The 55505-nt window shown below is 58.6% G+C and carries 56 protein-coding genes, 2 tRNA genes and 2 pseudogenes (2 of these 60 running past the window's edge); 34 read left to right on the forward strand and 26 right to left on the reverse strand.

All coding sequences use genetic code 11. The features are described 5' to 3' along the window. Window position 1 carries a 1-nt sliver of a methyl-accepting chemotaxis protein gene (locus AFK24_RS32030; protein ID WP_414705928.1) on the forward strand. Its footprint begins 743 nt before the window's first position, so a 1-nt sliver of its 744-nt coding sequence is all that appears in the window; its start codon lies off the left edge, out of view; its stop codon straddles the left edge of the window (only 1 of its three bases is visible, at window position 1). A gap of 223 nt (window positions 2-224) precedes the next feature. Here the strand turns inward: AFK24_RS32030 and AFK24_RS10935 are convergent, their stop codons facing one another. Genes AFK24_RS10935 through AFK24_RS10945 form a run of 3 tightly spaced genes read right to left on the reverse strand, consistent with a single transcriptional unit; the run spans window position 225 to window position 1348 of the window. Next, the gene (locus AFK24_RS10935) at window positions 225-854 is read right to left on the reverse strand and encodes an SOS response-associated peptidase (RefSeq protein ID WP_020290447.1); all 630 of its coding nucleotides are present in this window, start codon (window positions 852-854) and stop codon (window positions 225-227) included. A gap of 51 nt (window positions 855-905) precedes the next feature. Further along, the gene (locus AFK24_RS10940; protein ID WP_065833257.1) at window positions 906-1166 is read right to left on the reverse strand and encodes a putative signal transducing protein; all 261 of its coding nucleotides are present in this window, start codon (window positions 1164-1166) and stop codon (window positions 906-908) included. After that, complete coding sequence (locus tag AFK24_RS10945; protein WP_003318204.1) at window positions 1166-1348, reverse strand: CPXCG motif-containing cysteine-rich protein; 183 nt, start codon at window positions 1346-1348, stop codon at window positions 1166-1168. Before AFK24_RS10945 ends, AFK24_RS10940 begins: the two co-directional genes overlap by 1 nt. A gap of 122 nt (window positions 1349-1470) precedes the next feature. Here AFK24_RS10945 and AFK24_RS10950 point away from each other — a divergent pair, with 122 nt between their 5' ends. Continuing rightward, the gene (locus AFK24_RS10950; protein WP_170826318.1) at window positions 1471-2634 is read left to right on the forward strand and encodes a 1-acyl-sn-glycerol-3-phosphate acyltransferase; all 1164 of its coding nucleotides are present in this window, start codon (window positions 1471-1473) and stop codon (window positions 2632-2634) included. Between the two features lie 69 nt (window positions 2635-2703). Here AFK24_RS10950 and AFK24_RS10955 read toward each other — a convergent pair whose 3' ends face one another. Further along, window positions 2704-2973, reverse strand: coding sequence for a hypothetical protein (locus AFK24_RS10955; RefSeq protein WP_065833259.1), 270 nt, complete (start codon window positions 2971-2973; stop codon window positions 2704-2706). 144 nt (window positions 2974-3117) lie between these two features. Here AFK24_RS10955 and AFK24_RS10960 point away from each other — a divergent pair, with 144 nt between their 5' ends. Next, entirely contained in the window at window positions 3118-3324 is a 207-nt protein-coding gene (locus AFK24_RS10960; RefSeq protein ID WP_020290451.1) for a hypothetical protein, read from the forward strand. A 179-nt stretch (window positions 3325-3503) separates the two neighbouring features. Here AFK24_RS10960 and AFK24_RS10965 read toward each other — a convergent pair whose 3' ends face one another. Then, window positions 3504-4085, reverse strand: a complete 582-nt coding sequence (locus AFK24_RS10965; protein ID WP_020290452.1) for a YajG family lipoprotein — start codon at window positions 4083-4085, stop codon at window positions 3504-3506. A 173-nt stretch (window positions 4086-4258) separates the two neighbouring features. Between AFK24_RS10965 and AFK24_RS10970 the strand changes: the two genes are divergently transcribed. Beyond that, the gene (locus tag AFK24_RS10970) at window positions 4259-4492 is read left to right on the forward strand and encodes a hypothetical protein (protein ID WP_065833260.1); all 234 of its coding nucleotides are present in this window, start codon (window positions 4259-4261) and stop codon (window positions 4490-4492) included. A 731-nt stretch (window positions 4493-5223) separates the two neighbouring features. Next, window positions 5224-6732: a malate dehydrogenase (quinone) gene (mqo, locus tag AFK24_RS10975; RefSeq protein ID WP_065833261.1), complete on the forward strand. Its 1509-nt coding sequence runs from the start codon at window positions 5224-5226 to the stop codon at window positions 6730-6732. 56 nt (window positions 6733-6788) lie between these two features. Here mqo and AFK24_RS10980 read toward each other — a convergent pair whose 3' ends face one another. The 3 genes from AFK24_RS10980 to AFK24_RS10990 form a co-directional block, all read right to left on the reverse strand. Beyond that, entirely contained in the window at window positions 6789-7076 is a 288-nt protein-coding gene (locus AFK24_RS10980) for a PA4642 family protein (protein WP_065833262.1), read from the reverse strand. A 67-nt stretch (window positions 7077-7143) separates the two neighbouring features. Beyond that, window positions 7144-7632: a hypothetical protein gene (locus AFK24_RS10985; RefSeq protein WP_065833263.1), complete on the reverse strand. Its 489-nt coding sequence runs from the start codon at window positions 7630-7632 to the stop codon at window positions 7144-7146. A gap of 115 nt (window positions 7633-7747) precedes the next feature. Further along, window positions 7748-8305: a hypoxanthine-guanine phosphoribosyltransferase gene (locus tag AFK24_RS10990; RefSeq protein WP_065833264.1), complete on the reverse strand. Its 558-nt coding sequence runs from the start codon at window positions 8303-8305 to the stop codon at window positions 7748-7750. A 184-nt stretch (window positions 8306-8489) separates the two neighbouring features. Here AFK24_RS10990 and upp point away from each other — a divergent pair, with 184 nt between their 5' ends. Both upp and AFK24_RS11000 read left to right on the forward strand, forming a co-directional pair. Beyond that, window positions 8490-9128, forward strand: coding sequence for a uracil phosphoribosyltransferase (gene upp, locus AFK24_RS10995; RefSeq protein WP_065833265.1), 639 nt, complete (start codon window positions 8490-8492; stop codon window positions 9126-9128). After that, window positions 9128-10405: a uracil-xanthine permease family protein gene (locus tag AFK24_RS11000; protein WP_065833266.1), complete on the forward strand. Its 1278-nt coding sequence runs from the start codon at window positions 9128-9130 to the stop codon at window positions 10403-10405. The genes upp and AFK24_RS11000 overlap by 1 nt, the downstream gene beginning before the upstream one ends. 120 nt (window positions 10406-10525) lie before the next feature. Here AFK24_RS11000 and hemH read toward each other — a convergent pair whose 3' ends face one another. Both hemH and AFK24_RS11010 read right to left on the reverse strand, forming a co-directional pair. Beyond that, window positions 10526-11551, reverse strand: a complete 1026-nt coding sequence (hemH, locus tag AFK24_RS11005; protein ID WP_065833267.1) for a ferrochelatase — start codon at window positions 11549-11551, stop codon at window positions 10526-10528. Window positions 11552-11564: 13 nt separating this feature from the next. After that, complete coding sequence (locus tag AFK24_RS11010; RefSeq protein ID WP_065833268.1) at window positions 11565-12467, reverse strand: TIGR01777 family oxidoreductase; 903 nt, start codon at window positions 12465-12467, stop codon at window positions 11565-11567. Between the two features lie 292 nt (window positions 12468-12759). Here AFK24_RS11010 and AFK24_RS11015 point away from each other — a divergent pair, with 292 nt between their 5' ends. The 12 genes from AFK24_RS11015 (at window position 12760) to AFK24_RS11070 (ending at window position 22886) form a co-directional block, all read left to right on the forward strand. Then, window positions 12760-13746: an NAD(P)/FAD-dependent oxidoreductase gene (locus AFK24_RS11015; RefSeq protein WP_065833269.1), complete on the forward strand. Its 987-nt coding sequence runs from the start codon at window positions 12760-12762 to the stop codon at window positions 13744-13746. After that, on the forward strand, window positions 13743-13958 hold the full coding sequence (locus AFK24_RS11020; RefSeq protein WP_065833270.1) for a TIGR02450 family Trp-rich protein: 216 nt from the start codon (window positions 13743-13745) through the stop codon (window positions 13956-13958). The genes AFK24_RS11015 and AFK24_RS11020 overlap by 4 nt, the downstream gene beginning before the upstream one ends. 212 nt (window positions 13959-14170) lie before the next feature. Continuing rightward, a complete protein-coding gene (locus AFK24_RS11025; RefSeq protein WP_065833271.1) occupies window positions 14171-15133 on the forward strand; it encodes a YbgA family protein in 963 nt (320 codons plus the stop codon). A gap of 3 nt (window positions 15134-15136) precedes the next feature. Continuing rightward, on the forward strand, window positions 15137-16066 hold the full coding sequence (locus AFK24_RS11030) for a MerR family transcriptional regulator (protein ID WP_065833272.1): 930 nt from the start codon (window positions 15137-15139) through the stop codon (window positions 16064-16066). A gap of 8 nt (window positions 16067-16074) precedes the next feature. Continuing rightward, the gene (gene phrB / locus AFK24_RS11035) at window positions 16075-17523 is read left to right on the forward strand and encodes a deoxyribodipyrimidine photo-lyase (protein WP_065833326.1); all 1449 of its coding nucleotides are present in this window, start codon (window positions 16075-16077) and stop codon (window positions 17521-17523) included. Further along, window positions 17516-17938, forward strand: a complete 423-nt coding sequence (locus AFK24_RS11040; protein ID WP_065833273.1) for a nuclear transport factor 2 family protein — start codon at window positions 17516-17518, stop codon at window positions 17936-17938. The genes phrB and AFK24_RS11040 overlap by 8 nt, the downstream gene beginning before the upstream one ends. After that, window positions 17935-18717, forward strand: a complete 783-nt coding sequence (locus tag AFK24_RS11045; protein WP_065833274.1) for an SDR family NAD(P)-dependent oxidoreductase — start codon at window positions 17935-17937, stop codon at window positions 18715-18717. Before AFK24_RS11040 ends, AFK24_RS11045 begins: the two co-directional genes overlap by 4 nt. After that, window positions 18714-19961, forward strand: a complete 1248-nt coding sequence (locus AFK24_RS11050; RefSeq protein WP_065833275.1) for an NAD(P)/FAD-dependent oxidoreductase — start codon at window positions 18714-18716, stop codon at window positions 19959-19961. Before AFK24_RS11045 ends, AFK24_RS11050 begins: the two co-directional genes overlap by 4 nt. Beyond that, complete coding sequence (locus tag AFK24_RS11055) at window positions 19958-20758, forward strand: DUF1365 domain-containing protein (RefSeq protein ID WP_065833276.1); 801 nt, start codon at window positions 19958-19960, stop codon at window positions 20756-20758. Before AFK24_RS11050 ends, AFK24_RS11055 begins: the two co-directional genes overlap by 4 nt. Continuing rightward, a complete protein-coding gene (locus tag AFK24_RS11060; protein WP_065833277.1) occupies window positions 20745-22013 on the forward strand; it encodes an SAM-dependent methyltransferase in 1269 nt (422 codons plus the stop codon). The genes AFK24_RS11055 and AFK24_RS11060 overlap by 14 nt, the downstream gene beginning before the upstream one ends. Beyond that, the gene (locus tag AFK24_RS11065; protein ID WP_065833278.1) at window positions 22006-22545 is read left to right on the forward strand and encodes a DUF2878 domain-containing protein; all 540 of its coding nucleotides are present in this window, start codon (window positions 22006-22008) and stop codon (window positions 22543-22545) included. The genes AFK24_RS11060 and AFK24_RS11065 overlap by 8 nt, the downstream gene beginning before the upstream one ends. 26 nt (window positions 22546-22571) lie before the next feature. Then, window positions 22572-22886: a YkgJ family cysteine cluster protein gene (locus tag AFK24_RS11070; RefSeq protein WP_065833279.1), complete on the forward strand. Its 315-nt coding sequence runs from the start codon at window positions 22572-22574 to the stop codon at window positions 22884-22886. A gap of 81 nt (window positions 22887-22967) precedes the next feature. Here AFK24_RS11070 and AFK24_RS11075 read toward each other — a convergent pair whose 3' ends face one another. From AFK24_RS11075 to hemA, 6 genes are all read right to left on the reverse strand, one after another. Continuing rightward, complete coding sequence (locus AFK24_RS11075) at window positions 22968-23486, reverse strand: acyloxyacyl hydrolase (protein ID WP_065833280.1); 519 nt, start codon at window positions 23484-23486, stop codon at window positions 22968-22970. 113 nt (window positions 23487-23599) lie between these two features. After that, complete coding sequence (gene murI / locus AFK24_RS11080) at window positions 23600-24400, reverse strand: glutamate racemase (protein ID WP_065833281.1); 801 nt, start codon at window positions 24398-24400, stop codon at window positions 23600-23602. Next, window positions 24393-25163: a molybdopterin-synthase adenylyltransferase MoeB gene (locus AFK24_RS11085; protein ID WP_065833282.1), complete on the reverse strand. Its 771-nt coding sequence runs from the start codon at window positions 25161-25163 to the stop codon at window positions 24393-24395. The genes murI and AFK24_RS11085 overlap by 8 nt, the downstream gene beginning before the upstream one ends. Further along, window positions 25157-25990 (reverse strand): peptide chain release factor N(5)-glutamine methyltransferase, encoded by an 834-nt coding sequence (gene prmC / locus AFK24_RS11090; RefSeq protein WP_065833283.1) that lies wholly within the window; start codon window positions 25988-25990, stop codon window positions 25157-25159. Before prmC ends, AFK24_RS11085 begins: the two co-directional genes overlap by 7 nt. Continuing rightward, on the reverse strand, window positions 25991-27073 hold the full coding sequence (gene prfA, locus AFK24_RS11095) for a peptide chain release factor 1 (RefSeq protein WP_065833284.1): 1083 nt from the start codon (window positions 27071-27073) through the stop codon (window positions 25991-25993). Continuing rightward, on the reverse strand, window positions 27070-28347 hold the full coding sequence (hemA, locus tag AFK24_RS11100; RefSeq protein WP_065833285.1) for a glutamyl-tRNA reductase: 1278 nt from the start codon (window positions 28345-28347) through the stop codon (window positions 27070-27072). Before hemA ends, prfA begins: the two co-directional genes overlap by 4 nt. A gap of 226 nt (window positions 28348-28573) precedes the next feature. Between hemA and AFK24_RS11105 the strand changes: the two genes are divergently transcribed. The 8 genes from AFK24_RS11105 (at window position 28574) to ychF (ending at window position 35492) form a co-directional block, all read left to right on the forward strand. Continuing rightward, on the forward strand, window positions 28574-30301 hold the full coding sequence (locus AFK24_RS11105; protein ID WP_080482126.1) for a tetratricopeptide repeat protein: 1728 nt from the start codon (window positions 28574-28576) through the stop codon (window positions 30299-30301). Between the two features lie 4 nt (window positions 30302-30305). Continuing rightward, entirely contained in the window at window positions 30306-30923 is a 618-nt protein-coding gene (gene lolB, locus AFK24_RS11110; RefSeq protein ID WP_065833286.1) for a lipoprotein insertase outer membrane protein LolB, read from the forward strand. A 2-nt stretch (window positions 30924-30925) separates the two neighbouring features. Beyond that, complete coding sequence (gene ispE / locus AFK24_RS11115) at window positions 30926-31777, forward strand: 4-(cytidine 5'-diphospho)-2-C-methyl-D-erythritol kinase (RefSeq protein WP_065833287.1); 852 nt, start codon at window positions 30926-30928, stop codon at window positions 31775-31777. Between the two features lie 37 nt (window positions 31778-31814). Continuing rightward, window positions 31815-31889: transfer RNA gene (locus tag AFK24_RS11120), tRNA-Gln, on the forward strand. A 45-nt stretch (window positions 31890-31934) separates the two neighbouring features. Then, window positions 31935-32876: a ribose-phosphate pyrophosphokinase gene (locus AFK24_RS11125; RefSeq protein WP_002552145.1), complete on the forward strand. Its 942-nt coding sequence runs from the start codon at window positions 31935-31937 to the stop codon at window positions 32874-32876. A gap of 136 nt (window positions 32877-33012) precedes the next feature. After that, window positions 33013-33621 (forward strand): 50S ribosomal protein L25/general stress protein Ctc, encoded by a 609-nt coding sequence (locus tag AFK24_RS11130; protein ID WP_065833288.1) that lies wholly within the window; start codon window positions 33013-33015, stop codon window positions 33619-33621. Window positions 33622-33785: 164 nt separating this feature from the next. After that, window positions 33786-34370, forward strand: a complete 585-nt coding sequence (gene pth / locus AFK24_RS11135) for an aminoacyl-tRNA hydrolase (protein ID WP_065833289.1) — start codon at window positions 33786-33788, stop codon at window positions 34368-34370. Between the two features lie 21 nt (window positions 34371-34391). Then, complete coding sequence (gene ychF / locus AFK24_RS11140) at window positions 34392-35492, forward strand: redox-regulated ATPase YchF (protein WP_065833290.1); 1101 nt, start codon at window positions 34392-34394, stop codon at window positions 35490-35492. 90 nt (window positions 35493-35582) lie between these two features. On the opposite strand, the gene AFK24_RS11145 is transcribed toward ychF, so the two are convergent. Then, window positions 35583-36491, reverse strand: a complete 909-nt coding sequence (locus tag AFK24_RS11145; protein WP_065833291.1) for a LysR family transcriptional regulator — start codon at window positions 36489-36491, stop codon at window positions 35583-35585. Window positions 36492-36635: 144 nt separating this feature from the next. Here AFK24_RS11145 and AFK24_RS11150 point away from each other — a divergent pair, with 144 nt between their 5' ends. Genes AFK24_RS11150 through AFK24_RS11160 form a run of 3 tightly spaced genes read left to right on the forward strand, consistent with a single transcriptional unit; the run spans window position 36636 to window position 40210 of the window. Further along, window positions 36636-37526, forward strand: coding sequence for an NAD(P)-dependent oxidoreductase (locus AFK24_RS11150; protein ID WP_065833328.1), 891 nt, complete (start codon window positions 36636-36638; stop codon window positions 37524-37526). Window positions 37527-37529: 3 nt separating this feature from the next. Continuing rightward, complete coding sequence (locus AFK24_RS11155; protein ID WP_065833292.1) at window positions 37530-39047, forward strand: aldehyde dehydrogenase family protein; 1518 nt, start codon at window positions 37530-37532, stop codon at window positions 39045-39047. A 5-nt stretch (window positions 39048-39052) separates the two neighbouring features. Beyond that, a complete protein-coding gene (locus AFK24_RS11160) occupies window positions 39053-40210 on the forward strand; it encodes a M20 aminoacylase family protein (RefSeq protein WP_065833293.1) in 1158 nt (385 codons plus the stop codon). A gap of 198 nt (window positions 40211-40408) precedes the next feature. Here the strand turns inward: AFK24_RS11160 and AFK24_RS11165 are convergent, their stop codons facing one another. Further along, on the reverse strand, window positions 40409-41785 hold the full coding sequence (locus tag AFK24_RS11165; RefSeq protein WP_065833294.1) for an L-serine ammonia-lyase: 1377 nt from the start codon (window positions 41783-41785) through the stop codon (window positions 40409-40411). A 119-nt stretch (window positions 41786-41904) separates the two neighbouring features. On the opposite strand from AFK24_RS11165, the gene AFK24_RS11170 reads away from it, so the two are divergent. Then, on the forward strand, window positions 41905-42819 hold the full coding sequence (locus AFK24_RS11170; RefSeq protein WP_065833295.1) for a LysR substrate-binding domain-containing protein: 915 nt from the start codon (window positions 41905-41907) through the stop codon (window positions 42817-42819). Between the two features lie 82 nt (window positions 42820-42901). On the opposite strand, the gene AFK24_RS11175 is transcribed toward AFK24_RS11170, so the two are convergent. Both AFK24_RS11175 and AFK24_RS11180 read right to left on the reverse strand, forming a co-directional pair. After that, a complete protein-coding gene (locus tag AFK24_RS11175; RefSeq protein ID WP_065833329.1) occupies window positions 42902-44230 on the reverse strand; it encodes a DUF3100 domain-containing protein in 1329 nt (442 codons plus the stop codon). Window positions 44231-44774: 544 nt separating this feature from the next. After that, entirely contained in the window at window positions 44775-46838 is a 2064-nt protein-coding gene (locus tag AFK24_RS11180; protein WP_065833296.1) for a methyl-accepting chemotaxis protein, read from the reverse strand. Window positions 46839-47150: 312 nt separating this feature from the next. On the opposite strand from AFK24_RS11180, the gene AFK24_RS11185 reads away from it, so the two are divergent. Both AFK24_RS11185 and AFK24_RS11190 read left to right on the forward strand, forming a co-directional pair. Continuing rightward, window positions 47151-48260 carry a J domain-containing protein gene (locus AFK24_RS11185; RefSeq protein ID WP_065833297.1) on the forward strand — a complete coding sequence of 370 codons (1110 nt, stop codon included), beginning with the start codon at window positions 47151-47153 and terminating at the stop codon, window positions 48258-48260. Between the two features lie 121 nt (window positions 48261-48381). Then, a tRNA-Met gene (locus tag AFK24_RS11190) sits at window positions 48382-48458 on the forward strand. A 110-nt stretch (window positions 48459-48568) separates the two neighbouring features. On the opposite strand, the pseudogene tnpC reads toward AFK24_RS11190, so the two are convergent. The 3 genes and pseudogenes from tnpC to tnpA form a co-directional block, all read right to left on the reverse strand. Continuing rightward, a pseudogene (gene tnpC / locus AFK24_RS11195) lies at window positions 48569-49483 on the reverse strand (IS66 family transposase); the annotation flags it as partial. Window positions 49484-49520: 37 nt separating this feature from the next. Beyond that, entirely contained in the window at window positions 49521-49865 is a 345-nt protein-coding gene (tnpB, locus tag AFK24_RS11200) for an IS66 family insertion sequence element accessory protein TnpB (protein WP_065833298.1), read from the reverse strand. After that, window positions 49862-50251: an IS66-like element accessory protein TnpA gene (tnpA, locus tag AFK24_RS11205; RefSeq protein WP_240500376.1), complete on the reverse strand. Its 390-nt coding sequence runs from the start codon at window positions 50249-50251 to the stop codon at window positions 49862-49864. Before tnpA ends, tnpB begins: the two co-directional genes overlap by 4 nt. A 69-nt stretch (window positions 50252-50320) precedes the next feature. On the opposite strand from tnpA, the pseudogene adhP reads away from it, so the two are divergent. Beyond that, a pseudogene (adhP, locus tag AFK24_RS11210) lies at window positions 50321-50521 on the forward strand (alcohol dehydrogenase AdhP); the annotation flags it as partial. A 192-nt stretch (window positions 50522-50713) separates the two neighbouring features. On the opposite strand, the gene AFK24_RS11215 reads toward adhP, so the two are convergent. The 3 genes from AFK24_RS11215 to aspT form a co-directional block, all read right to left on the reverse strand. Further along, window positions 50714-53194 carry an ATP-binding protein gene (locus AFK24_RS11215; RefSeq protein WP_080482128.1) on the reverse strand — a complete coding sequence of 827 codons (2481 nt, stop codon included), beginning with the start codon at window positions 53192-53194 and terminating at the stop codon, window positions 50714-50716. Next, a complete protein-coding gene (locus AFK24_RS11220) occupies window positions 53191-53943 on the reverse strand; it encodes a response regulator transcription factor (protein ID WP_065833301.1) in 753 nt (250 codons plus the stop codon). Before AFK24_RS11220 ends, AFK24_RS11215 begins: the two co-directional genes overlap by 4 nt. Window positions 53944-54080: 137 nt before the next feature. Next, window positions 54081-55505: the 3' portion of an aspartate-alanine antiporter gene (gene aspT, locus AFK24_RS11225; RefSeq protein ID WP_065833302.1), read on the reverse strand. The gene runs 267 nt beyond the window's last position; 1425 of the gene's 1692 nt are visible here — the last part of the coding sequence; its start codon lies beyond the right edge, outside the window; it ends in the stop codon at window positions 54081-54083.

A 55505-nucleotide genomic window follows, 5' to 3' on the forward strand; every position in this document is an offset into this window, starting at 1 on the left:
ATTCTGGTAGAACCGGCCTCTTCGGGGACAAGTCCCCTCCTACCGGGTTTCACGGATTCGGTAGGACCGGACTTGTCCGGGAAGGCGTCCGTTTGGGCAATGGAGAACTGCCAGCTGAATTGAGTTTGGCTGGCCCGGCCTCTTCGGGGACAAGTCCCCTCCTACCGAGTTTCACGGATTCGGTAGGACCGGACTTGTCCGGGAAGACGGCAGTGCGGACACCACTACAAAGGCGTCAAACACTCCGGCGCATTGAGCTTTGGATCATTCACCAGATTGGCCAGCGGCCGTTCGCGCAGGGCGGTTTGCGGGCTGGCGAGCAGTGCTTGCAGAGTGGGCAACGGCGTGTCGGCGGCCAGCCAGTCTTTCTGTCCCTGGGCATCAAGAATCAACGGGCGGCGCTGGCTGGCGGCAAGTTGGGTCACGACCGCAACACTCAAATAGGTATGCCCTTGCACCGGATACGCTTCCCAGATCGCGGCGAAAAACAGTGCCGAGCCCTCTCCCGGCGTCAGCCAGAACGGCCGTTTGCGGGTCGTGCCGCGCCATTCGTAGAAACCATTGGCGGGCAGCAGACAGCGCCGTGAACGAAACGCATCGCGAAACATCGGTTGTTCGACCAGGGTTTCGGCGCGGGCATGAGCCGGCGTGCGCGACAGGTCGGTCAGCCAGGCTGGGGTCAAACCCCAGCGCGCGCGGGCCAGTTCAAGATCGCCTTCGGTTTCGCTGCTGGCGCGCAGCATCAATACCGAGTCGGCCGGGGAAATATTCCACTGCGCCTGTTGGTCAGCCGGGAAACCGGGCAAGGCCGCAAAAGCGGGCGTCCAACGAAACAGGGCATAACGTCCACACATGAGGGCAACAAGACTCTTCAGGCAGCTAAAAAAACGGAATCGGGCAGCGCGTCAGCACACCAGCACGTCGGGAAAATTGTCCGGCTCGTCTCCGGACACAGGCAGCGCTGCATTGTACGCAGTGATCAACTCCCGTGCGTGTTCGGCCTGATCGTTATCCACCGACAGACCCAGCACACCAAAAATCGGCAGATCGCCCACCCCGCCCAGCAGATCCCTGCCGGTCAGATGCGCCTGCACGCCTTCACTGGCAAGCATGCCTTGTAGCAACTCGCCTTCCAGCAGGTTTTCCGGCTCGTAGATTTTCTGCATTACTCATTCTCGCTGCGCACGTCCAGATTCCAGTCTTCGCCGTCGGTCTGCAGATCGAAAACGATCGGTCGACAGCAGACCGGGCAATCTTCGATGTACTGCTGATCGCCGCCGGAAAGATCCAGCACCGCTTCGACCGGTTCGCCGCAGTAAGGGCAGTCGTAACTCTGTAATTCCTGCATCAAGGTCTCCAGGACTAGTTGTGCGTATAATCGCGCTCTATTTGAAGGCTGATGCACTAGAGTCTGAACGTTATTTTCAGACCCAGCCTCCCTTTTCCTGCCATTCCCTACAAGAGAGCATGATGGGCGAATTCGATGCCATCCGACCTTACGACGACGCCGAAGTCCCAGCTGTACTCGCGCGCCTGCTCAGCGACAAAGCATTCCTGGCGATCCTGACTCATTTCCGCTTCCCGCGCCTGGCCGGCGCGTTTGGCTGGGTGCTGCAACCGGTTCTGGCGCGCAAGCTGCGTCGCGAGTTTGCCGGTATCGATTCAGTGGCCACGCTTCAGGACAAGGTCGAGTATTACGTCGACCACACCATTGAGCGCGCCACTGACGGTGTGACCTATACCGGAGTCGAGCAGTTCAAGTCCGGCAGCGCCTATCTGTTTCTGGCCAACCATCGGGACATCGTGATGGACCCGGCCTTCGTCAATTACGCAATTTATCACGCAGGCTTGCCGACCCCGCGCATTGCCATCGGCGACAATCTGCTGCAAAAGCCCTTCGTCAGCGACCTGATGCGTCTGAACAAGAGTTTCATCGTGCACCGCTCCATCATCGGACGCCGGGAAAGGATGGCGGCGTATCAGCTGCTGTCAGCGTACATCAATCACTCGATTCGCAACGATTGCCAGTCGATCTGGATCGCCCAGGCCGAGGGTCGGGCCAAGGACGGCGACGACCGAACCGAATCGGCGATCCTGAAAATGTTCCACATGAGCCGCAAGGACGAGCCGTTTGCCGAGGTGATCCACTCGCTGAACCTGACGCCCGTGTCGATCAGCTACGAATACGATCCGTGCGACCACGCCAAGGCACGCGAACTGTACATCCGCGCGACCACCGGGAGTTACACCAAAGTGCCGGGCGAGGATGACGTCAGCATCGCGCTGGGGATTACCGGCTACAAAGGCCGGGTGCATGTGAACTTCGCGCCGCCGATCACCGAGCTGTTCGAGGACACCAAAGCGCTGGCCATCGAAATGGATCGGCAGATCCTCGGCGGCTATCGCCTGTTCCCGGTGCATTACCTGGCTTACGCGCAATGGGCCGATGCGGATCCAGCACTCGGCGTGCCATTGGCGGCGGATGTGTTTGCGCCCGAGGAACTGGCCAAAGCCCAGGAAGAGTGGCAGCGCCGCCTCGAAGGGTGCCCGGAAGAACATCGTCCGTTTCTGGTCCAGCAATACGCGACGCCGGTACGTAATCAGTATCGGGTCAAAGCCGGAATCGCGCTGTAACCCGCGGACGGCTGCAAAGAACAAGGCGCTCTTGAGGAGCGCCTTGTTCTTTATGGGTTACAGCATGGGTTACAGCCCGGTACTGACCCACGACAGCAGCAACGCAAACCCCAGACAAGCCGCACCCACGCGATAACACAAACGGTTCATGCGCAATAACGAGACGTCCATCAAATGCATGGGTTCGTCGATCTGCGACAAGGCGCTTAGCACTGCGAGCTGCCTGAGTTCGCGCTGTTCCCGGTTTCGCGTCACGTACAGCAGGCCGATTCCGGGGCAAGCCGCCAGCAATGCGAGCAGGTTGAGGGTAAAGGCAGGCGTAAGGGGTAACAGCGACATTGCAGCCTCGATGGCGTGTTCAAAGCGCGCCGTGGGGTTCAGAGTTGATAGAACTCTAATCTAGCCACCGTCACCTTAACGTAACCTGAACCGGGCACTGTATGGCACCTCGAGGGATAACCTCGATCCCTTCTGGAGCCATTCATGCTGCACGCCAAGAATCAGGACCGCCTGTATCTGATCGCCCCGAGCGACGAACAGGAAGCATTGATCGACGCTTTGTCCTTCAACGTCCAGGACCGCCACTGGCTGGTGTACTGCGCCCTCGGCGGCCATCAACACCATGATCTGCCGGACATGGATCAACAGACCGGTTTCAGTTTTCTGGATTTTTATCAGCAGGCTGCATGATGTAAGCAGCCTGTTGGAGCGAGGCTTGCCCGCGAAGCCTTTTGTTTCATCCCCGGAAAAATGGGTACATGCACCGACCTCTTCGCGGGCAAGCCTCGCTCCAACGGAAGTCCCGCGCACCAACAAAAAACCCGGCCTCTTCACAGAGGGCCGGGTTTTTTGATCCCGCGGTAACGCTATTACTGCGCCAGCGTGCGGCCAATCGTCTGATCCTGGAACAGACGCGTCAGCGCATCGCTCAACACGTCGCTGACCAGCTTGGTGTTGGTTTCCTGGTTCGGCGCCATGCCGAAGCGCTGGTCCAGGGATGCGGCGTAACGACCGCTGTAGCTTTTACCGTTGTTCTGCACGTCAGCGCGGAACGTCGAGCTGATGGTCGCCTCGGTTACATACAGGCCTTCTTTAGGCGACTGATACTTCAGGTCGGCGAGGGTCACGGTCAGTTGCGGACCGCTGCCACTGGCACTCGGCGTGAAGCCCAGCAAACGTACAGCCGCTTCGGCCTGAGCTTGCAGCTTGGGCAGCAGATCGGCACCGGATACGCTGATCGCGCTGGTTTCCGGGTACATGCCGCCACGGGTGCCGAGTGTCGGGCCAGGACGACCATCAACCACACGCACGACAACCGGCTGGCCACGGCCGACAGGCGCAAGCTGGGCGTTCAGCTTGGGCTGCGGACTAAGTTGTTGCGGGCTGTGGGCACAGCCGACCAGCGTAAGACTGCTAACAGCAAGCAAACCAAACAAAATGCGACGCAGCATGCTCATCTCTCCATGGGCAGGGCACTAAATGTGCCGCAGTATAGCGGCGCTCACGGCACGCTAACCAGTTGAAAATCGGACTGCAAACAGACCGCAATGGTTCAGCAACACAGGTGTCACCGTCATGTCACGTCCAGCGTGCAACCTATGCTCAATCCAACAGGAGCATCGTCATGGACTTTCTCTGGTCAATGTTCAGCCTGCGTCGTCAATATCGCCACTACGCCCGCGTCGACCAATCCGGCATTTGCCAGGCATTCAAACGCTGCCGTCAGGCTCCGGCAGGCAGCGAATGGGTCGAAATCGTCGAAGAAAATCTCTCCTGGCTCGGCGCTCCACTGCCCGCCAACGCCCGCAGACAGCGAGCTGCACGCCGGTCCGCTGCGCACCGGCTGCTCACCGTCTGACCGCACGACGAATAAAAGTCACTTAATCAGATCAATTCCCGTCGTTTCATCGCTATAATCTCCCCCCGATTATAAGGACGTCTCCTGATCGGGCCTCGCAGCATTGCTAATCACTGGATTAGCGCCTTCGTATTGCCCACAGAGAGCCGCCCACACAGATCATGTGCAGGCATCTGTACTCGCTGGCTGGTGAATCGTTTCGAACCTTTCCTGCCATAAAGCGCCTTACTCTTGCCTGCCTTCGATCTGCCAGAGCTGCCATCGCGCAGCCCTTTTTGAGGTTTGAGGTTCACGTTTCCAAAAGAGCGTGAAAAAAACGGGTTTCACAACTTCACAAGAGTGTGGCGAGCAAATGAATAGGTACGCGTTTGTAAATGCACCATTATTAGCGTCTGACCCAGCCCCTTTGAACAGGATTGATCGCTGCTGCGCAGTCTCCATGACCGGAGCCTGAAGCCTGTCCCCTACGGATTTGGTTGCATTACCGGAGGCCTTGACGATAGTCGAATGGCCGCTCGGCCTGAAAAATGCGTTCATGCAAGCTTTATGAACCGCTTATTCAGGTCCGCTTGGTGACCTCCGTTGACGATGCGAAAAATTGCGAAGAACCGGACATGCCGATCCTGGCCAGCGTTACCTGGGGACTACTTTGATCCATGCCCCGCGACCTGGCGACCGACCTCGGGATCGTATGCCGTCAATTTGGTGCTGCAGATTTTGGAGACGCGTTAATGGCGCATAACGAAGCAGTTGATGTGGTATTGGTCGGGGCAGGCATCATGAGTGCCACCCTTGCCGTACTGCTCAAAGAGCTCGACCCCAGCCTGAAGCTGGAAGTCGTTGAGCTGATGGATTCTGGCGCTGCGGAGAGTTCCAACCCGTGGAATAACGCCGGTACCGGCCACGCCGGGCTTTGCGAACTGAACTACACGCCGCCTGCGGCCGACGGTTCCATCGACATCAAAAAAGCCGTACACATCAACACCCAGTTCGAAGTCTCGAAGCAGTTCTGGGCGTATCTCACGCAAAAAGGCACTTTCGGTTCCTCGAAGTCGTTTATCGCCTCGGTGCCTCACCTGAGCTTTGTCCAGGGTGCGGAAGGCGTTTCGTTCCTCAAGACTCGCTATGAAGCCATGCGCAAGCATCACGCGTTTGCGTCCATGGAATACACCGAAGACAAGGCCACTCTCGCCGAGTGGATGCCGTTGATGATGCCCGGCCGCCCAGCCGATGAACAGATCGCCGCGACCCGTGTGATGCACGGCACCGACGTCAACTTCGGCAACCTGACCAACCAGCTGCTCAAGCACCTGACCAGCGCCCCGGATTCACAGGTCAAGTACTGCAAGCGCGTGACCGGCCTGAGCCGCAAAGGTGCGGGCTGGAGCGTCAGCATCAAGGACGTGAACAGCGGCAGTACTCGCGAAATCGACGCCAGGTTCGTCTTCCTCGGCGCAGGCGGCGCGGCCTTGCCGTTGCTGCAGATGTCGGGCATCGAAGAAAGCAAAGGTTTTGGCGGCTTCCCGGTCAGCGGCCAGTGGCTGCGTTGCGACAACCCGGAAGTGGTCAAGCGTCACCAGGCCAAGGTCTACAGTCAGGCAGCCGTCGGTTCGCCGCCGATGTCCGTACCGCACCTGGATACCCGCGTGGTGGACGGCAAGAAATCCCTGCTGTTCGGACCCTACGCCGGTTTCACTACCAAGTTCCTCAAGCACGGCTCGTTCCTGGATCTGCCATTGTCGGTTCGCGCCGCCAATATCGGACCGATGCTGGCCGTGGCCCGGGACAACATGGATCTGACCAAGTATCTGGTCAGTGAAGTCATGCAGTCCATGGAGCAGCGTCTTGACTCCCTGCGCCGCTTCTACCCCGAAGCCAAGGCTGAAGACTGGCGCCTGGAAGTGGCCGGGCAACGGGTGCAGATCATCAAGAAAGACCCCAAGAAAGGCGGCGTGCTGCAATTTGGCACCGAACTGGTGTCGGCGAAGGATGGCTCTCTCGCAGCCCTGCTGGGCGCTTCACCCGGCGCTTCGGTAACAGTGTCGATCATGCTGGAACTGATCGACCGTTGCTTCCCGGAAAAAGCCCGTGGCGAGTGGGCTGCCAAGCTCAACGAGATCTTCCCGGCGCGGGAAAAGATTCTCGAAACCGATGCGCAGCTCTATGAGCGCGTCAGTACCGAGAACAACGAGCGCCTGGAACTGATCGAGAAACGCAGCCCTGTACAGAGCATCGCGTGATCGTTCGGCCATAAAAAAACGCCCTTCGGGGCGTTTTTTTTGCTCTGAGGTTTCAATCAGCCGCGAGCTTTTTCGATCAACTCGATGTATTCCTCGGCATTGCGCTGATCCTTGATCAAGGCGATGAAATCGTTGCCATGCTCGTCCTTGCCGTCAAAGTCGTAACCGGCTTCGCGGAAGAACACCAGGAACCGTTCGAAATCATTGACCCGCAGGCCACGGTAAGCCTTGATCAGCTTGTGCAGCGACGGCGCTGTGGCGTCGACCGGCTCGAAATTGAGAAACAACTTGATCTGCGCATCGCCGATCTCGTCTCCGATCAACTGTTTCTTATCTTTACGCATTGCTGACTCCAACTGAATCGCGGACATGTTAACCGGCGGGCAGTTTACCCCCCGCCCGGCTCAAGGCTCAACGCATACGCGCAGGTGTGGTGTGCAAATCGGCCCAGACGTGGCCGTTGGCATAGGTCAGGAACTGGCAGTAGACCTTCTCGCTGCGCAGCAGATCGACCATCATCCGATATTGGTTAACCGGGTAATACAGGGTCAACACGCGGCTTTTTTCGTCGTAAGCGGGCTTTTTCAGGCTTTTGCTTTCGCCGTCAAAATGGATCAGCACTTCGGAAATGCTCGCGCCCTTGTTCAGCGGCTTGCCCTTGAGGCGCAGCAGGATCGGCGAGGTCACCGGAATCGGCTGCTGATTGGACTGCCGCTGGCTGCCGATCACCACGGAATATTCAGTGATCTGCAACAACTGCTGCTGCTCGGGCTCGCCTTCCCGGACGTTCAGGTCGTCGGGCGGCAGATACTGGGCATGCATTGGCTCGGCTGAAACGCTTGCCACGACAGGCAAACTGCACAAAAGCGCCAACGCCGCGCTACGGATCAAAAACTTCATTTCGACTTCCCGCAAGGACTGGGCTGGCACTTTAGCATGGAGGCTGAGGAGAACTCCGTAGGACCGGCTTCAGCCGGGAGAAAGCTCTCCCGGCTGAAGCCGGTCCTACGGAAAATTACATCCCCTTAACTGCATAGATGCCGGCCGCGTTGCGCCAGTAGCCTTTGTAATCCATGCCATAACCGAAGATGTAACGGTCGATGCACGGCAGGCCGACGAAATCGGCTTTCAGGTCTGGGCGGGCTTTGCGGTCGTGGTCTTTGTCGATCAGCACTGCGGTGTGGACCGCGCTGGCACCGGCATGTTTGCAGAAGTCGACGATCGCGCCCAAGGTGTGACCTTCATCAAGAATGTCGTCGATGATCAACACATCGCGGTCGATGAACGAGACTTCCGGCTTGGCTTTCCAGAACAGATCGCCACCACTGGTTTCGTTGCGGTAACGGGTCGCGTGCAAGTACGACGCTTCCAGCGGAAAATTCAGATGAGTCAGCAGTTTGCCAGCGAAGATCAGCCCGCCGTTCATCACGCAAAACACCACCGGGTTGCGGTCGGCCAGTTCGGCATTGATCTGCGCACCGACCTTGGCGATAGACGCTTCGACTTCGGCTTCAGTGTAAAGGCAGTCAGCCTCGCGCATGATTTGACGGATATGCTCGAGATCAGCAGACATGACGCTCTCCAATGGGGGCAATGTAAGAAAAGCGGGCAAAGGTACGCATCCGCTTGGGTCAGGGCAAGCAATTCTGGACTAACGTGTCAGGATTCGTATGAAAACGCCGTATCACCCGTAGGACAGTAACAGCTGAATAGATTAACCTAGGCCGTTTTTTTGCCCCCCGCCGGAGCCTTTCCTTATGCCTGTCCGTGAAATCCGTCATCCGCTGATCCAGCACAAGCTCGGCCTGATGCGCCGTGCCGACATCAGCACCAAAAATTTCCGTGAGCTGGCCCAGGAAGTCGGCGCCCTGCTCACTTACGAAGCCACCGCTGACCTGCCGCTGGAAACCTACGATATCCAGGGTTGGGCCGGCACCGTGCAGGTCGAGAAGATCGCTGGCAAGAAGATCACCGTAGTGCCAATCCTGCGCGCCGGCATCGGCATGCTCGACGGCGTGCTCACCCTGATTCCGGGTGCCAAGGTCAGCGCTGTGGGCGTGGCCCGCAATGAAGAAACCCTCGAAGCGCACACCTATCTGGAAAAACTGGTCCCGGAAATCGACGAACGTTTGGCGATGATCATCGACCCGATGCTCGCCACGGGCGGCTCGATGGTTGCCACGATTGACCTGCTGAAAAAAGCCGGTTGCAAGGAAATCCGCGCCATGGTGCTGGTCGCCGCGCCGGAAGGCATTGCCGCCGTCGAGCTTGCGCACCCTGACGTGACGATCTACACCGCGTCCATCGATGAGCGCCTTAACGAACACGGTTACATCATTCCGGGCCTGGGCGATGCCGGTGACAAGATTTTCGGCACCAAGCAAAAGGACGCGTAATGAAGCAGGACGAGTTCAACGATCCACTGTGGCGCACGGTTTTATCTGGCGCACAGATGCTCTTCGTGGCGTTCGGCGCGCTGGTCTTGATGCCGCTGATAACCGGGCTGGATCCTAACGTCGCACTGTTTACCGCAGGCCTGGGCACATTGCTGTTCCAGTTGGTGACGGGACGGCAAGTGCCGGTTTTCCTGGCATCGAGCTTTGCGTTCATCACGCCGATCATTCTCGCCAAGGGCCAGTTCGGCCTGGCCGCGACTATGGGCGGGATCATGGCGGCGGGCTTCGTCTACACCTTCCTCGGCCTGGCGGTGAAAATCAAAGGCACCGGTTTCATCGACCGCCTGCTGCCACCGGTGGTGATCGGCCCGGTGATCATTTCCATCGGCCTGGCCATGGCACCAATTGCCGCCAATATGGCGATGGGCAAGGCTGGCGACGGCGCGGAGCTGATTCCTTACAAAATCGCCATGTGGATTTCCATGCCTGCGCTGCTGACCACGTTGATCGTGGCGGTGTTCGGCAAAGGGATTTTCCGTCTGGTGCCGATCATTTCCGGCGTACTGGTGGGTTTTGCCCTGGCGTTTTATTTCGGCGTGGTCGACACCGCAAAAATCGCCGCCGCACCCTGGCTGGCGCTGCCTGCGTTCACGGCTCCGGAATTCAACTGGCAGGCGATTCTGTTCATCGTGCCGGTGGCGCTGGCTCCGGCTATCGAGCATATCGGCGGGGTGATCGCAGTCGGTAGCGTGACCGGACGTGACTATCTGAAGAAACCTGGCTTGCACCGCACCTTGCTGGGCGACGGCATCGCCACCACGGCAGCCGGTCTGTTCGGCGGGCCGCCCAACACCACCTATGCCGAAGTGACTGGCGCGGTAATGCTGACCAAGAACTACAACCCGAAGATCATGACCTGGGCGGCGATCTTTGCCATCAGCCTGGCGTTTATCGGCAAATTCGGCGCGCTGCTACAGAGCATTCCGGTGCCGGTGATGGGCGGGATTCTCTGCTTGTTGTTCGGTTCGATTGCGGCGGTGGGCATGAACACGCTGATTCGCCACAAGGTCGATCTGGCCGAAGCGCGCAATCTGGTGATTGTCTCGGTGACGTTGGTGTTCGGTATCGGCGGCGTGTTGATCGGCACCGGCAACGGCCCCGACGACTTCGGCCTCAAGGGGATTTCCCTGTGCGCCGTAACCGCGATAGCGCTGAACCTGCTGCTGCCGGGCAATGACAGCTGGAAGAACAAGCATCTGGATGATCAATTGCCGTAGGGCACGGCATTGATCCGTCGGACGTGGCATTGAACCGTAGGACCGGCCGTAGGACCGGCTTTAGCCGGGAGAATGTCCTCCCGGCTAAAGCCGGTCCTACGGTCCTACGACAACAACGTCCTACAACATCAGCGGCGCCCGCTCGCACAGGCGGTTCAGCGCCGCCGCCCAGTTCGGATCGTCGTTCAGGCATGGAATCAATACCAGCTCCTCGCCCCCCGCCGCCTTGAACTGCTCAGCGCCCCGATCACCGATCTCTTCCAGGGTTTCGATGCAGTCGGCGACGAACGCCGGGCACATCACCAGCAACTTCTTCACGCCCTGCGCGGCCAGTTCTTCGAGATGGGCCTCGGTGTAGGGTTCGATCCATTTCGCCCGGCCAAGCCTTGACTGGAACGACACCGACCATTTGCCATCGGCGATGCCCATCCGTTTGGCGAACGCTGCGGCCGACTGAATGCACTGGGCGCGATAACAGGTCGCCAGCACTTCCGGTGGCGCGGTCATGCAGCAATCCGGACCCTTCAGGCAATGACTGCGCGTCGGGTCGAGCTTGAGCAAGTGACGCTCCGGCAATCCATGAAAGCTCAATAACAGGTGATCATGCGGCTGCTGCAAATGCGGGCGGACGTTTTCCACCAATGCGTCGAGGTATTCCGGCTGGTCGTAAAACGCCTGCAGGACCGAGAACTGCATCTTCATGCCTTTGCTGCGCACTACCCGCTTGGCTTCCTCGATAACCGTGGTCACCGTGCTGTCGGCAAACTGCGGATACAGCGGTGCCAGCGTGACCTTTTTGATGCCTTGACCGGCCAGGCGCGTCAGCACCGTTTCGATGGAAGGCTCGCCATAACGCATGGCCAGTTCCACCGGGCCATGCGTCCATTCCTTGGTCATCGCCTGATGCAAGCGCTTGCTCAGCACCACCAACGGCGAACCTTCGTCCCACCAGATCGAGGCGTAAGCGTGAGCGGACTGCTCGGGGCGCTTGATCAGGATCAGCGACACCAGCAACCGACGGACCGGCCATGGCAGGTCGATAACGTAAGGGTCCATGAGAAATTGATTGAGGTAACTGCGCACGTCAGCCACCGAAGTGGAGGCCGGAGAACCCAGATTGACCAGCAACAACGCGTGATCGGTCATGCAACATCCTATTTCAGTGGCGGCCCAGCAAATCGTCGAGGGCTGCGTGCAGTTCGGTAAATCGAAAGGTAAAACCAGCCGCTTCAAGCCGCGTCGGGTGAGCCCGCTGCCCGCCAAGCAACAACACCGACAACTCGCCCATCAATACTTTCAGGGCAAGGCCAGGCAGCGGCATGAACGCCGGGCGATGCAGCACGCCAGCGAGGATCTTGGCGAATTCACGATTGCGCACCGGTGATGGCGCGCAGACATTATACGGACCCTGAGCGTCATCTTTTGTTAACAGAAAATCTATCGCGGCAATCTGGTCCTGAATGTGAATCCACGGCATCCACTGCCGACCGCCGCCAATCGGCCCGCCCATACCCAACTTGAAGGGCAACAATAATCGCTGTAAAAAACCACCTTCATTGGACAACACCAAGCCGGTGCGAATAATCACCACGCGAACGCCCAAGGCCTCGGCACGCTGCGCGGTTTCTTCCCACGCGCCGCACAGCTTGCTGGCGAAATCTTCATTGACCGGTTGCGAGGTCTCATCCAGTTCGCGCTCGCCGCCGTCGCCATACCAGCCCACGGCGGAGCCACTGATCATCAGCCGAGGTTTTTGCTCGCGGCGCTCAAGCCACGCGAGCAATTGTTCGGTCAGCCCGATACGGCTGTCCCACAACAGCACCTTGCGCTTGCGGGTCCAGGGTCGGTCGGCAATCGGTGCGCCAGCGAGGTTGATCACCGCGTCCACTGGCTCTTCGCCCAGATCGTTGAGATGTGCAATGCCCCGCACCGAATCGCCACACAAACGCGTGACTTCCCTGGGGCGTCGACTCCAGACGGTCAGTTGGTGACCTTGTTTTTGCCAGAGTCGGCATAGCTGACGTCCTAGCAAACCAGTACCGCCGGTCAGCAATATGTGCATGGCAGGTTTCCTTGCGTGGCGTTCGGGACTGTTGCGTAGTCTATTTTTCAGGACCCATGAATTCATAAGCCAAGGCTGTGTTTGAACGATAGGCCAAACCTGAGGAGCGTAAAGCGGGACTATCCGTTCGCATCGTCGCAAAAGGCTTCAGAGACACCCGACCTCAAGCTCGAGCCGTACGAGCAAGGTCAGCAGCCTGCGAACAGCAGATGGCTGCAAGTTATACCAAAAAACAATATTGTACAGGTTTTAACTACGGCGTAGTCTGTGCAGACAAGGTAACGAGGCCCCTATGACTGTACCTATCGCAATCATCGGTACCGGCATCGCCGGACTCTCCGCCGCCCAGGCGCTAAATGCCGCCGGGCATTCCGTACATCTTTTCGACAAAAGCCGCGGCAGTGGCGGAAGGATGTCCAGCAAGCGCAGCGATGCAGGCTCGCTCGACTTGGGCGCCCAGTATTTCACTGCTCGCGACCGCCGCTTCATGACGGCTGTTCAGCAATGGCAAGCCCAGGGCTGCGTTGAACAGTGGACGCCTTCGCTCTACAACTTTCATGCAGGCCAGCTCAGTCCGTCCCCTGACGAGCAAGTGCGCTGGGTCGGCAAACCCGGCATGAGTGCAATTACCCGCGCCATGCTCGGCGAGCTGCCCGTGACGTTTTCCTGCCGGATCACTGAAGTGTTTCAGGGTGAACATCACTGGAATCTGCAGGATTCGGAAGGTCAGAGCCATGGCCCGTTCAGCCACGTGATAATCGCCACGCCAGCGCCTCAGGCAACGACGTTGCTGGCTGCTGCGCCGAAACTCGCAGGCGTGGCCGCCGGGGTGAAAATGGACCCGACCTGGGCCGTCGCACTGGCATTCAACAAACCTCTGGAAACCCCGCTGGAAGGCTGCTTCGTGCAGGACAGTCCGCTGGACTGGCTGGCGCGCAACCGCAGCAAACCCGGCCGCGCCGTGGCGCTCGATACTTGGGTGTTGCATGCGACCAGCAGCTGGAGCAAGCAGCATCTGGACATGCCCAAAGAGACGGTCATCGAGCATCTGCATGGCGCGTTTGCCGAGCTGATCGGCTGCGCAGTGCCCGCCCCGAGTTTCAGCCTGGCCCATCGCTGGTTGTACGCTCGGCCCGCCAGCGCCCATGAATGGGGGGCGTTATCCGACTCCGATCTGGGCATTTACGTATGCGGCGACTGGTGCCTGTCCGGACGCGTCGAAGGCGCCTGGCTCAGCGGCCAGGAAGCTGCACGACGTCTCATGGAACACCTCGATTGAACCGGCTCAATCCCGCCAAGCTGCTGCTGTCAAAGTGGACAGCAGCACAGCCGGTCAATCGGGAAAAGCACTTTCTGGTCACCGAACTGTTTCGCGATGAAGCAGGCACCGTGCTGGAGATCGAACTACAGGCCGTGCTGACGCAACGCAGCGAGCGCCTGGCGTGGCAAACCTTGCAGAACGCCGACGCGTGGCGGATGGGCTGGAAGTAAATCCAGCTTCGGTCCGGAGCGAGGCTTGCCCGCGAATAAATAGGTCAGTCGGCACACCATTGCCTGACCCGCCGCCTTCGCGGGCAAGCCTCGCTCCAACACCCCACTACAAAACCTGTACAAATAATTTGACTTGTACAAATGCGAACCTATGATGGACTGAAGTTGTACAGAGACTTAAATCTGTATAAGTCCTGATCAGAGGTTTCGCCATGACCACGCCTGCAGTTCATAAACCGAAGCTCGGCATCAGCGCTTGTCTGCTGGGCGCCGAGGTGCGTTTCAATGGCGGTCACAAAGAATCCCATCTGTGCACTCGTGCGCTGACCGAATACTTCGAGTTCGTTCCGGCCTGTCCCGAAGTCGCCATCGGCATGGGCATTCCCCGTGAACCGATCCGGCTGGTGGGCGACGCGGAAAATCCTCAGGCGCTGGGCAGCGTCAATCGCGAACTGAACGTCACGCAGGCGTTGGCCGATTACGGTGTGCAGATGGCCACCGAACTGGGCGACATCAGCGGCTATATCTTCATGCAAAAGTCGCCGTCATGCGGGCTGGAGCGAGTCAAGGTCTACCGGGAAAACGGCGCACCGGTTGATGGCGGCGGGCGCGGCATCTATGCCCAGGCGTTTTGTGCGCGTCATCCCAACCTGCCAGTGGAAGAAGACGGTCGCCTTAATGATCCGGTGCTGCGGGAAAACTTTATTACCCGAGTGTTCGCCTATGCCGCCTGGCACGAATTGCTCAACGCTGGCCTGACCCGACGCAGCCTGACCGAATTTCACTCGCGTTATAAATATCAGCTGATGGCCAACGACCCGGTGCAGTACAAGGCGCTGGGCAAACTGCTCGGCAACATGGGCCGCAGCGACCCGAACGACATCGCGGCGCAGTATTTCAGCGACCTGATGAGCGCCCTGAAAAAATGCGCCACCCGCCGCACCCACACCAATGTTCTGCAGCACTTGACCGGCTACCTGAAACAGACCATCGGCGCCGCCGACAAGCAGGAAATCCAGCAGCTGATCACTCAATACCATCAAGGCATCGTGCCACTGATCGTACCGCTGACCTTACTCAAGCATCACTTCCGCCAACACCCCGATCCGTATGTGGCGCTGCAGGTGTACATGCAGCCCCATCCGGAAAACCTCAGCCTGCGGAATGCGATCTGAACCATGAATGAAATCCCTCCTCCCGATCACGAAAGTGACGCCGAGCCCGAGCTTGAAAGCGGCTGGCTGCCGATTCGTGAGGTTGCCCGGCAAACCGGCGTCAACGCCGTCACGCTTCGCGCCTGGGAACGCCGCTATGGGTTGATCGTCCCGCACCGTACGCCCAAGGGACATCGCCTGTATTCCAATTACCACGTGCTGCGGGTCATGAACATTCTGACCTGGCTCAACCGTGGCGTTTCGGTAAGCCAGGTCAAGCATCTGATCGACAGTCGCCAGCCAGACGCCAGCGTGCCGGGCAACGATTGGGAAGCATTGCGGCGAACCCTGGTAACCCACATCGATGAACTGGCCGAACGGCGCGTGGACGACGTGTTCAATCAGGCGATGTCGCTTTATCCGCCGCGCACGCTGTGCCAACAGCTGCTGCTTCCGTTACTGGCCGAGCTGGAATGTCGCTGGCAAGGGCAGTTCGGCGGGCAGATGGAGCGCGTGTTCTTTTATTCCTGGCTGCGCAGCAAGCTCGGAGCGCGGATCTACCACAACAATCGCCAACTGAGCGGCGCACCGGTGTTGTTGGTCAATCATTCCGATCTGCCATTGGAACCCCATCTGTGGCTGACGGCCTGGCTGGTGAGCAGCAGCGACTGCGCGGTGGAAGTATTCGACTGGCCGCTCCCGGTCGGCGAGCTGGCCCTGGCCAGTGATCTGCTCGAACCGCGCGCGGTGCTGCTGTATTCGAGCAAGGCCCTGAATATCAGCCTGCTACCCAAGCTGCTGGCCAATATCACCTGCCCCACGCTGCTCGCCGGATCGGCCGTGCGCATTCATTACAACGAACTCAATGTGGCGCCGACCCGCATCGAAGGCATGGCCCTCGCGGAAGGTCCGCTTGGCGCGCAAACCGCATTGCAAGAGCTGGGGCTTATCTAAAAATGACTATGCAACTGCTTTGGCTGCGCAGCGATTTGCGCATTCACGACAACACTGCACTGACCGCTGCCATGGAACAGGGTCCGACAGTGGCCGTCTACCTGATCAGCCCGGAGCAATGGCGGCGCCATGACGATGCGCCGTGCAAAGTTGATTTCTGGCTGCGCAACCTGGTGCAACTGGAAAAAGCCCTGGGCGGGTTGAACGTGCCTTTGTTGATTCGCCACGCTGACACCTGGGATCAGGCGCCGGACGTGTTGCTCACGCTGTGCCGCGAACTGCACATCGCGAGCGTGCACGCCAACGAGGAATACGGCATCAACGAAACCCGCCGCGATGAGGCGGTGGCGAACGCCCTTGAGCAAGACGGCATCCACTGGCGCAGCTATCTGGATCAGCTGTTGTTCAAGCCCGGCACTGTGCTGACCAAGACCGGCAATTATTTCCAGGTGTTCAGCCAGTTCCGCAAGGTCTGCTATGCGCGCATGCATCAGGCCATGCCACGCCTGATCCGCGCGCCGCACAAACAGCAGGCGCTGAGCATTGTCAGTGATTCGGTACCGAACCAGGCACAAGGTTTTGCGACTCCAAGTGCCGCGCTGCAAGCCTTGTGGCCTGCCGGTGAAGACGAAGCACAACGCCGACTGGAAGCGTTCAGCGACGAACAGATCAACTACTACCGCAGCGAACGCGACTTCCCGGCCAAGCCTGGCACCAGCCAGCTATCGGCGTATCTCGCGGCCGGGGTGATTTCACCGCGCCAGTGTCTGCATGCCGCATTGATCAGCAACCATGGCGAGTTCGAAACCGGCAGCGTCGGCGCAGTCACCTGGATCAACGAGTTGCTGTGGCGCGAGTTCTACAAACACATTCTGGTCGGCTACCCGCGCGTCTCGCGGCATCGGGCATTTCGTCCCGAGACCGAAGCGCTGAAATGGCGCGACGCCCCGCAAGAGTTGGCCGCCTGGCAACAAGCCCGCACCGGCCTGCCGATCATTGATGCCGCCATGCGCCAATTGCTGGAAACCGGCTGGATGCACAACCGGCTGCGCATGGTGGTGGCGATGTTCCTGACCAAGAACCTGCTGATCGACTGGCGTGAAGGCGAGCGCTTCTTCATGCAGCACCTGATCGATGGCGATCTGGCCGCGAACAATGGTGGCTGGCAGTGGAGCTCTTCCACCGGCACCGATTCGTCGCCTTATTTCCGGATTTTCAACCCGCTGGCCCAGTCGGAAAAATTCGACGCCGAAGGTCGCTTTCTCAAGCAATGGCTGCCGGAACTGGCCGGGCTGAACAAAAAAGAAGTGCACAACCCGGCAGCGGCTGGCGGACTGTTTGGTGTGGCTGACTACCCGAAACCCATCGTCGATCTGAGCAGCAGCCGCGCCCGTGCCCTGGCCGCGTTCAAAGCGCTGCCCCATCGTCAACCTGCTGCCGAGCCAAGCCATGAGTGATTTCCTGCGGCGCTTCGCCCATGACTTTGCCGCGCTGGACAAAACCAGCCTGCATCGACTCGGCACCTTGTACAGCGACGACGCGGTGTTCACCGATCCGCTGCACAAGATCCGGGGCCTTGCGAACATGCAGGACTACTTCGCCCAGTTGTACGCCAATGTCACCCAGCTGCATTTCGATTTTTACGGTTTCGATGAAGTGGCAACGGGCAGCGGTTACCTGCGCTGGACGATGAGTTACGCGCATCCGCGTCTGGCCAAGGGCCGCCTGATCCGCGTCGATGGCTGCTCGCACCTGCTCTGGCGAGACAAGGTTTATCAACACCGCGACTACTTCGATGCTGGCGCTTTGCTGTACGAGCACCTGCCAATCATGGGTCGGGGCATTTCGTGGCTCAAAGGGAGACTGGCATGACCCATCCGAACGCGCGTCGCATCTGGCTGACTGGCGCCAGCAGCGGCATTGGCCTGGCACTGGCCGAGCAACTGCTCAAGGACGGTCATTTTCTGGCGCTGACCGCCCGGACCATCAAGCCCCTTGAAGACCTGGGAAACCTGTATCCCGGACAAGTGCTGCTGGCCCCGGGCGATGTCACCGACGGCGAGCAAGTCACGGCAATCGGCGACCGGATCAACCAGATCTGGGGTTCGCTGGATACTGCGATACTCAACGCCGGCACCTGCGAATACATCGACAGTAGCCACTACGATGCGGCGCTGTTCGAACGTGTGGTGCGCACCAATCTGCTGGCCAGTTCCTATTGCGTGCAGGAAGCGCTGCTGTTGCTGCGCCATGGCCGAGAGCCTCACCTGGTTGGCGTTTGCAGTTCGGTCACCTTCCTGCCGTTGACCCGCAGCGAAGCTTACGGTGCGTCCAAGGCCGGATTGCGTTACCTGTTCGAGTCGTTGCGCGTTGATCTGGCCCAGGAAAACATCGATGTCACCGTGGTCAGTCCAGGGTTTGTCGATACGCCGCTGACTGCCAAAAACGACTTTGCCATGCCCATGCGGTGGTCGGCGCAAAGGGCCGGCAAGCACATCGCCGAACGCCTGCAGCGTAGTCGCCGTCCACTGGAAATCGCCTTTCCCCTCCCCTTCATTTTGATGCTGCGCCTGTTGTCGCTGTTGCCGACGCGCCTGCAACTGGCGCTGGGCAAACGCATGGCACGCGCTCCGGCCAAGGACGCGCGATGAAAATCGCCATCATTGGCAGCGGCATTGCTGGCCTGACCAGTGCTTATCTGCTCAACCGCTCACATGACATCACGGTGTTCGAGGCGGCGGACTGGATCGGCGGTCACACCCATACGGTGGATGTACAGGTCAACGGTCGCGAGTACGCCATCGATACCGGCTTCATCGTGTTCAATGACTGGACGTATCCGAACTTCATTCGCCTGCTGGAAACGCTCGGCGTCGGGTTCAAGCCCACCGAAATGAGTTTTTCAGTCCGCGATCCAAAAAGCCGCACCGAATACAACGGTAACAACCTCAATAGCCTGTTCGCCCAGCGCAGCAATCTGTTGTCGCCCAGTTTCTGGGGCATGCTGCGCGATATCCTGCGCTTCAATCGCGAAGCGCTGGATGACCTGCAAAGCCAGCGTATCGCCGCCGACACCACCTTGGGTGCCTACCTGAAAAGTGCCGGCTATGGGCAACGCTTTACCGAGCATTACATCGTGCCCATGGGCGCGGCGATCTGGTCGATGTCCCTGGCGGACATGCTGGCCTTCCCATTGCAGTTCTTCGTACGGTTTTTCAAGAATCACGGGCTGCTGTCAGTCAACCATCGTCCGCAGTGGTGCGTCGTCGAAGGCGGTTCCAGCCGATATATCGAGCCGCTGACCGCATCGTTTCGCCAGCACATTCGTCTGGCCTGTCCGGTTCACAGCGTTCACCGTGGCGCGCAATGCGTGACGGTCAACAGTACGGCAGGTAGCGAGCGCTTCGATAAGGTGATTTTCGCCTGCCACAGCGATCAAGCCCTGAAGCTGCTGGCGGAACCGACCGCCACCGAGCAGGAAATTCTGGGCGCCCTGCCCTATGCCGAAAACGACGTGGTGCTGCATACCGACATCGGCCTGCTGCCCAAACGGCCGTTGGCATGGGCCAGCTGGAATTATCGACTGGGTGGCGATGCGCAGCAGATGGCCGCCGTCACTTACGACATGAACATCCTGCAGGGCATCGAAAGCGACACTACGTTCTGCGTCAGCCTGAACCAGACCGCCGCCATCGATCCGCAGAAAATCCTCGCTCGCTACAGCTATTCCCATCCGCAATACAGCCTGGCGGGCGTTGCGGCCCAGGCGCGCTGGCAAGAACTCAACGGCGCCAACCACACCTGGTTCTGCGGCGCGTACTGGGCCAATGGCTTCCACGAAGACGGCGTGGTCAGCGCTCTGCGCGTGGCCGCCGAGTTCGGAGAATCCCTGTGAACAGCGCCTTGTACAACGGCTGGATCAGCCACCGGCGATTCGCGCCGAAGGCCCATGACTTCCGTTATCGGATCGGCCTGCTGTATCTGGATCTGGACGAACAAGCGTCGGTCTTCGGTTTATCGCCGCTGGCAGGGGAGCGACGATTTGCGGCGTTTTCCTTTCGTGAGAAGGACTATCTGCACGCGTTGACCGGACGCGGCGTGCCGCTGATCGAAGCCGTTCGCGAACGCGTCGGCGCGGCGCTCGGCCGTATGCCCCTGGGCAAGGTCTGCCTGCTGACCCAGGCGCGCAGCTGGGGTCTGGCGTTCAATCCGGTCAGTTTCTTTTATTGCCATGAGCTGGACGGCACGCTCGCGGCGATCCTCTGCGAAGTCACCAATACGCCCTGGGGCGAGCGTTATCACTACGTGCTGCCCGCCAACGGCGAAGGTCATCAGCATTTCGCGGTGGCCAAGGCGTTTCACGTGTCGCCGTTCCTGCCACGAGATCTTGAATACCGCATGAGTTTCAGCCAGCCCGCCGCCCGTCTTGGTGTGCACATGGCCGACTGGCAGGGCGAGCTAAAGATGTTCGACGCCACGCTGAACCTCGAACGCCAGGACTTGAATCGCCAGACGCTGCATCGTTATTTGCTGACGTTCCCCTGGATGACCGCCAAGACCTGTCTGGCCATTTATTGGCAGGCCGTGCGTCTGTTCATCAAACGTATCCCGATTTTTCCGCATCAGGCCGCAGAAGGCGACTATCGCACCGCCGCCGCGCAACCCAAGGACCAGCACCATGAAAAGCAGTAGCAGTGGGTTTTCTGCCAATCTGGGTACCAACAGCCTGACCGCCAACCTCCTGCGTCGCGGGGTGCTGCGCCAGTTGGAGAAGTTACGCGCCGGGCAACTGATCGTCGTCGAAGGCGACGAGCGTCATGTGTTCGGCAGGGCTGGCGCGCTGTTGCAGGGTGAAATTCATGTGCAGGACTCGGCCACCTGGGGCATGGTCGCCAGCTCGGGTTCGATTGGTGCGGGAGAAGCCTTTATTCATGGTTACTGGACTTCGCCGGACCTGACCGCAGTGATCCGGGTTTTCGTCAGCAATCTGGATGTGCTCGATGGCATGGAAGGCGGCATGGCGCGTCTTGGGCGGCCGTTCATTCAGAGCCTGCACTGGCTCAATCGCAACACGCGGGAAGGCTCGCAGAAAAACATCGCGGCACACTACGATCTGGGCAACGAGCTGTTCGAGCAATTCCTCGACCCGACCATGATGTATTCCGCCGCACAGTTCCTCACCCCCGATGACACGCTGGAGCAGGCGCAGCTGAACAAGCTGGAGCGCATCTGTCAGAAACTGGTGCTCAAACCGGATGACCACTTGCTGGAAATCGGCACCGGCTGGGGCAGCATGGCGATCTATGCGGCCCAGAATTACGGTTGCCAAGTCACCACCACGACCCTGTCGAAAGAGCAATTCGCCTACACCGAAAAGCGCATCAGCCAACTGGGTCTGCAGGATCGAATCACCTTGCTGCTCAAGGACTACCGCGACCTGACCGGGCAGTTCGACAAGCTGGTTTCCATCGAGATGATCGAAGCAGTCGGCCATCGGTTCCTGCCGACCTATTTCAAGCAGTGTTCGCATCTGCTCAAGGACAACGGCTTGATGCTGCTGCAAGCCATCACCATTCGTGAGCAGCGCTACGAGCAAGCCAAGCGCAGTGTCGACTTCATTCAGCGCTATATATTCCCCGGCGGCGCGTTGCCGTCTGTGCATAAAATGATCGAAATCGTCGGCCGTGATACCGACATGAACCTGCTGCATATGGAAGATTTCGGCCTGCACTACGCGCGCACCTTGCGCTTGTGGCACGAGAACTTCAGCCACGCTCATGGCTATTTGATGGAACTGGGTTACGACGACTACTTCCTGCGCCTGTGGGAGTTTTACCTGTGTTATTGCGAAGGTGGTTTCCTGGAACGCACCATCGGCACGGCGCAACTGCTGTTGGCCAAACCGGCCGCCTTGCCGCAACCGCTGCTCGGTCGCTTCGATGCTTAAGCAAATCGCCAACGCCGTGCTGTTCCAGACGGGCTGGTTCGCCTGTGTCATCGGTGGCGACAGTTATTGGTTGCTGATCCCGATCAGCGTACTGATCGTGCATCTGCTGTGGATAAGTTCCTGGGCAGCAGAAGGCAAGCTGCTGCTGTGGATAACCGGGCTGGGCACCCTTCTCGACAGCGTGTTGTTGATGCTGGGTGTGTTTGATTTTGATGCGGGCGGCCCGTTGATTCCGCTATGGCTGATGCTGCTGTGGGCGGTACTGGCGACGACCTTGAATCACTGCCTGAGCTGGACCGCCAAACCCTGGTGGCGCGCCAGCCTGCTGGGCGCGGTCGGCGGGCCGATGTCGTATTACGCCGGTGCGCAATTGGCAGGCGTGCATCTGCCGCTTGGCTTGTGGCCGAGCATGCTGGTTCTGGCGTTGATCTGGGCGGTGGTTTTCCCATGCCTGCAATGGCTGGCCGGGTATTTTCGGGCGCTGCGGCCCGATCAACTGCGCGGGCACCGGTCAGGCATTCCACACGAGTGACCTGTGCTGGCATACACTGCGCGCCTATGACGCTGACCCTGATCCCGACCAATCAAATCCCCACAGAAACCGCAGTTACCTGCTCGACCTGTGCGGCCTGCTGCTGCCAGCTGGAAGTGATGCTGATCACCGACACCGGCGTGCCTGAACGCTACATCGACAATGACGATTGGGGCGGCGAAGTCATGCTGCGCCTGGATGATGGCTGGTGTGCAGCACTGGATCGCAACACCATGATGTGCACGATCTATGAAAAGCGACCGCTGATCTGCCGCGAGTTCGAGACGGGCTCGGAAGATTGCATGAATGAGCGGCGAGGGATTGAGACCGCTTATTTATAAGCCCGGCACCGTAGGACCGGCTTTAGCCGGGAGAATGCCCTCCCGGCTAAAGCCGGTCCTACAGACAAATGCAGTAATAGCTTACAGCGGCATCGTGTAATGCAACGCGTAGCTTTCAATACCATCGTTTGGCTCTTTGAGCCCCGCGTTTGAATAGTGAGTTGCACGGATACCGACTTCATGTCCGCCGGCAAAGCGTAGACCGAAGCCGATGCGATCTTCAAAGTTGAAGGCCGAACCCAGTTTGTTGTTTTCTACTTGCGTGTGGGAAAAAACCGCTACACCGATGCCAGCTTCTATGTAGGGCTTGACCGTTTCGCCGGAAAACTCATAAACGAACACCGGGGAAAACGACAGGCTGTTGTTGCTTGAGCGTTTGTCGCCATCCCAGTACGTGTAGGCCCCGTCCCAATAGCCCGTCAGGCGGCCTACATCGCTCTGCAGCCAGCTCTTGTCCCAATCAAACTTCATACCCAGCCGATAGGTTTGTGTTTCTTCGCCGGTTTGACCCACCGAGAACTCGACACCTGCGGCTTGAGCGGTTGTATTGACCCCCGCGAGTGCGGCCGCAATCGCGGCCAAACAAAGAAGACGCTTCATCAGAAACTTCCTACTCGATTGCAGTTATAAGGATTTTTTACTTCACCAGATTCGCTATAGAAATCCGGAGCCGCACGATAGTTCAGTGCAAAACAATGCATTTCACGATTTTTTTACAAATCGAAGCTTCTCACACTGTCAGATTTTTTCCAGAGTACAGGTAGGATGTTTCTGAATTTATTTGGATTCGCACTTGTCCAGAACAGCGTTTCCCGAGCAGGAATATTGGCCAACAAGTCGCTCTGGGTCAGCAGTCGCTGGAGTTGCCGGGCAACTGCGCTGCCCGTGTCGATCAGGCTGATCGATTCCGGGATCATTTCGCGCAGCAATGGCTTGAGGAAGGGATAGTGGGTGCAGCCGAGGATGATGGTGTCGCAGCCTTCGGCCAGCAGCGGATCAACGTAGCTTTGCAGCAATGCGCGGATGGTCGGGCTGAACAGATCGCCGGTCTCGATCAACTCCACCAGGCCAGGGCATGGTTGAGTGACGACACGCACATCGCCAGCAAAACGATCAAGCAAAGCAGCAAATTTGGCGCTTTGCAGGGTGCCGGTGGTGGCCAATACGCCGACCACGCCGCTGCGAGTGGCAGCAGCCGCTGGCTTTACCGCAGGCTCCATGCCGACGATTGGCCAGTCCGGGTAACGCTCGCGCAATTGGGCTGCGGCGGCAGCGGTCGCCGTATTGCACGCCAGGACCAGCGCCTTGGCGCCTTGCTGGCGAAAAAAATCGGCAATGATCAGGCAGCGCTGACGAATGAATTCCGGGGTTTTCTCGCCATACGGGATATGCCCGCAATCGGCGACGTACAGCAGCGACTCATTCGGCAGCAGGCTGCGGATTTCACCCAGCACTGACAACCCGCCGACACCGGAATCGAAAACACCTACCGGTGCATCACTCGCTCTACTCATGCTTGCCCTGTTCGTTGGCTGCTCCACAGACACTGCATCCCGGATCACGCTTGACCTTCAATTCGCGAAAACGGGTGGTCAACGCATCGATCAATAACAGGCGTCCCACCAACGGTTCGCCGAATCCAGCCAGCAGCTTCAGCGCCTCAAGGGCTTGCAGACTGCCCACCAATCCGACCAGCGGGCCGATCACCCCGGCTTCGCTGCAGGTCAGTTCGGCTTCGCTACCGTGGCCGTATAAACAGTGGTAGCACGGGCTCTCAGGACGGCGTGGATCGAACACCGACAACTGCCCTTCCAGACGAATCGCGGCGCCGCTGACCAAGGGTTTGCGACCCGCAACACAGGCCGCGTTGACTGCGCCACGGGTGGCAAAGTTATCCGAGCAGTCGAGTACCAGATCCACGGCATCAACGGCCACAGCGAGGGAATCATCGTCCAGGGCGCGGCGATGAGCGACCAGCTTGATTTCGGGATTGATCGCCGTCAGCCGGGCAATGGCCGAATCGACCTTGCTCAACCCGACGCTGGAAGTGTCATGAATGATCTGGCGTTGCAGGTTGGTCAGGTCGACCGTGTCGAAATCCGCCAGATGGAGCTCGCCAACGCCCGCCGCTGCCAGGTACAACGCCACGGGCGAACCCAGGCCACCGAGGCCGACGATCAATACCCGGCTTTGCTTGAGGCGCAACTGGCCGTCGATGTCGACATGCTGCAACAGAATCTGTCGGCTATAGCGCAACAGCTCCGCGTCAGTCAGCACGGCATGCGCCCGAAGGTGATGCGTTCGTGCTCGCCCAGATCGCGGCGGGTCTGGATTTTTTCGAAACCATGGCTGCTCAACAGATCGCGCACGGCTACACCCTGATCGTAACCATGCTCCAGCAGCAACCAGCCACCGGCGTTCAGGTGTGCCGGAGCCTGATCGACGATCAAGCGCAGATCATCCAGACCATCGGCACCGGCGACCAGCGCGCTGCTGGGCTCGAAACGCACGTCCCCGGCGACCAGGTGCGGATCTTCCGAAGCGATATAAGGCGGGTTGCTGATGATCACGTCGAACTGCTGGCCTTCGATGGCACTGAACCAATGGCTGTTCAGGACCTTGGCGTTGTCCAGGTGCAGACGCTGGCGATTGCGCTCGGCAAGGGCAACGGCTTCGATCACCCGATCCACCGCCGTCACCTGCCAGAGCGGACGCTCGCTGGCCAGTGCCAGGGCGATTGCGCCAGTGCCGGTGCCCAGATCCAGAACTTTGGTCGGGGCAAAGCCCGGTACCAGTTCCAGTGTCGCCTCGACCAGCATTTCGGTTTCCGGACGAGGGATCAGCGTGTGTGGCGCCACTTCCAGGTCGAGCTTCCAGAAACCCTGCTGGCCAAGAATGTAGGCCACCGGTTCGCCGGTCCGGCGCCGTTGCAGATACGACGCGAAGGTCAGCGCGGCTTCGCTGCTGACGATGCGCTCCGGCCACGTGTGCAGAAAACTGCGCGGTTTACCCAGCGCGGCGGCCAGTAACAATTCGACATCCAGACGCGCGGTCGGCGAATCGGGAAGCTCTGCGCTTCTTAACAAGCTGGCGATGATGGTCATTTACTCACCCAATGCCGCAAGTTGATCTGCCTGATATTCGGCGAGCAGCGGCTCTATCACTGCATCGACTCCGCCGGCCAAAACTTCATCCAGCGAATACAAGGTCAGATTGATGCGGTGGTCCGTTACTCGCCCCTGAGGGAAATTGTAGGTCCGAATGCGTTCGGATCGATCACCCGAACCCACCAGCAGTTTACGCTCGCTGGCGATTGCGTTGGCGGCTGCGCTGGTTTGCTGATCGTTGAGTTTGGCAGATAACCAGGACATCGCGCGGGCGCGGTTCTTGTGCTGCGAACGCTCTTCCTGACATTCGACGACGATACCCGACGGAAGATGGGTAATGCGCACTGCCGAGTCGGTCTTGTTCACGTGCTGACCGCCGGCACCGGAAGATTTGTAGGTATCGACACGCAAGTCCGACGGGTTGATCTCAATGACTTGATGCTCATCGGGCTCCGGCAACACCGCGACGGTACATGCCGAGGTGTGGATACGACCCTGGGATTCGGTCTCGGGGACACGCTGCACACGGTGCGCGCCGGATTCGAACTTGAGCTTGCCGTAAACGTTCTCGCCTTCGACCCGGGCAATCACTTCTTTATAGCCGCCATGCTCGCCGATGTTTTCCGAGAGGATCTCCACCCGCCAGCCACGCCGCTCGGCGTAACGCGAATACATGCGGAACAGGTCGCCGGAGAAAATCGCCGCCTCGTCGCCACCGGTACCGGCACGAATTTCGAGGAACACGTTGCGTCCGTCGTTGGGGTCCTTGGGCAACAACATGCGTTGCAGCTGGCTTTCCAGTTCGACCAGCAATTGCCTGGTCTCGCGGACTTCCTCGACGGCCATTTCACGCATGTCCGGATCGCTGTCCTTGAGCAGCGCCTGCGCGCCGTCCAGGTCAGCCAAGGCCTTGAGCAACTGTTTATAGGCCTCGACGATCGGCTCGACCTCGGCGTATTCCCGGGAATAGGCGCGAAATTTGTTCTGGTCGGAAATGACTTCCGCATCGCCAAGCAACGCAGTCAATTCCTCGAAACGGTCGCTGAGGATATCCAGCTTATTGAGCAGTGACGCTTTCATTGCGGGGGTTTATCCGTCGAGCCCTCGTTAAGGGCAAAAAGTTCCTGGGCCATGGCCAGCGCATCGAGGCGACCTTCAGCAGACAGTTTTTTCAGTTGCACGCTGGGCGCATGCATCAATTTGTTGGTCAGGCCGCGCGCCAGTTGCACCAGCACCTCTTCGGCATTGGCACCGTTGGCCAGCATGCGTTGCGCCTTGAGCAGCTCTTCGTCACGCAGGCGTTCGCTCTGCTGGCGATAAGCCCGGAGCACATCGACCGCAGCCAGTTCGCGCAGACGGAACATGAATTCGTCGGCGCCAATGGTCACCAGCTGCTCGGCAGCCATCGCGGCGCCCTGACGGCTTTTCAGGTTTTCGGCGACCACTTCGTGCAGGTCGTCGACGGTATACAGGTAAACGTCGTCCAGTTCGCCGACTTCCGGCTCGATATCCCGAGGTACGGCAATATCGACCATAAAGATTGGTTTGTGCTTGCGCAGCTTGAGCGCGCTTTCCACCGCGCCCTTGCCCAGAATCGGCAACTGGCTGGCGGTGGAGCTGATCACGATGTCGCTGTTGACCAGTTCGGCCGGGATATCCGCCAGCAAAACCGCGTGCGCGCCAAACTCAGCGGCCAGGATGCTGGCGCGTTCCAGAGTCCGGTTGGCGACCACGATGCGCTTGACGCCCAGCTCGTGCAAATGGCGGGCGACCAGAGTGATGGTCTCCCCGGCGCCAATCAGCAAAGCCTGACTGCGCTGCAAATCACTGAAGATCTGCTTGGCCAGGCTGACGGCGGCAAAAGCGACGGAAACCGGGTTTTCGCCGATGGCCGTGTCCGTGCGCACCTGTTTGGCGGCGCTGAACGTGGCCTGGAACAGCCGGCCCAGCAACGGACCGATGGTTCCGGCTTCCCGGGCCACGGCATAGGCTGATTTCATCTGGCCCAGGATCTGCGGTTCACCCAACACCAGAGAGTCGAGGCCTGATGCGACGCGCATCATGTGGCGCACGGCGGCATCGTCCTCGTGCACATAGGCACTGGCACGCAATTCTTCAAGGCTCAGCTGGTGATAGTCGGCCAGCCAGGCCAGGATGGATTCGGACGCGAGTTCATCGTGTTCGATGTACAACTCACTACGGTTGCAGGTCGAGAGGATCGCAGCTTCGCGGCTGTTGGTCAGGCGGCAGAGCTGCTGCAAGGCCTCAACCAACTGTTCAGGCGTAAATGCCACGCGCTCGCGGACGTCTACCGAGGCAGTCTTATGGTTAATACCAAGTGCAAGGAAGGCCATTCAAGGTCGCTGATGGTGACGTGAAGCCGGCAATTGTCCTACTTCAATAGATTCAGAACAACCACCGCAGACTATTGTCCTAGTACAGCCACTGCATAAACGCCTCAAAACGGGACCTGCAGCCTGCAAAAAAACGCACACCCAGCAGTTTTCCAACCGGCTGTGGGTTTGCTTCCAGCCTTGTGTCATGATGCCCAGACCGCAGGTAAGTCGTCCCTTCTTATATATGAATAGATCCTCCGCGTTATTCCTCGCCCTTGTCTTTCTGAGCGGCTGCCAGTCGATGGCCCCCGTTGAACCACAGGCAACGCCTGTGCCGAAGGACACGACTCCAGCGCCTGACGCCAAGCCTCAGGTCTATGGATCGTTCACTCAGGAAACCTTTGTCAGCCTGCTGAGCGCCGAGCTCGCGGGCCAGCGCAATCGCTTCGATATCGCGCTGGACAACTACGTGACCCAGGCGATCAACACTCAGGATCCGGGTGTGTCCGAGCGCGCGTTCCGTATTGCCGAGTACCTGGGCGCCGATCAGGCTGCGCTGGACACCTCGCTGATCTGGGCCAGGAATGATCGAACCAATCTTGAAGCCCAGCGCGCCGCCGCGATTCAGTTGGCTCGCGCCGGTCGCTATGACGACTCCATGGTCTACATGGAAAAAGTTCTTCAGGGTCAGGGCGATACACATTTCGATTTTCTTGCGCTGTCCGCTTCGGAAACCGATCCCGAGACGCGCAATGCGCTGCTTAAAAGCTTTGACCGGCTGCTCGCCAAATACCCGAACAACGGCCAGCTGATTTTCGGCAAGGCGCTGCTGCTGCAACAGAACGGCGACGCCGAGAGTTCCCTGAAACTGCTTGAAGATAATCCGCCGAAAGAAGGTGAAGTTGCGCCGATCCTGCTGCGCGCCCGCCTCCTGCAAGGCATGGATCGCGGCAAGGAAGCGTTGCCGATCCTCGAAAAAAGCATCAAGAAATACCCGGACGACAAACGCCTGCGCCTGACTTACGCACGCATGCTGGTTGAACAGAACCGCATGGCGGACGCCAAGGTGCAGTTCTCCAGCCTGGTTCAGCAGTTTCCCGAAGACGACGATCTGCGCTACTCCCTGGCGCTGGTGTGCCTGGAAGCCAAGGCCTGGGACGAAGCGGCTGGCTATCTGGAAGACTTGATCGCCCGTGGCGCGCACGTCGACTCGGCGCACCTGAACCTTGGGCGCATCCACGAAGAACGCAACGATCCACAAAGCGCTCTGGCTGAATACGTTCAAGTTGGCCCCGGCTCCGATTTCCTTCCCGCGCAGCTGCGTCAGGCCGACATCCTGATGAACAACGGCAGCGCCGCCGAAGCCTCGAAGCGTCTTGCCGAAGCCCGCGAGGCACAACCCGATTATGCCATTCAGCTGTACCTGATCGAAGCCGAAACCCTGGCCAACAACAACCAGGCCGAACGCGGCTGGCAAGTGTTGAACCAGGCACTCAAGCAATACCCGGACGATCTGAACCTGCTGTACACCCGAGCGATGCTGGCTGAAAAGCGCAACGATCTGGCGCAGATGGAAAAAGACCTGCGCACGATTCTCAAGCGCGAGCCGGAAAACGTCATGGCCCTGAATGCCTTGGGTTACACCTTGTCGGATCGCACGACACGTTATGCCGAGGCCAAGGATCTGATCGAAAAAGCTCACACCCTGAACCCGGATGACCCGGCCGTTCTCGACAGCCTCGGCTGGGTGAACTACCGCCTGGGCAACCTGGACGAAGCTGAACGCCTGCTGCGCCTGGCCCTGGAACGCTTCCCGGACCACGAAGTGGCCGCCCACCTCGGTGAAGTGCTGTGGGCCAAAGGCGAGCAGCGTGAAGCCCGTAAAATCTGGGGAAAAGCCCTGGAACAGCAACCCGACAGCCCTATATTGCGCAGCACTTTGCGGCGCCTGACCGGATCCGAGACTCTTTAATTCTATGTTTTTGCGCCACGTAATTGTATTCAGCCTCATCGCCCTGCTCGCCGGCTGCGCCGGTATTTCTTCCCGTGAAGCCCTGGAGGGCAAGGGAGATCCGGCGCAATGGCGCCAGCACAAACAGCAGTTGAGCAGCCTCGATGGCTGGCAGATCAACGGCAAGGTCGGCATCCGCGCGCCCAAGGATTCGGGCAGCGGTACGCTGTTCTGGCTGCAACGTCAGGATTACTACGACATTCGCCTGTCCGGCCCACTGGGACGTGGCGCGGCTCGCCTGACCGGCCGCCCCGGCGCCGTCAGCCTGGAAGTCGCCAACCAGGGCCGCTACGAATCGCCGGACCCGGAAACACTCTTGCAGGATCAACTGGGCTGGAAACTGCCGGTCTCGCATCTGGTCTGGTGGGTACGCGGCCTTCCCGCACCGGACAGCAAAAGCCGTCTGCAGCTGGACGGCGACAGCCGCCTGGCAAGCCTCGAACAGGACGGCTGGCAGGTTGAATACCTAAGCTACGTCGAGCAGAACGGCTACTGGCTGCCCGAACGCGTCAAACTGCATGGTCAGGACCTCGATGTCACGCTGGTGATCAAGGACTGGCAACCGCGCAAACTGGGGCAATAGCCATGAGCGCACCTCGCCTGACCTTGCCTGCCCCGGCAAAACTGAACCTGATGCTGCACATTCTTGGCCGTCGCCCTGACGGCTACCATGAATTGCAAACCATCTTTCAGTTTCTCGATTACGGCGACGAACTCAGTTTCGCTGTTCGGGAAGATGGCGAGATTCGCCTGCAAACCGACGTTCCCGGTGTTCCGCACGACAGCAATCTGATCGTCAAGGCAGCCCGCGCGCTGCAAAAACAATCCGACTGCACCCTCGGCATGGACATCTGGCTGGAAAAACGGCTGCCCATGGGCGGCGGAATCGGCGGCGGAAGCTCCGATGCCGCCACGACGCTGCTCGGTTTGAATCATTTGTGGAAGCTGGACTGGGACGAAGACCGACTCGCAGCACTGGGCCTGACGCTAGGCGCGGACGTGCCGGTTTTCGTGCGTGGACACGCCGCATTTGCTGAGGGTGTGGGCGAAAAACTCACCCCCGTAGACCCCGAAGAACCGTGGTATCTGGTGCTCGTGCCGCAAGTATCTGTAAGTACAGCAGAAATTTTTTCAGATCCGCTGTTGACACGTAACACTCCTCCCATTAAAGTGCGCCCCGTTCCCAAGGGAAACAGTCGAAATGACTGCTTACCGGTTGTAGCGAGGCGTTACCCAGATGTACGTAACGCTTTGAATTTGTTAGGTAATTTTACCGAAGCAAAATTAACCGGAACTGGAAGTTGTGTGTTTGGGGCCTTCCCAAACAAAGCTGAAGCTGATAAAGTCTCGGCCCTTCTGACAGAGACCCTTACAGGGTTTGTAGCAAAGGGAAGCAACGTGTCAATGTTGCATCGCAAGCTGCAAGACTTGCTCTAAAAGGAACCGAGTACTGGGTACTCGATGCAACAAATACAGGGGCGTCGCCAAGCGGTAAGGCAGCAGGTTTTGATCCTGCCATGCGTTGGTTCGAATCCAGCCGCCCCTGCCATTTTCTATACTCATCCAGGTTACCCTCAGCCTCTAGGTACTGCGCGTGTCCAAGATGATGGTCTTTACGGGGAATGCAAACCCCGATCTGGCTCGACGTGTCGTACGTCAGCTGCATATCCCACTAGGTGATGTCTCCGTCGGCAAGTTTTCCGATGGCGAAATCAGCACTGAGATAAATGAAAACGTCCGCGGTAAAGACGTCTTCATCATTCAGCCGACTTGCGCACCGACCAACGATAACCTGATGGAACTCGTCGTGATGGCTGATGCCTTCCGCCGCTCCTCAGCGTCCCGAATCACTGCGGTGATTCCTTACTTTGGTTATGCCCGTCAGGATCGCCGTCCGCGTTCCGCACGTGTGGCTATCAGCGCGAAAGTCGTTGCTGACATGCTTACTGTGGTGGGGATCGATCGTGTTCTCACGGTTGATCTGCATGCTGACCAAATCCAGGGTTTCTTCGATATTCCGGTAGACAACATCTACGGCTCCCCCGTTCTGGTGGATGACATTGAAGACCAACGCTTCGAAAACCTGATGATCGTTTCCCCGGATATCGGTGGCGTCGTGCGTGCACGTGCCGTTGCCAAATCCCTGGGTGTTGATCTCGGGATCATCGACAAGCGCCGTGAGAAAGCCAATCACTCTGAAGTGATGCATATCATCGGTGATGTCGAAGGGCGTACCTGTATTCTGGTCGATGACATGGTCGATACCGCCGGCACCTTGTGCCACGCGGCTAAAGCCTTGAAAGAGCATGGCGCTGCCAAGGTCTTTGCCTACTGCACACACCCTGTGCTGTCGGGTCGGGCGATCGAAAACATTGAAAATTCCGTGCTGGACGAACTGGTGGTTACCAATACCATTCCGTTGTCCGCTGCAGCACAGGCCTGTAGCCGTATCCGTCAACTGGATATTGCTCCGGTAGTCGCCGAGGCGGTCCGCCGCATCAGCAACGAAGAATCGATCAGCGCGATGTTCCGCTAGGGTTTAGCCCGGCAGATATCTCGTTGACGAAAAGCGCCCCGCCCTGACATTCGGTCAGGGCGGGGCTTTTTTGCCCATACCGTCTTAGCGCTGGTCGCAAACGCGAAGACGAATGTGGTTAATTTGGAGAAACAACATGAACGATTTTACTTTGAATGCTGAACTGCGTTCCGACCTGGGGAAAGGTGCGAGCCGCCGCCTGCGTCGTCTCGCAAGCCTGGTTCCAGCTGTAGTCTACGGTGGCGAAAAAGCCCCTGAGTCCATCAGCATGCTGGCCAAAGAAGTTGCCAAGCTGCTGGAAAACGAAGCTTCGTACAGCCACATCATCGAGCTGAACATTGCTGGCAAAAAGCAAAACGTCATCATCAAAGCTCTGCAACGTCACCCGGCCAAAGGCCACGTGATGCACGCTGACTTCGTACGCGTTGTAGCTGGCCAGAAACTGACCGCTATCGTGCCTGTACACTTTGTTGGTGAAGAAGCTCCGGTCAAGAAAGGCGGCGAAGTTTCGCACGTAACTTCCGAACTGGAAGTAACCTGCCTGCCGAAAGATCTGCCTGAGTTCATCGAAGTAGACGTGTCTGCTCTGGAAATCGGTTCGATCCTGCACTTGTCCGACCTGAAAGCGCCTAAAGGCGTTGAGTTCGTGGCACTGGCTCACGGTAACGACCTGGCTGTTGCCAACGTTCACGCTCCACGCGTTGCACCGACCGAAGACGCAGCAGAAGAAGGCACCGCCGAGTAATTCATTACTTGGTAACGCCGGAGTTGCTCGGGAAGCACCGTGAAAAACAGCAGGCAAATAGGGCAGGATCGCGGAGTTTACATCATGGTAAATGAGCAGTTTTTGTCCCACTTTGCCGCTGTCAGCAGCGGTGTTATCCACAGCTCAAAAGAAGGGCCCCTGTCGTGACTGCCATACAACTGATCGTTGGCCTGGGAAATCCAGGCGCTGAATACGAACAGACCCGGCATAACGCAGGGGCTCTTTTTGTTGAACGTATCGCCGACGCGCAACGAGTCAGTCTCGTCGCCGAGCGCAAATTTTTTGGCCTGACCGGGCGCTTCAGTCACCAGGGTCAGGATGTTCGTCTGTTGATCCCCACCACGTTCATGAACCGCAGCGGCCAATCCGTCGCGGCACTCGCCGGTTTCTATCGTATTCCGGTCGAGGCGATCCTGGTGGCCCACGACGAACTTGATCTGCCTCCGGGCGTTGCCAAGCTCAAGCAGGGCGGCGGCCATGGCGGTCACAATGGGCTGCGCGACATCATCGCGCAGCTCGGTAACCAGAACACCTTTCACCGCTTGCGGCTTGGCATCGGCCACCCGGGCGACGCCAGCAAGGTCTCCGGTTTTGTCCTGGGTCGAGCGCCTCGCGCCGAACAGGAAAAACTGGACGCCAGTATCGACTTTGCCCTCGGCGTGCTGCCGGATATCTTCGCCGGGGAATGGAACCGAGCGATGAAAAACCTGCACAGCCAGAAGGCCTGACATCACTCGAGGGGAAACATCATGGGCTTCAATTGCGGCATCGTCGGCCTGCCCAACGTCGGCAAATCCACTCTGTTCAACGCCCTGACCAAGTCCGGGATTGCAGCGGAGAACTTCCCCTTCTGCACCATCGAACCGAACACCGGAATCGTGCCTATGCCGGATCCGCGCCTTGCGGCATTGGCGGCCATCGTCAATCCCAAGCGCATCCTGCCGACCACCATGGAATTCGTCGACATCGCTGGTCTGGTTGCCGGTGCGTCCAAGGGCGAAGGCCTGGGCAACAAGTTCCTGGCCAACATCCGCGAGACCGATGCGATCGCTCACGTCGTGCGCTGCTTTGAAGACGAAAACGTGATCCACGTTTCCAACAGCGTCGACCCAAAGCGCGACATCGAAATCATCGACCTTGAACTGATCTTCGCCGACCTCGACAGCTGCGAAAAACAGCTGCAGAAAGTCACCCGTAATGCCAAGGGCGGCGACAAGGATGCAGTGGTCCAGAAAGGCCTGCTGGAGCAATTGATCGCGCACTTCACCGAAGGCAAGCCAGCGCGCACCTTGATGAAGAACATGAATGCTGACGACAAGGCAGTGGTTCGTGGCTTCCATCTGCTGACCACCAAGCCGGTCATGTACATTGCCAACGTTGCCGAAGACGGCTTCGAGAACAACCCGCTGCTGGACGTAGTCCGCGCCATCGCCGAAGAAGAAGGCGCAATGCTGGTGCCGGTCTGCAACAAGATCGAAGCCGAAATCGCCGAGCTTGATGACGGCGAAGAGAAGGACATGTTCCTCGAAGCCCTGGGCCTCGAAGAGCCAGGCCTGAATCGCGTAATCCGCGCAGGCTACGAAATGCTGCACTTGCAGACTTACTTCACCGCTGGCGTCGAAGAAGTCCGCGCCTGGACCGTCCGCGTCGGTGCCACCGCACCACAAGCCGCTGGCGTGATTCACACCGACTTCGAAAAAGGCTTCATCCGCGCCGAATGCATCGCCTACAACGACTTCATCCAGTACAAGGGCGAAGCCGGTGCCAAGGAAGCAGGCAAATGGCGTCTGGAAGGTAAAGACTACATCGTCAAAGATGGCGACGTGCTGCACTTCCGTTTCAACGTCTGATCGATTGCGTGCCCCCGCACGCAGCTTGATCAACCTCAAAACCCCCGTAATCGCCCCGCGATACGGGGGTTTTGCGTTTGGGGCCGCTGCTCAGCGCCCCTGAAACGCAGTCATTTCCTGCATCAGCTGATTCAACAGACGACTCGATCCCACGCTCAGCTGCCTGCCCAGGCGACTGATGAGATGCACCTGAGAATTGCTGAACACCTCGGATTCCAGGGGCAGCGCCAGCAGCTTGCCACTTTCCAGCTCATCGACCATGACGAAGGTCGGCAGCAAGGTGACGCCGCCTTGCATGGCGAAGCGTTTGAGCATGGCGAAGGTGTTGCAGGTCAGGGTTGGAATCAGCGAAACCCCGGACTGCTGCTCGGCCTGAGTCAGGATCTGGCGAATACCGTAAGACACGCCAAGCAATCCCAGGCGATAAGTGTCCAGCCCCTTGAGCGGCAGTGGGCCCTGCGCCTGCGCGAGCGGATGATCGGGGCTGACCGCCACGCAGACCGGCTGCTTCTGATGGGCGTGTGAACGGATTTTCGGATCGGTCGGCGGATTGAAGACCAAGCCGATATGCGCCTCGTCTTCCACGACCTGACGAATCACTTCGTTGGTGCCGCAGACATTTACTTGCAGTTCGACCTTGGGGTAAAGCGTCGAGAATTTGGCCAGCGGTTCGGCCAGCCCATCGATGAAACCCTCGCCGATTGCCAGGATCACGGAGCCGCTTTGCAACCCGCGCAAGGCTTGCAGCGATTCGAGCAAAACTTCCTGCTGCGACAGGCGCTGGCGGTAATAACCCAGCACCTTTTCCCCCGCCTCCGTCGGCTTCACGCCGCGTCGATGCCGCTCCAGCAGCGGCGTGCCCAGCTCGTGTTCGAGTTGGGCGATCTGTCGGCTGACCGCTGAAGGCGCCACGTCGAGAAAGTCCGCAGCGCCGCGCACGCTGCCCAAACGCACAGCTTCGAAGAAATACAGGATGCGTCGATCTTGAACCAGACTCATAACCACCTGCGTTGCGCTGAACGCAACAAAAATGAATTTAGCGATTATTGCTGCGTGGGCAGACCGATGTCCATACTCGAGCCATCCGCAATTAAAACTGAACGTGCGGCCTTGCGTGCCAAACAGCTAAGCGAGCATTTCGAGATGACTATAAAAGTAGGTGTGATTGGGTTGGGCAACATGGGTGGCGGCATGGCTGCGACCCTGGCGAGCAAAGGCTTTGACGTCAGCGGCTTCGATTTGTCGTCGGCAGCGCTGATCGCGGCCGAGAGCAAGGGCGTCAAGCCGGTCACCAACAGAACAGCATTGATCAAACAGGTCGACGTGCTGATTCTGTCGCTGCCCAAGGCCGAACACGTCGAAGCGGTATGCCTTGGCGCTGACGGCATCCTCGCACAAGGCAACCGTGGCCTGATCGTCGTCGACACCACGACTTCCACACCTGAGGCCAGCCGCAAGGTCGCCGCTGCCCTGGCTGAAAAAGGCATCGGCTTTATCGACGCCCCGGTTTCCGGCGGCCCTAAAGGCGCAGCCACCGGCACCATGTCGATGGTGATCGGCGCTGAAGACGATGACCTGGCCAAAGTGTTGCCAGTCCTCGAAGGCATGAGTGGCACCCGCGTACACGTCGGCAAATGCGGCGCAGGCAACGTGGCGAAAATCGCTAACAACATGCTCGCTGCCTGCCACCTGATCAGCACTGCCGAAGCGGTGAGCATGGCGGTCAAGGCTGGCGTCGATCCGGAAAAACTCATGCTCGGCCTCAACGCCGGCTCCGGCCGCAGCGGCGCGACCCAAGTGATGTTTCCGACCTGGGTGCTGAACAAAACCTACAACTCTGGCTTCACCATGGGCCTGATGCGCAAAGACGTCGGCCTGGCGACCGATCTGGCTGCGAGCCTGGATCTTGACTTGCCGCTGGCGCGCATCGTCGCGCAACTGTGGGCCGCCAGCAGCGAAACGCTGCCTGATGGCGAAGACTTCAACTGCATCGTGCAACGCACCGATGCCCAGCTGTTCGGCAAAGGGGAATAACCCATGAGCACGCAAAAAATTCTCGAACTGATGCGCCCGTATTGGGGCGACCGCAGCACCGTCGGCAGCTATGTCGGCGGCGAATTCGTCGCAGGCCATGGCGCACCGGTTGAAGTGCGCAACGCCCACGATGACAGCCTGATGCTGAGCTACGCCGACGCTGATGACTCATTGGTCGAAGTGACCGACAAGGCGGCGAAAACCGCTCAAATCCAGTGGGCCGGATTGACCGCTCAGGCGCGTGGCCGCTTGATGTATCAGGTCGGCGCGCTGATTCGCCAGGAAGCCGCCAACCTGGCGCAGATAGAATCCCTGACCGCCAATAAGCCGATCCGCGACGCGACGGTCGAGGTGGCGAAAGTCGCCGAGATGTTCGAATACTACGCAGGCTGGGCCGACAAGCTGCACGGCGAAGTGATTCCGGTGCCGACCTCGCACCTCAATTACGTGACTTACGAACCATTGGGCACAGTCCTGCAGATCACCCCATGGAACGCGCCGATTTTCACCTGCGGCTGGCAGATCGCTCCGGCCATCGCTGCCGGTAACGCGGTGATTCTTAAGCCGTCCGAGCTGACCGCACTGTCTTCCCTGGCCGTCGCTGTTTTGATCGAACGTGCTGGCGTGCCCAAAGGGCTGGTCAACGTGATTGCCGGATTCGGCCACACCATCGGCCAGTCGCTGATCGCCAAGGCCGATATCCGCAAAGTGGTATTCGTCGGTTCGCCAGCCACTGGCCGCCACATCGCCATCGCCGCTGCGCAACGCTGCATTCCGTGCGTCATGGAGCTGGGTGGCAAGTCCGCCAATATCGTCTTCGAAGACGCCGATCTGGAAGTCGCCCTGCGCGGCGCTCAGGCAGCGATTTTCTCCGGTGCCGGGCAAAGCTGCGTTTCCGGTTCGCGACTGCTGGTTCAGGAATCGATTTTCGAGCGCTTCACCACCGCCCTTGCGGCTGCGGGTAAGCAATTCAAGGTCGGCGATCCGAGCAATCCAGACACCCAGATCGGCCCGATCAACAACGCCAAACAGTACGCCCACGTCAAAACCATGGTCGAAGGCGCGCTGAAAGACGGCGCCAAACTGGTCGGCGTCGATGCCGATCCGTTGCCAAAGGGTCCGGGTTACTACGTAAACCCAACGGTTCTTGCCGGGAATAACGCGCTGTATTGCGCCCAGGAAGAAATCTTCGGTCCAGTGGTCGTGGCCATTCCGTTCAAGGATGAAGCCGACGCGATCCGCATCGCCAACGACAGCCGCTTTGGCCTTGCAGGAGGCGTATGGACCCGTGATGTCGGGCGCGCCCACCGCGTCGCCAAGCAAGTGCGGGCCGGGACCTTCTGGGTCAACGGCTACAAGACTATCCACGTCAGTTCGCCATTCGGCGGCTATGGGGAGAGCGGTTATGGCCGTTCGTCTGGCCTTGATGCATTGCGCGAGTACAGCGAAGTCAAAAGCGTCTGGGTCGAAACCGCAGCGGTGCCTGCGGTCAGTTTTGGCTACGGCGCGAGCCTGGAGTAAATCTGATGACTGTTTCCAAGAATCTGATCGAGGATGCCATCGCCTGGCGTCGCGATTTTCACTCGGCACCTGAGCTGGGTTTTGAAGAGCTGCGCACCTCTGAACGGGTTGCGCAGTTGCTGGAAAGCTTCGGCATCGAGGTCCATCGCGGCCTCGGCGGCACTGGTGTGGTCGGTACGCTGCGCACCGGCGATGGCCCGACCATCGGCATTCGTGCCGACATGGACGCGCTGCCGATTCAAGAGTTGGCGAAACATTCCCACAGTTCGAATCACAAGGGCTGCATGCACGCGTGCGGTCACGACGGGCATACCGCCATTTTGCTCGCCACCGCTCGCCATCTGAGCGAGACGCGCAATTTCAGCGGCACCGTGCATTTCGTGTTTCAGCCTGCCGAGGAGAATCTCGGCGGTGCCGGCAAGATGATCGAAGACGGTTTATTCAAGCGCTTCCCGATGCAGGCGATTTACGGCCTGCATAACTGGCCGGGCGTGCCAGCCGGGCACGTAGTGATCAATCCGGGACCGATGATGGCGTCGCTGGATACGTTCGAAATCGTCCTGACCGGCAAAGGCAGCCACGCCGCCATGCCGGACAAAGGTGCCGATCCGATTGTTGCCGCAGCGGAACTGGTGCTGGGCTTGCAGACCATTACTTCGCGGCGCCTCTCGCCGCTGGACTCAGCAGTGATCAGCATCACCCAGTTCAATGCCGGTGAAGCGATCAATGTGATTCCGGAAACCGCTGTGTTGCGCGGCACGGTGCGCTGCCTGCAATCGCCGGTTCGCGACAAGGTCGAAAAGCTGATCGGCGAATTCGTCGAGCAACTGCCGACGGCGTTCGGTGTCAGCGGCAAGCTGGCTTACACAGTCGGTTACCCGGTCACGGAAAATAATGTCGATGCGGCCGCGACGATTCGTCGTGCGGCGATTGCGGCGGTGGGCGAAGACAAGGTTCAGTGGGGCTGCAATCCGTCCATGGCGTCCGAGGATTTCGCGTTCATGCTCAATGAATGTCCGGGTGCTTATGTCTGGCTCGGCGTGGATGGCGAAAAACCTTCGGCGGCGCTGCACAACCCGTACTACGACTTCAACGACCAGGCCATCGAGCCGGGTGTTGCCGTGTGGACGAGTCTGGTGGAGCAGGAATTGCCGCGGGATTAACAAATCCGCTCCCACAGGAATGAGCCAATTTCAACGTCGCATTATCAGCATTTCACCGCCAACCCGCCGCGTGATAAATCCGGTCCCACGGATCGCGGTGTATCTGTTGGAGCGAGGCTTGCCCGCGAAGGCTTCAGGTCAGGCGATAAAGGTGTCGCCGGATTGATCCCTTCGCGGGCAAGCCTCGCTCCAACGGGTTCAGCACTCCACCCATTTCACCGCCAGCCCGCCGCGAGATGTTTCCTTGTATTTGTCGAGCATGTCGGCGCCGGTGTCGCGCATGGTGCGGATGGCTTGATCGAGGGAGATGAAGTGTTCGCCGTCGCCGCGCATGGCCATTTGCGCGGCATTGATGGCTTTTACCGCCGCGATGGCATTGCGCTCGATGCACGGCACTTGCACCAGACCGCCCACCGGATCGCAGGTCAGCCCCAGGTTATGTTCCAGCCCGATTTCGGCTGCGTTTTCCACTTGTTCCGGAGTCGCGCCGAGAATCTCTGCCAGGCCCGCCGCCGCCATGGCGCACGCCGAACCGACTTCGCCCTGACAACCGACTTCCGCGCCGGAAATCGACGCATTCTTTTTGCACAAAATCCCCACCGCTGCTGCGCTCAGGAAGAACCGCACGACGTCGTCTTCGTTGGCATCAGGGTTGAACTTCATGAAGTAATGCAGGACCGCCGGGATAATTCCCGCCGCGCCGTTGGTGGGCGCAGTGACCATTCGCCCGCCTGCTGCGTTCTCTTCGTTGACCGCCAGGGCAAACAGGTTGACCCATTCCATGGCGCTCAAGGTCGAGCTGATCACGTTCGGCTTGCCCAGCTCCTGCAGGCTGCGATGCAGACGGAACGCACGACGCCGCACATTCAGGCCACCAGGCAGAATACCTTCCTCGCTCAAGCCTTTGTTCACGCAAGCCTGCATGGCGCTCCAGATATGCATGACCTTCGCGCGGATTTCTGTCTCGGTGCGCCAGACTTTTTCGTTTTCCAGCATCAAACCGGAGATGCTCAACCCGTGTTTTTTGCACAGACGCAACAATTGCGCGCCGCTGGAAAAATCGTAAGGCAGTTCCGTGGTATCACTGTCCAGGACGCCGCTGGCCGCCTGTTCGGCATCGATGACAAAACCGCCGCCCACCGAATAATAAGTCTGCTCATACAGCTCGCCAGTGGCACCATAGGCGCAGAGCGTCATGCCGTTGGGGTGATAAGGCAGGCTTTCTTCCAGCAAGCGCATGTCGCGCTGCCAGTCGAACGTGATCTGATGGTCGCCCGCCAGCAGCAATACCTGCGCCTCAAGCACCGCTTGCACACGCGGGGCGACTTGAGCCGGGTCAACCTGATCGGGCCATTCGCCCATCAAGCCGATAACCACGGCCCGGTCGCTGCCATGACCAATTCCCGTTGCGGACAACGAACCGTACAAACGCACTTCGACTCGCTCGACCTTGTCCAGCAGCTCCATTTCACGCAATTGGGTGCTGAAGATCGCCGCAGCCCGCATCGGTCCCACGGTATGAGAACTGGAAGGGCCGATGCCGATTTTGAACATGTCGAAGACGCTGATAGCCATACAGATTTCTCGATTCGTGAGAGGCTTGAAGAACCACTTTTCTATGCTTGGCATTCTTGGCATTGCCCGGCTGATCGACAAACGAAACTTCCTAAGCCACGGTTAAGCAGAACTGATCAATGAGCAAAATCCTCAACGCGCAAATGCACGCCTGGCTTCAAGTCTTCGCCTGCGCTGCCCGGCACCTGTCGTTCACTCGTTGCGCGGATGAGCTGCATGTCACGCCCGGCGCCATCAGCCAGCAGATGCGCCAGTTGGAAGAACGCCTGGGTTTCGCGCTGTTTCATCGGGTCGGGCGCGGGCTGGAACTGACCGCCGAAGGTCAGCGCCTGGCGGTGGTGGCCAACGAAGTGCACAGCCGCATCGATGACGAACTGCGCCTGCTACACTCCGGCCGAATCGGCGGAGTGTTCAAGCTGCGCTGCATTCCGTCGTTCCTCAGCAAGTGGCTGATGCCGCGCCTGCCGCTGCTGGAACAGGCGTTCCCGGACATTCAATTGCGTATCGTCGCCGAAGACAGCAGCGGCTCGTTGCGCGACGACGACTTCGATCTGGCCATCGACCTCAACGACGGCAGTTATCCGGGCCTGATGACCACGTCATTGCTGGAGGAGGAGTTGTTTCCGGTCTGCTCCCCAGCCCTGCAGCAAGGCAAGCCGCCGCTGGATACGCCCAGCCAACTGGTGCATTACCCGTTGCTGCACGACATCACGGCCTGGCGCGGCAGCTATGAATACGCAGAGTGGGAGTTTTACCTGAACGCCATTGGCGCATCCGGCATCGATGTGCGGCGCGGCCACACGTTCAATCGCAATCACCTGACCATCGAGGCAGCGATCATGGGCATGGGCGTGGCCATCGCGCGCAAGGCGCTGATCACCAACGAGTTGGAAGAAGGCTCATTGATCGTGCCGTTCGGCCATCCTATTGCAGCGCGAAAAAAATATGTTCTGGTTTACCGCGAAGGCGCGCTCAACACTCCGGCGCGCCGCGCGGTGCACGACTGGTTGGTGGAACAGGCGCTGATGCGTTGATGCCAACTACTGTTGGAACGAGGCTTGCCCGCGAAGCCGTAGGTCCGGTTCGCGGGCAAGCCACGCTCCAACAGTCCGTGGTCTAGTGGAAGAACTCGGCAATCATCACAGCACCGATAAACGTGCCGAAGTTCGCCAGGAACGACACCAGCACGATGCGCCAGCCCAGCAGGCGGAAGGCCGGCAAATCCTTGGCAATCGACAGGCCCGCGAAGGCCAGCATCGGGGTGATCACCGCCAGCATGTTCACCGCGCCAACCATCTGTGAAATCTGCGCCGCCCAAGGGCACAGCGGCGAAGTCATGAACATCGCGACCACCGAGACAGTGCACACCGCCGGGATCTTGCGCCGCAAGGCAACACACAGCATCTCGCCGATGAATACGGCCAGGATCATGATCGCCACGCCACCGAAGGCTGCCGATGAAAGCGTCTTATAGCCCACATAGTTGGCAATCAAGGCCAAAGCGCCCGCTGCCAGCCACGCGCTGATCTTGCCAGGCCAGCCGAGTTCGCGAACTTCCAGCTGCACGTCGTCGTGCTTCGGCCCGGAGGTCAAAACCGAAGCTTTGGTGGTGCGGCCGATGATCGGCTCAAGGACGCGATAGCCCCAGACTGCCAGCGGCAACGAGATGAACAGCGTGAAGTACGTGCCGATGGTGGTCGTGATCAAGTTGGACGCGGCAGCGAGCGCCATGACTTCCTTGGCCACTTCCGGCGTCTGCTGGGCCGCGATGGCGCCAGCGGCGGCGGCCATCATGCTGCCCGAACCGATGCCGGAACCCATTGCCAGCGAGTTGGGATGGAAGATCCCAAGGCTGGCAATAAAGCCGGCGACGATGGCAATGAACAGCGCGCCGAACAAAGTGCCGGTCAGGTATTCGGCCAATACGCCGCGTCCTTCGGGAGAGTCCATGCCGTAGCGCTCGCCGATGATCGCCAGGCTAGGCTCGCGACCCACCGAGAAGGTCGCGCCAATCGCTTCGCGCTTGATCCCCAGCATCAAGGCGACCGGCAGACCAAGGATAACCGTGCCGACAAAGTGGCCGAACTCTTGAAACACCAACGCCCAGCCAGAAGCAAACACCACTGGCAAGGAGCCGCCCACCACCATGCCCAGCTTGGCGATGAACACCAGCAGCGCAGGTTGCAGAATCGAAGCGGAACGCATTTGATCGCCATAATCCAGGCCGATGGTGCCCGGCACCCGACGACTGATCAGGCCAATGCCCGCACCAATCAGCAATGCCCAGACCATTGGCAGCAGTACCACTTTGCCGGGACCCAAGGGAATACTGATGGCGCCGATCGACTCGGCAATAATCAGGATGACTGCGGCCCAGACGTACAGTTTGACCGTCGACGAAACAGCACGGCTATCACCCAGTGTCACGGCTTGCGAATGTTGCATGGTAATCCCCTTCACCTGCTGAACAGCCGTCATGCGGCCGATCAATAGTTGTTGTTTTTCAGGAGGCGCCGACGGCACCCAGGGCAGTTTCAAATCCATGCCAGGCATGGAGGCTCACGCAAGGCGGGCCATATCTCTTATTGCGCGAATCTGTCGAGCAGATCGGCCTTTGGCTACCGCAACTGGCGAGGCGAAAAATACCCTGACGAAGGGAACTTCAACGCTTCTGACCACTCTGCGGTGCAGTTCGAGTATGGGTAGCGTGAGGGCTCACACCAATATTGCTGATTGGATTTATTGTTGCCTTAAACAGAACACCAAAAGCGGGACAGCATAAAAATTCGGCGCATTCAAACACGCGGAAAACAGAAACTGCGGGAGCGAACTTGTTCGCGAATCAGGCGCCTCGGTGGACCCAGACCACCGCGTTATGGTTCTTCGCGGGCAAGCCTCGCTCCAACGAATTACACCTTGTTGGCGAGCGGCGTACCTGATACACCGCTTCGCCAACACGTTGGCGCCTACCCAATCATCCGGTTGGGCATCAATCCAGACGGAACCGAGCCGTGTTGTCGCTCAATGCACGACTGCCTCTGCTCAAGGTATCCGCCGCCTGATTCACCGCACGCGCGCCATCGAGCAAACGCCCCGCCGCCTGATCGACTTGCTGGATATTGCCGCTGACTTCATCGGCCGTACTGGCCTGCTCTTCCACTGCCGTGGAAATTTGCGCGAGGGTGTCGGTAACGCCTTGCACCGCACTGGCGATTTCCACCAGACGCTGACCCAGCCCGGTCACCGACTCGGCATCGGTGATGGCTTGGCCGCATGCGGCTTCCATCAGCCCGACTGCCTGGCTCACTGTCGAGCGCAAGCTGTCGACCGTGCTGGCGATTTGCGCGGTGGACGCTTGCGTGCGCTGCGACAGGCTGCGTACTTCATCGGCTACCACCGCAAAACCACGCCCCTGCTCACCGGCCCGCGCCGCCTCGATGGCCGCATTGAGCGCCAGCAAGTTGGTTTGTTCGGCGATGCCGCGAATAGCATCCACCACCGACTGGATCTGCTGGCCTTGCTCACTGACCCGTCCCAACGCAGACGCGGTATCCGTCAGACGCTGATTGAGCTGTTGAATGCTGTCCGTGGTGCGCTGACTGTCGCGGCTGCTCTCCTCGGCAATCTTGCGCGTTTGCCGGGCGCTGTCGGACGCTTGCTCACAGCTTCGCGCCACGCCTTGAGAGGTTGCAGCCAATTGGGTAGCAGCCGCTGCAATCTGACTGATCTGAAGCTGCTGTTCTTCAACTTCATTAAGTGTGCCGCTGGACTGGGCATTCAGGGTCAGGACGGCATGTCCGAGCTGCAAGGTTTCGTGATTGACGCCCAGCAAGCTGGTGCGCAACTGGACCACGGCAACGTTAAGCGCGGTGCTGATCACAGCCAGTTCGTCACGGCCTTCCACTTTGACCTGAACGCACAGGTTGCCATCGCGAAGGGACTCAGCCAGGGTCGTGATGCCGCTGGCACTGCGCCGGATCGACGCTTGCAGACAGGCGAACAGATAAAGCGCGGCCAACAGCAGCAAGCCAAAGCAAATGCCAATGGGGATGAACTGCATGTTGGATTTTTCGCGGTAATACGCCAGGCGCGTATCCAGTGAATCCAGCGAGTGATTGCGTAGCGTGGCCAGATCGCCGAGCAGCGCATCAACACTGCGCTCGAACGCTGGCGGATCGAGTTTGATACTGCCGCCAAAGACACCGTCATCCAGGACTTTCAGTTCCGTGTCCAGGCGTTGCATGGTGGCGTTGTACTCGTCCGCCCAGGTGCGCAACTCCGCAGGCAGCTTGGCCTGCAGCGCCGCACCCGTCTTGAGCATCTGATCGCGGGCATCGCTGATCCGGCCACGCAGCTCGCGCACTTGCAGGCGGCTTTGCAGACTGAACTGGCCGGTTACCACCGACGTTTGCCCGATACTTGCCATGCGCCCGATCCGTTCGATCAGCTCCGGGATCTGCTGCGTCGACATTTGCATCAATAGATAGGTTTCGAGCCACGGGTCGAGGATCAAGCCGCTGTCTGTGGCGATCTGCTCGCGCAACGCCTGAAGATTGCTCAGCGCCGTAGTGAAACGGTCATAGCCATCCGGCCACCAGCCCACCGTACGCAATGAAGCGATGTCCATGCCCGTGACTGAAGCTTGCAACGTTTCATACCGTTTCGCGACATCGGCGTCGGCGTCGGCGCGCTCGGTCTTGAGCGTGGCGCCCAACGATTCAAGCGCCTGCGTTATACGTGGATTCGCCGCATCCATGGCAGACATCGCCGCTTTGGCGGCCGGAGTCGGCTCACGAAGAATGTCGGCGGCCTTCCAGCGAGCAGCGTTATCGCGCTGCCCTGAAAGCTCGCGATCAAGCACATCCAGCGCCAATAACTGGCGAACACCCGAACGTTCGCCCGAAATCAACGCAAGTTTGCTGCGGTAATCCTGCCCGATCATCCACAAACTGCCCACCAGCGGCAGCATGAATAACAGAAACAGAACCTGAAACTTGCGAGCAAAACGGAACCGTCCCAGCAACCGCATTCCCGGTGATAACACACTGTACATGCCCGACTACTCCCCTGGACGCTCTGCAAACACGGCAGCAGCCGTGGCAGTTATCACTGAAATACGCTAACGGCAAAATGCCATGCTATTGATTAAACGGCGATAGTCGCCTGATTTTTTATTATTCGCACCAACGGAAACTGAGCAGGCTGTAGGAAACAACTCTTTGACTAATGGCACAACGTAGCAAGATTCGGACCGTAGGACCGATTATCAGTTTGATGTAGGAAACCTCGTGTTTTTCATCAGCCAGTGCACAAATACATCAATGAAGATTACGCTTTTGGCATTTTAAGCAGGAGGAATAGGAAAATGGCTGGTGATCGCCCGCAACTGAGTGTGACTTCCCAACCCGATGGACCGAAACCTAGTTCCGATCAGAAACGCTTCAACAGCCTTTTAAAGAAGATTCAAACCCACCGAGGCACCCTTGAGGCGTGGAACAGCGCCGAATTGACGTACCGCAAGCTATGGGCGACAGAATTCACGCCAACGTTGGAAAAGCTGCAGGGTTATCAGTTGGAGTTACTGCTCATCCTCGACGCCGCCAGCATGCGAATGAAATTCAACAAAAATGATCTGGGAACACTCGATGGCGTCGTCTGCGAACTGGCTCAGACCCTGATAGATGACGGCCATCCGCAGGCGGCAGAACTGAAAGAGATCTTCACCCGGCACGCTGGAGTTGATTTCGATACTCTTCAAGAAGAAGAGACGGCTCAGTTCAAGACTTTTCTGGAGCGCGAATACGATGTCGAACTCGATGACGACAGCGCAACTACCCCCGAGGAACTGGCCGAGATTTTATTTGCCAAGCTGAGCGATGAGGCGAGTGAGCCTCTCAAACAGTCAGCCCCCTGGAAGAAAACCACGCGCGAAATTCGCCAGGAAGAAGAACTGACCAAAGGCAGCCAGTCAATTCGCGAAATCTACCGCAAGCTTGCCAGCGCACTCCATCCGGATCGGGAAACCGATGATGTCGAGCGCAACCGGAAAACAGCGCTCATGCAACGGGTGAACCATGCCTATGCCGCAAAGGATCTTCTGAGCCTGCTGGAGCTGCAACTCGAGATCGAACAGATCGACAGTGACCACGTCAGCAATCTGCCGCAGGGGCGCATCAAGCATTACAACCGGGTGCTGGCTGAGCAGGTCAAGGAGCTGGAGGAAGAGATCAGCCTGCGCAACATGATATTCAACGAGCAGTTCGAGCTGGAACCATTCGGGACCACCAAACCCGCCGGCGTGCCCCGCAAATGCAACCGAAAACTGGGCGAACTGAAGGAAGATCTTTTCGATCTTGAATACCTGGTAGACGAGCTGAAGCAGGATGCGAAATACATCAAGCCTTGGCTGCGCGCCCATCGCGAGACGCTTGATGAATGGGGAAATCAGGACCTTCTGGACGACATGTTTCGCTAGGTCCGGACAAAATTGCAGGCCGCGGGTTGAAGGCGAAATCCTAACCGCTTGATCATACGCATAAATTTTTCAGAACAACGCTTGACACATATCCGTTATCCACGAATAATGCGCGCCACTTGGCTACATAGCTCAGTTGGTTAGAGCATAGCATTCATAATGCTGGGGTCCGGGGTTCAAGTCCCTGTGTAGCCACCAAGTACCGATCCATAGATGTCTACAGCAGTCTATGAATCACCTCAAGAAGCCCGCCTCGTGCGGGCTTTCTTGTATCTGAGGTTCCACTCGAATCTGCCCCTAGCCTTCCCTGCCGACAGCTGAGCAAAACCAGAATAGCCGTCAGCCTGCAAGATCCCGCTGAAGTACTTGAGATGAGCGCGGGGATGCTGCCCCTTGCGATCCGGCGAGTAGGCAAACCAGACCGCCGCCGCCGGTGTCGTGTCACCGGCAGGTCGGTCGTCGCGCACGTACGTCCACAGGCGAGCTGTTTTGGTTTTGCCGTTGCCCGGCGCGAGCACGCCAATCGGCGTGTCGTCGGCATGGACTTTGTGACCGCTCATGACGTGGCGCTCAAGGGCGTTGATCAGTGGTCGCAGCAACTGACTGCTCTGGCCGACCCAGTCGGCCAGGGTTGAGCGCTCCAGATCCACGCCCTCACGGGCGTAGATCTCGGACTGGCGATACAAGGGAAGATGATCGACAAACTTGGAGACCAGCACATGGGCCAACAACCCCGGGCCTGCAAGGCCTCGGGCTATCGGACGACTCGGCGCCGGCACTTGGGCGATGTGCTCGCAGCAGCGGCAAACCCACTTCGGGCGGACATGGCGAATGACTTTGAAACGTGCCGGAACGTACTCCAGCACTTCGGACACATCCTCACCCAAATGGCGAAGCGTCCCACCGCAGCCAGAACATTGCGACTCGGGCTGATGCACGTGGATTTCGCGAGGCAGGTGTTCAGGTAACGGCTTGCGCCGAGAGACGGTGCGAGTTGGCGGTTCGACTGGAGGCGTTAGTTCAGTCTGGTTGACCTCCAGTTCCTCAAGACTCAGCTGGAGCTGGTCGATCATCGCCTCCAGTTGCTCGGAGCTGCGACCGAACTGCGTGCGACGCAGCTTGGCGATCATCATCTTCAAGCGCTCGATCTCTGCGCGCTGGGCAGCGACCAAAACCTTCAAGGCTTGGAGATCGTTCGGCAGGGAGTCGGTCACGAGAGTCATGACCGAATGTTACTTTGGAGTTTTTCAGCGCGGCAAGTCAGACCGCGAGGACGGGTGCTGTACGAATTGGCCTGCGCCAATCAATGCCTTCCAACAGCATCGACAACTGCGCAGCGGTCAGCGAGACGCTGCCGCTGGTTGCTTGCGGCCAGACAAAGCGTCCTTGTTCCAGCCGCTTGCAAAACAGGCACAAGCCGTCGCCATCCCACCACAACAGCTTGATCCGGTCACCGCGCCGTCCGCGAAAGGCGAAGATCTGACCGGAGAACGGGTCGGCTGCAAGTTGAGTTTGCACCAAGGCCGCCAATCCATCGAAGCCACGGCGCATGTCCGTGACGCCGGCGGCGATCCAGATACGGGTTCCAGCGGGTGGGGCAATCATCGCAATAACTGCTGCAAGACGAATTGCAGCGTCTGCGGATCTGGTGCGCCTGTGATACGCAGCTTGGCTTTTCCTACCTCAACAGCGATCTCGGAATGACACTCTACCTGTTGCTGGACAACTTGCAGCAGATCCATTGGCGCCTCGATCACCTGGACGGGCAAAAGCGTTGCGCTCTGGCTGACAGGGCCGAATAACCCTTCCTGATATTGATGCCGCCAGCGAAAAACCAGGTTGGCATTGACGTCATGTTCGCGAGCGATCAACGACACTGAAGCTCCCGGCTGGAAGGTGGCTTCGACGACTTGGCGTTTAAAGTCCAACGAAAAGTTGGGGCGGCGACCGGCTCGACGGGCTGGGGCAACTGTATCCAAGATAGTGTCCACTAAAAAATGGTGTCCACTATCTTGGCCAATTTGGAGGGCTGTCAGGAGAGGGTGCTCGCCGGACGGTTACGATTGGTGCTAGATGGCATCGAAGTGATAGGGTCGCTGGTCGGAACCCGCCAAGATCTGGTTGAAGCGTTCGAGTTCGCGGCCGATGGGAAGGTGGTACCGAAGGTGACGCCACGCAAGATCGATGAAATCAATGATATTTTCGAAGAAATGCAGCAGGGCAAAATCAAAGGCAGGATGGTGATCGAGTTCTCCAACTGAGTATCGAGTGAATTCGCCATCTCGTAACAACACTAAACCAGGCGCTAGGCGTCCGCCAGCGCCGGGGTAGAATTGCGGACGACGCTGATATCTGCCGAGTATCTGCGGCATAACCGGATATTTTTAATCAGCAGCGAAATCGGTACCCTCAAACGACATCTTAATCTGCCCCGGCTCTCCACTCGGTGCTATCTACCGCTGTGGCTCCAAAGCGACTCGCAAAGCGTTAGCAAGCTCTACTTCCAATAATGGTTTTTGTAAGATTGCCGACACCCCGATCTGCTGAGCCCGTTTTCGAAGACTTTGATCACATGCCCCGCTGTAGAGGATGATGGTTATATCAGGCCGCACTTCACGTATCCGCGCAGCCAATTGGAGCCCGCTTTCTGGTGCCATGTTCTGGTCAGTGATGATCACGTCAAAGCGTTCTGGTTGCGCCATAAAAGCCTGCCAAGCCTTTTGCGGGGTTTGAAAACCAACGGGTTCATAACCCAGCCTTGCTAAAATTTCTTCATTGAGGACGACTAATGCCGGTTCGTCGTCCAAAAGCAAAACGACCTGTCCGCGGCCAGCGCCATCAACCTCTAACACGGCGGGTTCTTCTTGCACCGCTACCCGCAAGTCAGTGGCAGGCAGGTACAACTCGATGCAAGTGCCTTTTTCCACCTCGCTCTGCACATTAAGGGCACCCTGATGGTCGCGCACAATGCTGTCCACCACGGACAGTCCAAGCCCTGTGCCTTGGCCGACCGGTTTGGTCGTAAAAAACGGATCGAACAGGTGCTCCATCACCTCAGTAGTCATGCCCGATCCGCTATCGACAAAGGTGACACAACAGTAGGATTTCGCCTCCAGTACGCCATGGGAGAGGAGTACGGGCTCGTAGAACTGAACATCTGTAAGTGTGATCTTTAGAGTCCCCCGCCCCTCGATGGCTTGCAGGGCATTAGAGCTCAGATTCATCATCACTTGCAGGAGCGCAGGCGCTGAACCAAGCGTACAGGCTTGGGCGAAGGGAACATCCAAGGTGACAACGATGACACTTGCGCGTTGCACCTCGATCATCCTCAAGGCTTCCTCCAACAAGGGCAACAAGGCGACGGGTGTAGTCATGGCTTGGGGCCGCGTACGGCTGAAGGTAATAAGGCTGGCTACTAACTCGCGAGCACGCTGGCTGGCCTGGAGTACTTGCTGCAAATGCTGCTGCGCTAGAGGCTGAGTGGCGAGCATGTTATACGCCTGTTCGCTGTAACCCAGGATCGCCGCGAGGAGGTTGTTGAAATCATGGGCCACACCACTGGCGAATGTACCCAGCGCCTCAAGCTTTCTAGCGTGCTGCAGGCGTGCCTCGAGTCGTAGGCGCTGCTGCTGTTGAGCATGACGTTCACTAATATCCTCCGTGCATACCAGCAACATATCGTCTGTACGCTGATCAGTCGCCATGCGCACAATACTGTGTTCGGCCAAGCAGATACTGCCGTCAGGACGCAAGTATTGGGCTTGCTCGTTAGCGGTATCGCATTGGCGGCTGCGAAGGCACTTTAGGCTCGATTGGACAAGAGCCCGATCTTCGTCGAGGAGAAACGCCTCGATAGTACGCTCATTCAAATGCTCCCAGGAGCGGCCAAGCATGCGCTGATAAGCAGGGTTTGCAGCCAGATAATGCCCGTCCTGCCCAATGAGCGCGATACCCACTTTCGCGCTTTCAAACACCCCCTTCCAAAGCTGCTCGTTAAACTCCAGTCGGGTCTCAGATTGCTTGCGACGCTTCATCTGCCGCTGTAGGCCAATCGCCATACAGACTGTGAGGAAAGCCAGTACCATTGTCCGTAACGCACTTTGAAGTGAGGCGCAACGCCACGGAGCAAGTACCTGACTTTGCATCCGCGACACTCGCACTCTCAACGAAGAACTGGGCGCGCTTTGTTCGGCAGTCAACCGGACAGGGGCCGCCTCCTCGGGTGGGCTATCAGCGCCAACGTCAGTGAAAGAAACAAGCGTATTCCCAGTGCTATCCAGCAGTTGCACCGCCGTCCCCTCGCCCGTCTGGACACGCGCATAAAATGTCTGAAAGTAGAGTGGATCCACTAGGATATAAGCGATCCCGCTGAATTGCTGTCTTTGATCCTCTAGGCGCACTGCCATGACGAAGGTCGGTTTGGCGTCGGCCAGCGAGATAATCGACTTACCTATTAGCGGCTGTTGACGTGGGCGGAGGAGGAGTTCTCGGAAGTAGTCGCGCTGGCTAACATCAATCACTTTCGCTGGGTCCGCTTCAGAGCTGAACCGGCGCTGACCCCATTTATCTGCGATATTAAGCATATGAACCTGCGGCATAGCACTGATCTGCCAACTAAGAAACCGGTTCACCTGTGCTGGATCAAGCCTGCGGAAGCCATATTTAGCGTGCCATGACCGCACATTTCGCAGAACTCCTTCCAACGGCCGCAGCGCATCAGCATTTTGCTCGGCCAGTACAGTTGCCAGACTCTGCATGGATCTTTGATTGTCCTGCAGCGCAACGTTCCGGGCCGAGACGATGTTCCAGATGGTTCCCAGTAGCAGAACAGATACAAGTAATAGTGTTCCACCGACGATAAAGGATGGCTGCCAATATCGGGCGGATCGACCAGAGCGCGCGACCTGCACCGAAGAGATGGACTCTCGATTCATTCAGGCGGGCCCGTAGAGGAGGAGGCAAAGCATTTGACTACCTGCGCATCGAAGCGATAGCCGACGCCGCGCTCCGTTTTGATATAACGCGGATGTGAAGGGTCGCTTTCGATTTTGCGCCGCAGCCTCAGTATCTGGATATCTACTGAGCGGTCAAATACGTCGTCATGCAAATGGCTGGCCTGGACCAGTTGACTACGGGACAGTATGTGCTGTGGCGAGGCCAGAAAAGCAATGAGTAGGTTGAATTCACCGTTTGTCAACTCGATGCGCTCACCATAGGGGGCTTGCAAAAAATGGGAGTTTGTATCCAATGTCCAGCCGTCGAAGCGATAGCCGCTCACCGTCGCTACATTAGCGTGCTCTTGCGTCAGCCGGGCCCTTCGCAACACAGATCGAATTCTGGCCAGCAATTCGCGAGCGTTAAATGGTTTGGTGAGATAGTCATCGGCGCCAAGTTCCAGGCCCATGATGCAGTCAGCATCATCGAGCAAACCGGAAACGATGATCACTGGTGTCGCTGAATGCTCACGAAAACGCCTGAGGATGTGTAGGCCATCCTCGCCCGGCATGCGCAGGTCTAGAAGGATTAGATCCACGCCCTGCTCCTTTAGTATGGCGTTCATGGCTTTGCCACTGGCGGCCAGCGTCACACGCATCTGATTTTCGCTTAGGTAACTGGCTACGAGCCCACGAATGGCGGGGTCATCATCGACCGCCAATATGTGAGGAATCGGTGGAGCATTCATCGTTCTTCCTCAACCATCCCAAAAACGAAAGGCCATAGAGAACATTTCTGTCCAACGTAGCACTGTCCCCCCAGTGACATTACAAGTGTTTCATGGAGAAGAATACTTATACCGTTTCAGATCAATCTTTCAGGTTGTCAGTGAAAAACCATCACAATGACCATTCCCCAGATCGCAAGCAATATCCTCGCCACAGCATAGGAAACCGTGTAGCCCAAGGCAGGAACTTTGCTTTGCGAAGCGCTCTCAAGTGCTCCGAGGGCCGCCGTGGTCGTGCGGGCGCCAGCACAGGCCCCTAGCGTGATTCCCGGATGAAAGCGGAACACATACTTGCCTAGGTAAATACCCAGCAATAATGGCAGCAGTGACACCACGACGCCGCACAAGACCAGCGTTACCCCATAGTCGTGTAACCCACTGATCAAACCGGGCCCGGCATTAATGCCGACAATAGCGATGAAACCATTGAGACCAACATTGTTGAACACCCACAAGGCGGATCCGGGAATACGTCCGAACGTGCGGAATCGACCATGCAGATAGCCGCATATGAGACCCGCAATCAGCACACCCACCGATGAACCGAAGCTCAGGGGGATTCCCCCGACATGTATGGTGATAGCCCCTAGCAAACCACCCACAACAACGGCAATGCACATGATCAACATGTCTGACATCACTACCGGACGATCTGGGTAACCCAAGTGATTGGCGGCAATGGCGACGTCCTGTTTGGACCCCAGCAGAGTCAACACATCGCCATGCGCAATTCGCGAAGTGGGGAACAGTGGAACTTCTACTCCTTCTCGACTTAGCCGACACAAAAATACCCCTCGACCATGGCGATTGCGGTTAGCCTTAAGTAATTCGCCAATGGTTTTGTCTTGGGCCTGCTTACGGGTGATCACTACATCTAGCTGCTCAGTAGGAAAGTCCAGCGCCTTTCCATCATCGATCTCAGGCCCGATATGTTTCTCCAATCCGACCAATGTACCAAGGTGAGCCGCGATAACCAGCACCCCGTCAGCGGGAAGGACCGTGGTACCTTCGCAATCCTGCACCTTGCCGTCATGCTCAAGTCGCCGTACGAAAAGTTGATCCTGACTGAAGTGGTCCTCGAACTGGGCGACTGTCAAGCCCTGTAAAGCGGGATTGGTCAAGCGATAAGCTCTTGCAGATATCTCCCGGTAGGCGGAAGGACCATCCGAAGTCAGCGAACCGCCCGCCATCTGCTGTTCGTATTCCTTACAGACAGCCGGCAAATCAACCTTAAGCAGTTTAGGCCCCAGGGTGGCCAGAAACCAGGCCGCGCCCGCTGTGCCGAACGGATAGGTAACGGCATAAGCCACGGACATCAGGGAAAGCATCTTGGCAGCGGCCACCTGATCCGATGTCGTTCGTGTAATGGCATCGCTGGCGACACCCAGCACCGTTGAGTTGGTATAACCACCCGAAAGTAAACCGGCAGCCAAGCCCGCGTCGTAGCCCAATATCCGCGCCAATACATAGGCACAGGCTAGGCCAGAGCAACAGATAAGCGTTGAGAATGCGACTTGAGGCAA

It is taken from the genome of Pseudomonas syringae, from assembly GCF_001698815.1.
Lineage (GTDB): Bacteria > Pseudomonadota > Gammaproteobacteria > Pseudomonadales > Pseudomonadaceae > Aquipseudomonas > Aquipseudomonas syringae_A.

What these genes read in the sequence shown, in the direction of transcription:
- AFK24_RS10935 (WP_020290447.1), bottom strand. Translation starts at nt 854, where the DNA reads ATGTGTGGACGTTATGCCCTGTTTCGTTGGACGCCCGCTTTTGCGGCC.
- AFK24_RS10940 (WP_065833257.1), bottom strand. Translation starts at nt 1,166, where the DNA reads ATGCAGAAAATCTACGAGCCGGAAAACCTGCTGGAAGGCGAGTTGCTA.
- AFK24_RS10945 (WP_003318204.1), bottom strand. Translation starts at nt 1,348, where the DNA reads ATGCAGGAATTACAGAGTTACGACTGCCCTTACTGCGGCGAACCGGTC.
- AFK24_RS10950 (WP_170826318.1), top strand. Translation starts at nt 1,471, where the DNA reads ATGGGCGAATTCGATGCCATCCGACCTTACGACGACGCCGAAGTCCCA.
- AFK24_RS10955 (WP_065833259.1), bottom strand. Translation starts at nt 2,973, where the DNA reads ATGTCGCTGTTACCCCTTACGCCTGCCTTTACCCTCAACCTGCTCGCA.
- AFK24_RS10960 (WP_020290451.1), top strand. Translation starts at nt 3,118, where the DNA reads ATGCTGCACGCCAAGAATCAGGACCGCCTGTATCTGATCGCCCCGAGC.
- AFK24_RS10965 (WP_020290452.1), bottom strand. Translation starts at nt 4,085, where the DNA reads ATGCTGCGTCGCATTTTGTTTGGTTTGCTTGCTGTTAGCAGTCTTACG.
- AFK24_RS10970 (WP_065833260.1), top strand. Translation starts at nt 4,259, where the DNA reads ATGGACTTTCTCTGGTCAATGTTCAGCCTGCGTCGTCAATATCGCCAC.
- mqo (WP_065833261.1), top strand. Translation starts at nt 5,224, where the DNA reads ATGGCGCATAACGAAGCAGTTGATGTGGTATTGGTCGGGGCAGGCATC.
- AFK24_RS10980 (WP_065833262.1), bottom strand. Translation starts at nt 7,076, where the DNA reads ATGCGTAAAGATAAGAAACAGTTGATCGGAGACGAGATCGGCGATGCG.
- AFK24_RS10985 (WP_065833263.1), bottom strand. Translation starts at nt 7,632, where the DNA reads ATGAAGTTTTTGATCCGTAGCGCGGCGTTGGCGCTTTTGTGCAGTTTG.
- AFK24_RS10990 (WP_065833264.1), bottom strand. Translation starts at nt 8,305, where the DNA reads ATGTCTGCTGATCTCGAGCATATCCGTCAAATCATGCGCGAGGCTGAC.
- upp (WP_065833265.1), top strand. Translation starts at nt 8,490, where the DNA reads ATGCCTGTCCGTGAAATCCGTCATCCGCTGATCCAGCACAAGCTCGGC.
- AFK24_RS11000 (WP_065833266.1), top strand. Translation starts at nt 9,128, where the DNA reads ATGAAGCAGGACGAGTTCAACGATCCACTGTGGCGCACGGTTTTATCT.
- hemH (WP_065833267.1), bottom strand. Translation starts at nt 11,551, where the DNA reads ATGACCGATCACGCGTTGTTGCTGGTCAATCTGGGTTCTCCGGCCTCC.
- AFK24_RS11010 (WP_065833268.1), bottom strand. Translation starts at nt 12,467, where the DNA reads ATGCACATATTGCTGACCGGCGGTACTGGTTTGCTAGGACGTCAGCTA.
- AFK24_RS11015 (WP_065833269.1), top strand. Translation starts at nt 12,760, where the DNA reads ATGACTGTACCTATCGCAATCATCGGTACCGGCATCGCCGGACTCTCC.
- AFK24_RS11025 (WP_065833271.1), top strand. Translation starts at nt 14,171, where the DNA reads ATGACCACGCCTGCAGTTCATAAACCGAAGCTCGGCATCAGCGCTTGT.
- AFK24_RS11030 (WP_065833272.1), top strand. Translation starts at nt 15,137, where the DNA reads ATGAATGAAATCCCTCCTCCCGATCACGAAAGTGACGCCGAGCCCGAG.
- phrB (WP_065833326.1), top strand. Translation starts at nt 16,075, where the DNA reads ATGCAACTGCTTTGGCTGCGCAGCGATTTGCGCATTCACGACAACACT.
- AFK24_RS11040 (WP_065833273.1), top strand. Translation starts at nt 17,516, where the DNA reads ATGAGTGATTTCCTGCGGCGCTTCGCCCATGACTTTGCCGCGCTGGAC.
- AFK24_RS11045 (WP_065833274.1), top strand. Translation starts at nt 17,935, where the DNA reads ATGACCCATCCGAACGCGCGTCGCATCTGGCTGACTGGCGCCAGCAGC.
- AFK24_RS11050 (WP_065833275.1), top strand. Translation starts at nt 18,714, where the DNA reads ATGAAAATCGCCATCATTGGCAGCGGCATTGCTGGCCTGACCAGTGCT.
- AFK24_RS11060 (WP_065833277.1), top strand. Translation starts at nt 20,745, where the DNA reads ATGAAAAGCAGTAGCAGTGGGTTTTCTGCCAATCTGGGTACCAACAGC.
- AFK24_RS11065 (WP_065833278.1), top strand. Translation starts at nt 22,006, where the DNA reads ATGCTTAAGCAAATCGCCAACGCCGTGCTGTTCCAGACGGGCTGGTTC.
- AFK24_RS11070 (WP_065833279.1), top strand. Translation starts at nt 22,572, where the DNA reads ATGACGCTGACCCTGATCCCGACCAATCAAATCCCCACAGAAACCGCA.
- AFK24_RS11075 (WP_065833280.1), bottom strand. Translation starts at nt 23,486, where the DNA reads ATGAAGCGTCTTCTTTGTTTGGCCGCGATTGCGGCCGCACTCGCGGGG.
- murI (WP_065833281.1), bottom strand. Translation starts at nt 24,400, where the DNA reads ATGAGTAGAGCGAGTGATGCACCGGTAGGTGTTTTCGATTCCGGTGTC.
- prmC (WP_065833283.1), bottom strand. Translation starts at nt 25,990, where the DNA reads ATGACCATCATCGCCAGCTTGTTAAGAAGCGCAGAGCTTCCCGATTCG.
- prfA (WP_065833284.1), bottom strand. Translation starts at nt 27,073, where the DNA reads ATGAAAGCGTCACTGCTCAATAAGCTGGATATCCTCAGCGACCGTTTC.
- hemA (WP_065833285.1), bottom strand. Translation starts at nt 28,347, where the DNA reads ATGGCCTTCCTTGCACTTGGTATTAACCATAAGACTGCCTCGGTAGAC.
- AFK24_RS11105 (WP_080482126.1), top strand. Translation starts at nt 28,574, where the DNA reads ATGAATAGATCCTCCGCGTTATTCCTCGCCCTTGTCTTTCTGAGCGGC.
- lolB (WP_065833286.1), top strand. Translation starts at nt 30,306, where the DNA reads ATGTTTTTGCGCCACGTAATTGTATTCAGCCTCATCGCCCTGCTCGCC.
- ispE (WP_065833287.1), top strand. Translation starts at nt 30,926, where the DNA reads ATGAGCGCACCTCGCCTGACCTTGCCTGCCCCGGCAAAACTGAACCTG.
- AFK24_RS11130 (WP_065833288.1), top strand. Translation starts at nt 33,013, where the DNA reads ATGAACGATTTTACTTTGAATGCTGAACTGCGTTCCGACCTGGGGAAA.
- ychF (WP_065833290.1), top strand. Translation starts at nt 34,392, where the DNA reads ATGGGCTTCAATTGCGGCATCGTCGGCCTGCCCAACGTCGGCAAATCC.
- AFK24_RS11145 (WP_065833291.1), bottom strand. Translation starts at nt 36,491, where the DNA reads ATGAGTCTGGTTCAAGATCGACGCATCCTGTATTTCTTCGAAGCTGTG.
- AFK24_RS11150 (WP_065833328.1), top strand. Translation starts at nt 36,636, where the DNA reads ATGACTATAAAAGTAGGTGTGATTGGGTTGGGCAACATGGGTGGCGGC.
- AFK24_RS11155 (WP_065833292.1), top strand. Translation starts at nt 37,530, where the DNA reads ATGAGCACGCAAAAAATTCTCGAACTGATGCGCCCGTATTGGGGCGAC.
- AFK24_RS11160 (WP_065833293.1), top strand. Translation starts at nt 39,053, where the DNA reads ATGACTGTTTCCAAGAATCTGATCGAGGATGCCATCGCCTGGCGTCGC.
- AFK24_RS11165 (WP_065833294.1), bottom strand. Translation starts at nt 41,785, where the DNA reads ATGGCTATCAGCGTCTTCGACATGTTCAAAATCGGCATCGGCCCTTCC.
- AFK24_RS11170 (WP_065833295.1), top strand. Translation starts at nt 41,905, where the DNA reads ATGAGCAAAATCCTCAACGCGCAAATGCACGCCTGGCTTCAAGTCTTC.
- AFK24_RS11175 (WP_065833329.1), bottom strand. Translation starts at nt 44,230, where the DNA reads ATGCAACATTCGCAAGCCGTGACACTGGGTGATAGCCGTGCTGTTTCG.
- AFK24_RS11180 (WP_065833296.1), bottom strand. Translation starts at nt 46,838, where the DNA reads ATGTACAGTGTGTTATCACCGGGAATGCGGTTGCTGGGACGGTTCCGT.
- AFK24_RS11185 (WP_065833297.1), top strand. Translation starts at nt 47,151, where the DNA reads ATGGCTGGTGATCGCCCGCAACTGAGTGTGACTTCCCAACCCGATGGA.
- tnpB (WP_065833298.1), bottom strand. Translation starts at nt 49,865, where the DNA reads ATGATTGCCCCACCCGCTGGAACCCGTATCTGGATCGCCGCCGGCGTC.
- AFK24_RS11215 (WP_080482128.1), bottom strand. Translation starts at nt 53,194, where the DNA reads ATGAATCGAGAGTCCATCTCTTCGGTGCAGGTCGCGCGCTCTGGTCGA.
- AFK24_RS11220 (WP_065833301.1), bottom strand. Translation starts at nt 53,943, where the DNA reads ATGAATGCTCCACCGATTCCTCACATATTGGCGGTCGATGATGACCCC.